This is a genomic window from Aquimarina megaterium XH134 (assembly GCF_000520975.1).
GTDB classification, from domain to species: domain Bacteria; phylum Bacteroidota; class Bacteroidia; order Flavobacteriales; family Flavobacteriaceae; genus Aquimarina; species Aquimarina megaterium.
Genome location: NZ_JACB01000004.1, coordinates 1 through 57,671, shown reverse-complemented (window position 1 = coordinate 57,671; position 57,671 = coordinate 1). Strand labels below are relative to the sequence as shown.

Annotated in this window: 54 protein-coding genes (1 of these 54 running past the window's edge); 32 read left to right on the top strand and 22 right to left on the bottom strand. The window is 32.5% G+C overall.

The window, feature by feature from the left end; genetic code table 11:
• On the bottom strand, positions 1-271 hold the 5' end (the start) of the coding sequence (locus Z053_RS0105310) for an enoyl-ACP reductase FabI (RefSeq protein ID WP_025664002.1). Its footprint begins 548 nt before the window's first position; 271 of the gene's 819 nt are visible here — the first part of the coding sequence; it begins with the start codon at positions 269-271; its stop codon lies off the left edge, out of view.
• Between the two features lie 747 nt (positions 272-1,018).
• On the opposite strand from Z053_RS0105310, the gene Z053_RS0105305 reads away from it, so the two are divergent.
• The 3 genes from Z053_RS0105305 to Z053_RS0105295 are packed head-to-tail and all read left to right on the top strand — an operon-like array spanning position 1,019 to position 6,847.
• A complete protein-coding gene (locus tag Z053_RS0105305; RefSeq protein WP_025664001.1) occupies positions 1,019-3,934 on the top strand; it encodes an Ig-like domain-containing protein in 2,916 nt (971 codons plus the stop codon).
• 11 nt (positions 3,935-3,945) lie between these two features.
• Positions 3,946-4,887 (top strand): PorP/SprF family type IX secretion system membrane protein, encoded by a 942-nt coding sequence (locus Z053_RS0105300; protein WP_025664000.1) that lies wholly within the window; start codon positions 3,946-3,948, stop codon positions 4,885-4,887.
• Positions 4,888-4,897: 10 nt separating this feature from the next.
• Positions 4,898-6,847, top strand: a complete 1,950-nt coding sequence (locus Z053_RS0105295; protein WP_025663999.1) for an OmpA family protein — start codon at positions 4,898-4,900, stop codon at positions 6,845-6,847.
• An 18-nt stretch (positions 6,848-6,865) separates the two neighbouring features.
• On the opposite strand, the gene Z053_RS0105290 is transcribed toward Z053_RS0105295, so the two are convergent.
• From Z053_RS0105290 to Z053_RS0105215, 15 genes are all read right to left on the bottom strand, one after another.
• Entirely contained in the window at positions 6,866-7,360 is a 495-nt protein-coding gene (locus tag Z053_RS0105290) for a CAP domain-containing protein (RefSeq protein WP_025663998.1), read from the bottom strand.
• 224 nt (positions 7,361-7,584) lie between these two features.
• Positions 7,585-9,249 (bottom strand): DNA repair protein RecN, encoded by a 1,665-nt coding sequence (gene recN, locus Z053_RS0105285; protein WP_025663997.1) that lies wholly within the window; start codon positions 9,247-9,249, stop codon positions 7,585-7,587.
• A 72-nt stretch (positions 9,250-9,321) separates the two neighbouring features.
• Positions 9,322-10,206 carry a type IX secretion system protein PorD gene (gene porD, locus Z053_RS0105280; protein ID WP_025663996.1) on the bottom strand — a complete coding sequence of 295 codons (885 nt, stop codon included), beginning with the start codon at positions 10,204-10,206 and terminating at the stop codon, positions 9,322-9,324.
• Positions 10,199-11,410 carry a bifunctional phosphopantothenoylcysteine decarboxylase/phosphopantothenate--cysteine ligase CoaBC gene (gene coaBC, locus Z053_RS0105275; RefSeq protein WP_025663995.1) on the bottom strand — a complete coding sequence of 404 codons (1,212 nt, stop codon included), beginning with the start codon at positions 11,408-11,410 and terminating at the stop codon, positions 10,199-10,201. The genes porD and coaBC overlap by 8 nt, the downstream gene beginning before the upstream one ends.
• A gap of 4 nt (positions 11,411-11,414) precedes the next feature.
• Positions 11,415-11,747, bottom strand: coding sequence for a DNA-directed RNA polymerase subunit omega (locus Z053_RS0105270; RefSeq protein WP_025663994.1), 333 nt, complete (start codon positions 11,745-11,747; stop codon positions 11,415-11,417).
• Between the two features lie 15 nt (positions 11,748-11,762).
• Positions 11,763-12,557: an outer membrane protein assembly factor BamD gene (locus Z053_RS0105265; RefSeq protein WP_025663993.1), complete on the bottom strand. Its 795-nt coding sequence runs from the start codon at positions 12,555-12,557 to the stop codon at positions 11,763-11,765.
• Between the two features lie 230 nt (positions 12,558-12,787).
• Positions 12,788-13,714, bottom strand: coding sequence for an ion channel (locus Z053_RS0105260; protein ID WP_025663992.1), 927 nt, complete (start codon positions 13,712-13,714; stop codon positions 12,788-12,790).
• Between the two features lie 20 nt (positions 13,715-13,734).
• Positions 13,735-14,607 (bottom strand): 4-hydroxy-tetrahydrodipicolinate synthase, encoded by an 873-nt coding sequence (dapA, locus tag Z053_RS0105255; RefSeq protein WP_025663991.1) that lies wholly within the window; start codon positions 14,605-14,607, stop codon positions 13,735-13,737.
• 1 nt (position 14,608) lies between these two features.
• A complete protein-coding gene (locus Z053_RS0105250; RefSeq protein WP_231389225.1) occupies positions 14,609-15,133 on the bottom strand; it encodes a DUF6913 domain-containing protein in 525 nt (174 codons plus the stop codon).
• A gap of 918 nt (positions 15,134-16,051) precedes the next feature.
• Positions 16,052-16,747, bottom strand: a complete 696-nt coding sequence (locus Z053_RS0105240) for a hypothetical protein (RefSeq protein WP_025663988.1) — start codon at positions 16,745-16,747, stop codon at positions 16,052-16,054.
• Positions 16,748-16,879: 132 nt separating this feature from the next.
• Positions 16,880-17,566: a lysoplasmalogenase family protein gene (locus Z053_RS0105235; protein ID WP_025663987.1), complete on the bottom strand. Its 687-nt coding sequence runs from the start codon at positions 17,564-17,566 to the stop codon at positions 16,880-16,882.
• Positions 17,563-19,557 (bottom strand): NAD-dependent DNA ligase LigA, encoded by a 1,995-nt coding sequence (ligA, locus tag Z053_RS0105230; RefSeq protein ID WP_025663986.1) that lies wholly within the window; start codon positions 19,555-19,557, stop codon positions 17,563-17,565. Before ligA ends, Z053_RS0105235 begins: the two co-directional genes overlap by 4 nt.
• Before the next feature lie 139 nt (positions 19,558-19,696).
• Entirely contained in the window at positions 19,697-20,287 is a 591-nt protein-coding gene (locus tag Z053_RS0105225; RefSeq protein WP_025663985.1) for an LOG family protein, read from the bottom strand.
• 12 nt (positions 20,288-20,299) lie between these two features.
• Complete coding sequence (prmC, locus tag Z053_RS0105220; RefSeq protein ID WP_025663984.1) at positions 20,300-21,151, bottom strand: peptide chain release factor N(5)-glutamine methyltransferase; 852 nt, start codon at positions 21,149-21,151, stop codon at positions 20,300-20,302.
• A gap of 19 nt (positions 21,152-21,170) precedes the next feature.
• Positions 21,171-21,659, bottom strand: a complete 489-nt coding sequence (locus Z053_RS0105215) for a GNAT family N-acetyltransferase (protein ID WP_025663983.1) — start codon at positions 21,657-21,659, stop codon at positions 21,171-21,173.
• Positions 21,660-21,775: 116 nt separating this feature from the next.
• Between Z053_RS0105215 and Z053_RS0105210 the strand changes: the two genes are divergently transcribed.
• The 6 genes from Z053_RS0105210 (at position 21,776) to Z053_RS0105185 (ending at position 26,096) form a co-directional block, all read left to right on the top strand.
• A complete protein-coding gene (locus Z053_RS0105210) occupies positions 21,776-22,237 on the top strand; it encodes a hypothetical protein (protein ID WP_025663982.1) in 462 nt (153 codons plus the stop codon).
• Positions 22,238-22,363: 126 nt separating this feature from the next.
• Positions 22,364-22,885, top strand: coding sequence for a hypothetical protein (locus Z053_RS0105205; protein WP_152538265.1), 522 nt, complete (start codon positions 22,364-22,366; stop codon positions 22,883-22,885).
• A 70-nt stretch (positions 22,886-22,955) separates the two neighbouring features.
• Positions 22,956-24,002, top strand: a complete 1,047-nt coding sequence (ribD, locus tag Z053_RS0105200; RefSeq protein ID WP_025663980.1) for a bifunctional diaminohydroxyphosphoribosylaminopyrimidine deaminase/5-amino-6-(5-phosphoribosylamino)uracil reductase RibD — start codon at positions 22,956-22,958, stop codon at positions 24,000-24,002.
• Positions 23,995-24,603: an HAD family hydrolase gene (locus Z053_RS0105195; RefSeq protein ID WP_025663979.1), complete on the top strand. Its 609-nt coding sequence runs from the start codon at positions 23,995-23,997 to the stop codon at positions 24,601-24,603. Before ribD ends, Z053_RS0105195 begins: the two co-directional genes overlap by 8 nt.
• Positions 24,600-25,469, top strand: a complete 870-nt coding sequence (locus Z053_RS0105190; RefSeq protein ID WP_025663978.1) for an EamA family transporter — start codon at positions 24,600-24,602, stop codon at positions 25,467-25,469. The genes Z053_RS0105195 and Z053_RS0105190 overlap by 4 nt, the downstream gene beginning before the upstream one ends.
• Before the next feature lie 12 nt (positions 25,470-25,481).
• A complete protein-coding gene (locus tag Z053_RS0105185; protein ID WP_025663977.1) occupies positions 25,482-26,096 on the top strand; it encodes an IMPACT family protein in 615 nt (204 codons plus the stop codon).
• Here the strand turns inward: Z053_RS0105185 and Z053_RS0105180 are convergent.
• Entirely contained in the window at positions 26,093-26,497 is a 405-nt protein-coding gene (locus tag Z053_RS0105180) for an acyl-CoA thioesterase (protein WP_025663976.1), read from the bottom strand. The genes Z053_RS0105185 and Z053_RS0105180 overlap by 4 nt on opposite strands.
• 203 nt (positions 26,498-26,700) lie before the next feature.
• Between Z053_RS0105180 and dnaA the strand changes: the two genes are divergently transcribed.
• From dnaA to Z053_RS0105165, 3 genes are all read left to right on the top strand, one after another.
• Entirely contained in the window at positions 26,701-28,128 is a 1,428-nt protein-coding gene (gene dnaA, locus Z053_RS0105175) for a chromosomal replication initiator protein DnaA (protein WP_025663975.1), read from the top strand.
• Positions 28,129-28,238: 110 nt separating this feature from the next.
• On the top strand, positions 28,239-28,691 hold the full coding sequence (locus tag Z053_RS0105170) for a low molecular weight protein-tyrosine-phosphatase (protein ID WP_241459809.1): 453 nt from the start codon (positions 28,239-28,241) through the stop codon (positions 28,689-28,691).
• Between the two features lie 256 nt (positions 28,692-28,947).
• On the top strand, positions 28,948-29,676 hold the full coding sequence (locus Z053_RS0105165; RefSeq protein WP_025663973.1) for an SAM-dependent methyltransferase: 729 nt from the start codon (positions 28,948-28,950) through the stop codon (positions 29,674-29,676).
• 16 nt (positions 29,677-29,692) lie between these two features.
• Here Z053_RS0105165 and Z053_RS0105160 read toward each other — a convergent pair whose 3' ends face one another.
• The 4 genes from Z053_RS0105160 to dapF all read right to left on the bottom strand — a co-directional run bounded on the left by Z053_RS0105160 (position 29,693) and on the right by dapF (position 33,027).
• Positions 29,693-30,334 (bottom strand): hypothetical protein, encoded by a 642-nt coding sequence (locus tag Z053_RS0105160; protein WP_025663972.1) that lies wholly within the window; start codon positions 30,332-30,334, stop codon positions 29,693-29,695.
• Positions 30,335-30,687: 353 nt separating this feature from the next.
• Positions 30,688-31,731: an endolytic transglycosylase MltG gene (gene mltG, locus Z053_RS0105155; protein WP_025663971.1), complete on the bottom strand. Its 1,044-nt coding sequence runs from the start codon at positions 31,729-31,731 to the stop codon at positions 30,688-30,690.
• Positions 31,721-32,248 carry a GNAT family N-acetyltransferase gene (locus Z053_RS0105150; protein WP_025663970.1) on the bottom strand — a complete coding sequence of 176 codons (528 nt, stop codon included), beginning with the start codon at positions 32,246-32,248 and terminating at the stop codon, positions 31,721-31,723. The genes mltG and Z053_RS0105150 overlap by 11 nt, the downstream gene beginning before the upstream one ends.
• Positions 32,242-33,027 carry a diaminopimelate epimerase gene (gene dapF, locus Z053_RS0105145; protein ID WP_025663969.1) on the bottom strand — a complete coding sequence of 262 codons (786 nt, stop codon included), beginning with the start codon at positions 33,025-33,027 and terminating at the stop codon, positions 32,242-32,244. Before dapF ends, Z053_RS0105150 begins: the two co-directional genes overlap by 7 nt.
• A 166-nt stretch (positions 33,028-33,193) precedes the next feature.
• Between dapF and Z053_RS0105140 the strand changes: the two genes are divergently transcribed.
• The 16 genes from Z053_RS0105140 (at position 33,194) to Z053_RS0105060 (ending at position 51,125) form a co-directional block, all read left to right on the top strand.
• On the top strand, positions 33,194-34,603 hold the full coding sequence (locus Z053_RS0105140) for a trypsin-like peptidase domain-containing protein (protein WP_025663968.1): 1,410 nt from the start codon (positions 33,194-33,196) through the stop codon (positions 34,601-34,603).
• 139 nt (positions 34,604-34,742) lie between these two features.
• Positions 34,743-36,191, top strand: coding sequence for a glyceraldehyde-3-phosphate dehydrogenase (locus tag Z053_RS0105135; RefSeq protein ID WP_025663967.1), 1,449 nt, complete (start codon positions 34,743-34,745; stop codon positions 36,189-36,191).
• A gap of 352 nt (positions 36,192-36,543) precedes the next feature.
• The gene (locus Z053_RS0105130; RefSeq protein ID WP_025663966.1) at positions 36,544-37,161 is read left to right on the top strand and encodes a hypothetical protein; all 618 of its coding nucleotides are present in this window, start codon (positions 36,544-36,546) and stop codon (positions 37,159-37,161) included.
• A gap of 65 nt (positions 37,162-37,226) precedes the next feature.
• Positions 37,227-37,904, top strand: a complete 678-nt coding sequence (trmD, locus tag Z053_RS0105125; protein ID WP_025663965.1) for a tRNA (guanosine(37)-N1)-methyltransferase TrmD — start codon at positions 37,227-37,229, stop codon at positions 37,902-37,904.
• Between the two features lie 225 nt (positions 37,905-38,129).
• The gene (gene rplS, locus Z053_RS0105120) at positions 38,130-38,480 is read left to right on the top strand and encodes a 50S ribosomal protein L19 (protein ID WP_025663964.1); all 351 of its coding nucleotides are present in this window, start codon (positions 38,130-38,132) and stop codon (positions 38,478-38,480) included.
• A 962-nt stretch (positions 38,481-39,442) separates the two neighbouring features.
• On the top strand, positions 39,443-41,668 hold the full coding sequence (locus Z053_RS0105110) for an NADP-dependent isocitrate dehydrogenase (RefSeq protein WP_025663963.1): 2,226 nt from the start codon (positions 39,443-39,445) through the stop codon (positions 41,666-41,668).
• Between the two features lie 196 nt (positions 41,669-41,864).
• A complete protein-coding gene (locus Z053_RS0105105; RefSeq protein ID WP_025663962.1) occupies positions 41,865-42,404 on the top strand; it encodes an RNA polymerase sigma factor in 540 nt (179 codons plus the stop codon).
• Between the two features lie 4 nt (positions 42,405-42,408).
• Positions 42,409-42,945 (top strand): hypothetical protein, encoded by a 537-nt coding sequence (locus Z053_RS0105100; RefSeq protein ID WP_025663961.1) that lies wholly within the window; start codon positions 42,409-42,411, stop codon positions 42,943-42,945.
• Positions 42,926-44,032 carry a hypothetical protein gene (locus tag Z053_RS0105095; RefSeq protein WP_152538264.1) on the top strand — a complete coding sequence of 369 codons (1,107 nt, stop codon included), beginning with the start codon at positions 42,926-42,928 and terminating at the stop codon, positions 44,030-44,032. Before Z053_RS0105100 ends, Z053_RS0105095 begins: the two co-directional genes overlap by 20 nt.
• Before the next feature lie 122 nt (positions 44,033-44,154).
• Positions 44,155-44,823: a hypothetical protein gene (locus tag Z053_RS0105090; protein ID WP_025663959.1), complete on the top strand. Its 669-nt coding sequence runs from the start codon at positions 44,155-44,157 to the stop codon at positions 44,821-44,823.
• A gap of 25 nt (positions 44,824-44,848) precedes the next feature.
• Positions 44,849-45,031 (top strand): hypothetical protein, encoded by a 183-nt coding sequence (locus Z053_RS0105085; protein WP_152538263.1) that lies wholly within the window; start codon positions 44,849-44,851, stop codon positions 45,029-45,031.
• 166 nt (positions 45,032-45,197) lie between these two features.
• On the top strand, positions 45,198-46,388 hold the full coding sequence (locus Z053_RS0105080) for a serine hydrolase domain-containing protein (protein ID WP_025663957.1): 1,191 nt from the start codon (positions 45,198-45,200) through the stop codon (positions 46,386-46,388).
• A gap of 228 nt (positions 46,389-46,616) precedes the next feature.
• On the top strand, positions 46,617-48,995 hold the full coding sequence (locus tag Z053_RS0105075) for a TonB-dependent receptor (protein ID WP_025663956.1): 2,379 nt from the start codon (positions 46,617-46,619) through the stop codon (positions 48,993-48,995).
• Positions 48,996-49,113: 118 nt separating this feature from the next.
• Positions 49,114-49,929, top strand: a complete 816-nt coding sequence (locus Z053_RS0105070; RefSeq protein ID WP_025663955.1) for a DUF4249 family protein — start codon at positions 49,114-49,116, stop codon at positions 49,927-49,929.
• A 160-nt stretch (positions 49,930-50,089) separates the two neighbouring features.
• Positions 50,090-50,902: an N-acetylmuramic acid 6-phosphate etherase gene (murQ, locus tag Z053_RS0105065; protein ID WP_025663954.1), complete on the top strand. Its 813-nt coding sequence runs from the start codon at positions 50,090-50,092 to the stop codon at positions 50,900-50,902.
• Positions 50,892-51,125: a DUF6095 family protein gene (locus Z053_RS0105060; protein WP_025663953.1), complete on the top strand. Its 234-nt coding sequence runs from the start codon at positions 50,892-50,894 to the stop codon at positions 51,123-51,125. The genes murQ and Z053_RS0105060 overlap by 11 nt, the downstream gene beginning before the upstream one ends.
• 22 nt (positions 51,126-51,147) lie before the next feature.
• On the opposite strand, the gene Z053_RS0105055 is transcribed toward Z053_RS0105060, so the two are convergent.
• Entirely contained in the window at positions 51,148-51,657 is a 510-nt protein-coding gene (locus Z053_RS0105055) for a DinB family protein (protein ID WP_025663952.1), read from the bottom strand.
• Between the two features lie 298 nt (positions 51,658-51,955).
• Between Z053_RS0105055 and Z053_RS0105050 the strand changes: the two genes are divergently transcribed.
• The 4 genes from Z053_RS0105050 to Z053_RS31040 all read left to right on the top strand — a co-directional run bounded on the left by Z053_RS0105050 (position 51,956) and on the right by Z053_RS31040 (position 57,585).
• Positions 51,956-52,774, top strand: a complete 819-nt coding sequence (locus Z053_RS0105050) for a hypothetical protein (RefSeq protein ID WP_025663951.1) — start codon at positions 51,956-51,958, stop codon at positions 52,772-52,774.
• Between the two features lie 168 nt (positions 52,775-52,942).
• Positions 52,943-54,154, top strand: coding sequence for a DNA polymerase Y family protein (locus tag Z053_RS0105045; RefSeq protein WP_025663950.1), 1,212 nt, complete (start codon positions 52,943-52,945; stop codon positions 54,152-54,154).
• 134 nt (positions 54,155-54,288) lie between these two features.
• Positions 54,289-57,249: a DNA polymerase III subunit alpha gene (locus Z053_RS0105040; RefSeq protein ID WP_025663949.1), complete on the top strand. Its 2,961-nt coding sequence runs from the start codon at positions 54,289-54,291 to the stop codon at positions 57,247-57,249.
• A gap of 132 nt (positions 57,250-57,381) precedes the next feature.
• Positions 57,382-57,585: a hypothetical protein gene (locus tag Z053_RS31040; RefSeq protein WP_152538262.1), complete on the top strand. Its 204-nt coding sequence runs from the start codon at positions 57,382-57,384 to the stop codon at positions 57,583-57,585.
• The last annotated feature ends 86 nt before the right edge of the window (positions 57,586-57,671 follow it).

Genomic DNA, 57,671 nt, shown 5'->3' with positions numbered 1-57,671 from the left:
CAAAATCAAGTTTACCGCCCAAAATTTCTACTGCTTTATCTACAAGATTTTCTAAATCTTCTAACGAAGTAGCGTCTGCAGGTATAACTTGAGTATTGGTTTTTTCTGCAAGAGTATTTATAGCACCCATTCGCATTGCGACAGGAGCATTAGTAAGAACAAAACTTCCTCCTTCTTCATAAACACGTTCTGCAGTTTTCCAAGCGATTGAATTTTCGTCAAGTGCCCCAAAAATAATTCCTCTTTTACCTTTTAATAAATTGTATGACATTTAATTATAAATTAAAGTATGGTTATACGAGTGGTAAAGATAATAAAACGACCCAAACCACAACCAATCGAAATAGAATTTAGTTAAGTATGTAAAAAAAATAATTAGCGACACATGGTGATAAAATATTAATCAAACCTCTATATGATAAACTAATAATGTTTCTATCTCTATAAGAAATAGAAACCTATGATTGCGATAACTTATAAATAACGTTGAGAGTTTTAAAAAAACTGACTTTTAAAATCTAATTAAAAATTAATCTATGATCAGTTGATTTTTATCAACATATATCTTATATTTGACATATAATTTTGATTGAGTATTGTTTTCAAAATATCATTGATTTGATATATAAGATTATGATACGAAATACCCCCCCATAATGTATATTATTTCTCCCCTTAGAAAAAATATACTATTTCATCCCCCCTTAGTATTGAAATAATTATAGAGTTATTTCTATAACAGAATTTTTAGTTACATAAAGATGATGTACCTATTTCTGAAAAAGTTTGTTTTCATTAATACAAGTAGGTAACTAATTCTTAGTACTATAAAAATATAGTCGATTTATCTGTTGAAATAATTCTTTATATAAAAAATTAACCATTATTAAGAATATACGTTATGGAAAAAAATTACCAAGTTACCAATTATCATTGTCAGATGTTTTCATTTTTTGATTTTTAAAACACTAAAAAAACAGGGGCTTTTTTCTTAGAATAAATTAATAAAACGGGGCATATGAAAATTATTACGTTAACTCTCTTACATAAGAGAATCACCACTCTTATTTGTCTTTTTGCACTAGTATTCTCTTCGACTTGTGCTTATGCACATTATCCTCATGAATACAAGTACACTTCTTTGACCTTAAAGGATACTACTACAATTAATACCAAATATACCAATCCATTAAATCTTACTATACTTAAAATACAGGATGCCACAACTACAGGAATATGTTGTGATGGCAAAGCCAAAGCAATCGCTTCTGGTGGAAAACCTGGCTACACATATCAATGGAGCGCTTCTGCCAACAATCAAACTACAGCAACGGCAAGTCTTCTTACCAATCGTACCCACAGTGTTACAGTAACCGATGCCGATGGAACTCAAGTAACAAAAAGTATTGTCATTAAATGTCTAAATACTTGCGATATTAAAGCTACAAATACTATAACTCATGTATCTTGTAATGGCGATGCTACAGGATCTGTTAATCTAACAGTCGAAAACGGTACTCCTCCATTTACTTTTGCATGGAGTAATGGTTCTTCTAATGAAGATTTAACTAATGTAGTTGCCGGAACATATTCGGTAACGATCACCGATGCTTCAAATTGCACTACTACAAGCTCAGCCACCATAACCGAACCCAGCAAAGCAGTATCTGCTTCCGTAAAGGAATTAACCCATATTAGCTGTAACGGTTCGGGCCAAATTACTGTAGAAGGAATCGGCGGAGTACCACCTTATACATATTCTATCGATAATGGAGCCAATTATCAAACCAGCGAAACATTTCTAGATCTCGCACCAGGACGTTATACTATAAAGATACGTGATGCTAATTGTTGTACTTCTATAGTTTGCACAACAATTTTATTTAATTGCACAGACGCTGTGACAGACATTAACAACACTTTTATTAATACACCCGTTTCTGGTAATGTATTAACCAACGATGAAGATCTCGAAGGAGATACACAAACAGTAACTACTACTACTGTAACTACCATAGAAGGGGTTAATGTTAATATAGAGCCTAATACAGGTGTTTATACTTATACTCCTCCTACCGGCTTTACAGGAGAGGATTCTTTTGAATATACCATATGTGATGATGGCAATCCAATTGCTTGTGACACGGCTACTGTATATATCGAAGTACTCCCTATTAGCGATCCAAAAAATGAAGCACCCATTGCAAATCCAGATACTGCAATTACCGAAATAAATACTCCTGTAAACGGTAATGTATTAGTTAATGATTTTGATCCCGATGGAGATCCTATTATAGTAACAACCCCTACTGTAACCACCACAGAAGGAATTACCGTAGCTATAGATCCCAATACGGGCATATATAGCTATACACCTCCTCTTGATTTTACTGGTGATGATACTTTTGAGTATACTATATGTGACAATGGTAATCCTGCTCTATGCGATACCACCATTGTAGTAATTACCGTTATAAAAAACCAGAACAACAGCACTTTTGCTAATGATGATGCATATTTTACTGCCTGTAAAAATATTCAAGGAAATGTACTGGATAATGACTTTGATCCAGAAGGAGACACACAAACCATAAACATAGCCCCTGTAGATGATGTAGATAACGGAACCCTTACTCTTAACACCAATGGTTCTTTTACTTATATCCCTAATTCTGGGTATACAGGCACAGATAGTTTTATTTACACAGTATGTGATACTGGCTCTCCGATCGTTGCCTGTGATCGAGCCACTGTATACATTACCATCTCTGCTATAGTGCCACCCAATATCACTAATTGTAATGTAACAGACGAAACTATAGAATGTAATGGAACAAATAATGAAACCATAGCCAACACCTGGAACGCCAATAATATCGCAGAATTAGAATCCTGCGCTTCTGACACTTGTAATACAGATTTTACTGGTCAAATAACTTCAAATTATGATTTTAATAATTTAGTAAGTTCTTGCGGACTAGGCGGAACTATAGAAGTTACATACACTATTACAAGTGATAATGGAGATACAACAACTCTTACCGCTACTCTTACCCTACATGATTCTACACCTCCAGACCTAACAAGCTGTACAATTACTGATTTAACCTTAGAGTGCTCTACAACTAATATTGAAGAAATTGCTAACCAATGGAATAGTGATAATATTGCACTACTGGAAACTTGTGCTACAGATAATTGCAACGTGAGTACAACTGCATTGGTAACTTCGGATTATGACTTTAACAATATAACAGATGGAATCCTGATAGTAGAATACACTATCACAGATGATTGTAACAACGCAACTACAGTGCAAGCTACAATAACATTCGAAAACAATTCTGTAACCGCAAATGATACTACATTATGTGCTCTGGATGAAATAGAATCGCAAATTTTTGATTTGTTTGATCTATTAGAAGGCGAGTATCGTACTGGCGGAACATGGGAAGTTATATCAGGAAATGCATCTATAGTTGATGATCATTTTTTTGATCCACTAAGCATAGAATTATTTGGCGAAGACGCTTCTGAAGAGATCGCATTTAGTTACACAGAAAACAACCTGGCTTGCCCAATATATCTCGAAACAACAATAGAAGTGCATAATAGATGTGCAGTATTCTCTTGTGGAGAAGACACTATCAAAATTTCAAAGGTAATTACACCAAATGGAGATCCGTACAATGAATATTTTGCAGTGAATGGTGTAGAAAATTGTGGTTACGTTGTAGATGTTAAAATTATTAATCGTTGGGGGGCGATTATATACAAATCAAGTGATTATCAAAATGATTGGAATGGCACAGCACATCAATCATCTTTAGGGTCAGCAAACCAAGTACCTAGTGGCACATATTATTGTATTGTAACGATCAACAATAGTGGTTTAAAACCCATTAGTACCCCATTATATATTGGAACAAAATAAAAAAACAACTAATGGGCATCACAAAAAATAAAATAACAGTACTACTAATACTTTACATTAACACCATCGGGTATGCACAACAATTGCCGCAGTTTACGCAATATATGTTTAATACCATCTCTATAAATCCAGCCTATGCAGGTAGCAGAGAAGCATTAAGCATTGTAGGTTTACATAGAAGTCAATGGACAGGAATACAAGGCGGTCCTCAAACTCAGACATTATCTGCTCATTCTCCATTGCGAAACGAAAAAGTAGGACTTGGATTATCTGTAATACGAGACACCCCCGGTTTTGAAAACTACTTATATATTTATGGTGATTTCTCATATTCTATTAATATTACGGATAATTCGAAATTAGCTTTTGGGGTTAAAGCTGGGGCTACTAATTATCATCTAGATCGGGAATTTTTGAATGACCCTGAAGTAACGCAAGATCCTTTCTTTGGAAATTACTCAAACCGTTGGAATCCCAATATTGGCGCCGGACTATATCTGCACTCAGACAGGTGGTATCTTGGGCTATCATCACCAAGAATATTAAATACCGATAATAATCGTACCGCCGAAACATCTACCGTAGAATATGTAGCCCTAGAACGTGTTAGTTATTACCTTACAGGAGGGTATGTGTTTGATCTCAGCACAAACACAAAATTAAAACCGTCAGCTCTTCTTAAAGCTACTAATGGCGCACCAATTTCTGTTGATCTAAATGCTAATTTCCTATTCTATGAAAAATTTTGGCTCGGAGGCTCATATAGATATAATGAGCACACCGCTTCAATTGGAGCCTTAGCAGATTTTCAAGTAACAAAGCAAATTAGGGTTGGCTATGCCTATGAACATTTTATTTCAGACATACGTCCCTATATTGGTGGCACTCATGAAATTTTACTGATGTACGAATTATTTAATGAAAAGCGTGTCAGGTCTCCCAGGTACTTTTAATAGCATACGTATGAAAAATAGAATATTTCTAATTTTAACACTCCTGTTCAGCACCTTTATTTATGCGCAAAAAATAAAGGTAGCAGATAAATATTTTAGAGATTTCGCATACTTAAAAGCTATTGAATTATACAAAGAAGCATTAAAAAGAGAAGATAGTAGTAAACATATTCTATCTAGAATAGGAGATTGCTATTATAACAATTCTAACTCAGAACAAGCATATTTTTGGTATAACAAAGCAGTTAACAAATACAAAAAGATACACCCTCAATACATCTACAAATATATTCAAACCTTACGAAGCTTAGGTAAATATGACGAAGCCAATCAGTGGCTTAAAAAATTTAAAGCACTTCAAAAAAATGGTAAATACACAAAAGATTTTGAAAGCATAAGTCTTGAAAAATTTCAAGAATTATCTACTCCGAAAGATATTCATGTTCGTGTAATAAACCTAAACTCTAATAGCAAATACTCTGATTTTGGCGGGTTTGAACAAAATGGAAACTTATATTTTTCATCCTCTAGAGCAGATGATAATGCCAAAGGCAAAAAGAAAATTTATAAATGGAATGGAGAACCTTATTTAAACATTTATCAATCTACAATTGATCGAATTGATTCGACCATTGTAGTAAACAACATTGCTCCTATTTCTTCAGACGCAGTAAATTTAAAGAACGAACACGAAGGCACATTAACAATCACTAAAGATGGTAAAACACTCTTTTTTACCAGAAACAACATTAACAAAAGAAAAAGAACATCTTATGATAAAGAAGGTAATTCTAATCTAAAATTATATAGAGCCAAGCTTAAAGGCAATCAATGGACAGCCATTGAAGAATTACCATTTAATGACAAAACTTTTTCTACGGGGCATCCAGCGTTAAGCCCTGATGAAAAGACCTTATATTTTGTATCAGACAGAGAAGGAGGATACGGACAATCAGACATATACAAAGTAGCTATTAATGACGATGGTTCTTTTGGAACTGTAAAAAATTTAGGAAACAAAATTAATACCGAAGGCCGGGAAGTTTTTCCTTTTGTAGCAAAAGATTCTACATTATATTTTTCATCAGACAGCCATATAAATCTTGGGTTTTTAGACATTTACAAATCTAACATACTTAAAAAAAGAACCAATGAGGAGGTCGAAATTAAAAACCTGGGAGCCCCATACAATAGTGGCTATGATGATTTTGCTTTCTTTTTAAATACAGATGGTGATTCTGGGTATTTTTCTTCTAACAGAATTGGAGGTAAAGGTAGCGATGACATCTATATATTTGACAAATACGAATGTAAGCAAGTTTTGACCGGAGTAACATACGACAAACTCACCTTAAAACCACTTGCAGAAGCTACTGTTAAAATCATTGATGAAACAGGTAAAATTATCAATACTACCCTATCTGATAATAACGGCAACTATCTTTTTGAAGAGATATCATGTGGAAAAACATATTCTATTCTTGCCTCCAAGGCAAATTACAAGCAAGATTCTAAACAATTTTCTACAACTACAACTAATGGCAGTGAAATCAAACTAGATCTATACCTAACTCCCTTAATCATAAAAAAAGAAATTGTAGTAAATCCTATTTTCTTTGATTTTGACAAATATGATATTCGTGCAGACGCTGCATATGAATTAGAAAATATCGTTAATGTGATGCGAGCAAACCCAAAAATGATTATAAAGATTGAGTCTCATACAGATAACCGTGGTAGTGCCAAGTATAATATGAAACTTTCTTACAAACGGGCTAATGCTACAAGAGATTATATTTTATCAAGAGGGATTGCCGCAGATAGAATCCCGAGTGCGATAGGTTATGGTGAATCCCGATTATTAAACAAGTGTGGGATAGATAACAAACCTCCTTGTACTGAAAAAGATCATGATGAAAACAGACGTTCAGCTTTTTTGATACTCAATGACTATGAATAATCGAAGTCATTAAGAAGATTATCTTTTAATAAAAATATTAGTACAGTACATCACACCATCTTCATCTTGCTCTATAGAAATATCAAAATCTGTAAAATCACCTTCTATGGTACTTCTATGACTATCACTTTTTATCCATGCATTAACAATAGATTCTGCCGAGGAATAACCATATCCTACGTTTTCGGCTACTTTACTTGCTCCTGCATTTGCAACAAGATATGATTTACGCTCATAAAAATAATCGTGAGATATATTATTTTGCTTAATCATGTAATCGGTATGACTATAGGCTTGTGATTTTATAATATCTAGAGATTCAAGAGTATTTAAATTTTTAGAAACCCTATAGCTATTTATAAGATCTAAAATTTCAATTTCTATTGATTTTACTTCTGGAACAATAAATTCCTTGTTAGAAGAATCTAAATTTTCTTCAACATTTTCTGCAGAACAGGAATATAACAACATTGCCATACAAGCAATATAGATTACTTTAATAGGTAATTTCATAATTTGGGGGCGTAGGTTTGGGGCTACTTGCACAAACTACAAAATAAAAGAAAACAAATTAGGGTTAAAAATGTTAAAATCGATAAAAAACACCCTTTAAACGTATTATATTGCAAATAATCGATAAAATACACAGATTTAGCACTTTAACACTTGTTTTCAACTATTAAATCAAAGGAAGTAAAAGTCTACTTATTTATGATAGATTTACAACTTTGCCCTATTTAATTTAAGGCTGAATTTAATAATGATTTTGCATGGGTTAATGCCGAATCAGAAATGTTTTTGCCACCAATCATTTCGGCAATTTCTTTAATTCGTTCTTCCTCGCTTAGCAATTTAAGCTGAGTAATAGTAGTATTTTGTATATCTTCTTTATATACTTTATAATGGTTTTGACCATTAGCAGCGATCTGTGGCAAGTGTGTAATACTGAAAACCTGTAGGTTCTTACTCATATTCATCATTAAATCTGCCATTTTATGAGCAACTTCACCCGATACACCAGTATCTATTTCATCAAAAATAATTGTAGGTAGTTGTGTATATCTAGATAAAATAGATTTAATCGCAATCATGATTCTTGATAGCTCTCCTCCCGAAGCCACTTTTTTAAGTTGCCCAAAAGATCCTCCTTTATTGGCAGAGAACAGAAATGTTAATACTTCTTTTCCGTTAGACAGATATTTTTCCTGTAACTCTAAAGAGGCCTGAAATGTAGCATTTGGCATCCCCAGTGCTTTAAGAATATCCTCTAGCTCCTTTATAAGTATGGGAAGTGCCTTATTTCGTTTCTTATGAATCTTTCCTGCAACTTCATCTAATTGAGATTGGATAGTAACTATTTCTTTTTTAAGCCTCTCTATATCTTCTGACAGCGATTCTGTTTTAGAAACTTTTTCTCGTAATGTATCTGCTATTACGATCAATTCTTTTACATCTGATACCGCATGTTTTACCTGTAGATTATGTAATAATTGCAAACGCTGGCTAATTTGCTCTAGTCGTTCAGGGTCTGCTTCCAGTTTTTCTAATTCATCAAGTAAAGAGCTACTTATATCATCTAACTCTATATATACGCTCTGAATTCTTTGAGAAAGTTCTTGTAAAGGTCCAGAATACGATTCTATTTTAGAGAGATTATTTTTGATTGTATTTAATTGATCAGATACCCCAACTTCTTCTGAAGACATTATAGCAACAGATCCCGATAATCGTTCCTGAATTTCTTCTATATTATTAAGTTGATCGTATTGCTCTTCTAATTCTTGTAGTTCACCTGGTTTAAGCTTTGCTTCTTCTAATTCATTTAAAAGAAAAGCATTGTAATCATATTCTTTTGTAAAATTTTCTTGATCAGTTACAAGAGCACCTACTTCTTTTTCTTTTTGTTTTAAAAGCTCTAAACCTCTTTTGTAAGATTTTATTTCTCGATCTGCATCAGCCAATGCATCTAATACCTCAAACTGAAAATCATTTGTAGTTACCTCTAATGTTTGATGTTGACTATGGATATCTATTAATCTACTTCCAAGAGACGCCAATGATTGTAAAGTGACCGGCGTATCATTTATAAAAGCTCTGGATTTACCCGATGGCAAAATTTCTCGTCTGATTATAGTTTGATCTTCATAATCCAATCCTTCTTCTTCAAAAAAAGAGGTAAGCCCATATTTTTTTACATCAAAAACTCCTTCTATTACACATTTTTGAGTATTATCTTTAACACTACTAAGATCTGCTCTTTTTCCTAATAACAATCCCAAAGCACCAAGTAATAAAGATTTACCCGCTCCAGTTTCTCCTGTAATCGTTATTAAACCAGAATCAAAAGCTACTTGTAGCTGTTCTATTAAGGCGAAGTTTTTTATAGAAAGACCTCTTAGCAAAGGATAGAAAAATTTTTGTTGTTTTTAAAAAAGTAAAGATACTATTTACAATAATTAAAAATAAAGTATTGTTTAAAACTTTATAGTTTTCCAGCTTTCAGAATATGTAGGTGCTACTTTATTAAGTATTTCAACGGTTTCTGCAATGTTAACTGAAGGTCCTCCAGAAAGAACACTTGAAATTTCATCTGCTTTGGCATCAAAAAACACTCTCATTATATAAGAATTAGGTCTGGTATTATGCATTTCCTCAAGCGATTTCATAGATTCAGTAATTGTTTCTTTCCCTTGTTTTACATTATTATACATAACATCTAACCCTTCTCTATGATAGGCATACATCGTTTTTCTATACCCTTCATATGTTCCTGAAAGAAGATCATCATTAAGTCTAAACCTATTAGGGTTTTGTTCTCTGGCCCAACCAAGTGTATTACTTCCTTGAGCATTACTAACAATATTTTTGGCTTCCTGATAATAGCTGGTTCCACTATTTAACTCAAAAGTATCTGCATCTATACCTAAAATGGTATACAAATAAAATGCAACTACAGAGATTAAATTTGACTCAAAGCTATTTGGATTATAATTTAAAGGTTGAAACTCTAAGTAGTTAAAATTAAACTGCTTATCATTTATATTAAAGATTGTAGTACTATAACTAGACCCATATACCGGACGGGATGCTTGCACTTGTACTGTAGCAGAAAAAAGATCATTATCGTAACTATTTATAGTAACAAAAAAACTACAATTGATTCTTTCTTCTGTTCGATAATCTATAGAGGTCCACTTCGAGTTATTAATAAATTCGGTTAATGCACGCTCTAAGGTTTTAAAGACTTGTAAATTAGGATTACCTGTTTGCTCTGCATTAACAGCTACAGTAGCATTAAACTCCTGGGCATTAACTCCTAAGCTAACTATAAATACGATAACAAGTAACAACCTATTCATTGTTCAATGTATTAATTTCATTAAATATATCTTGTGCAACTTCTGACTTTGTCTTTAAGTCAAACGCTTTAATCTCTAATTTATGATTAATCAATGTTACTTTATTCGTTTGTCCTTTAAAACCTGCTCCTTTATCATTAAGAGAGTTAAGAACAATTAAATCTAAGTTCTTATTTTTTAATTTATTCTTCGCATTCTCCTCTTCATTTTCTGTTTCTAAAGCAAACCCAACGAGAAATTGGTTTTTCTTCTCTGCTCCCATCCATTTAAGAATATCGGTTGTTCGCTCTAATTTAATAGAAAATTCTGTATCTGCCTTTTTTATTTTTTGATCTGATATCACCTTAGGTCTATAATCTGCAACTGCTGCAGATGCAATTGCAATATCACAATCATTATACACAGAAACTACAGCTTCATACATATCTTTGGCACTAATCACATTAATCACGCGAATAAGACCATGATTAACTTTAAGAGCAGAGGGTCCTAAAACAAGAGTTACTTGTGCTCCTAAATTAGCAGCGGTTTTAGCAAGTTCAATCCCCATTCTGCCGCTAGAGTGATTACCTATAAATCTTACAGGATCAATTGCTTCATATGTAGGACCTGCAGTGATCAGAACCTGCTTATCTTTTAACGGAAGTTTCCCTAAAATATCTTTTTCTACAAATTCGATAATAGTAGAAGGTTCTGCCATACGTCCCTGGCCGATCAAACCACTTGCCAATTCTCCTGATTCTGCAGGGATCATGATATTACCAAATTCTTGTAATTTTTTAAATGTTTGATGTGTAGAAGGGTGGTTATACATATCCAAATCCATCGCTGGAGCAAAATAAACAGGGCATTTTGCAGATAAATAGGTAGCTAATAGCAAGTTATCGCTATTACCTGTTGCCATTTTGGATAATGTATTAGCAGTAGCTGGTGCTATGATCATAAAATCTGCCCATAATCCCAAATCTACATGATTATTCCAAATTGCATTTTCATCTTCATCATCGAAAAAAGAGGAATGAACTGGATTTTTTGATAGTGTAGATAATGTAAGCGGAGTTACAAAATCCTTTGCAGCAGGGGTCATTATTACTTTTACCTCTGCTCCTGATTTAATAAATAAGCGCACTAAGCTTGCTGCCTTATAAGCAGCAATACCAGCGGTGACACCAATTAAAATCTTTTTACCGCTTATTATAGACATAAATTTATAGAGACCCCGAGTCTGCTTTTGTATTTCTGTGATAAATCTTACCTTCTAACCATTCTTGTACTGCCAAAGCATGTGGTTTTGGTAATCTTTCATAGAATTTAGAAACTTCTATTTGTTCTTTATTTTCAAAAATCTCTTCTAAACTATCATTATAAGTAGCAAACTCATCTAATTTTTCAAGAAGTTCTTTCTTGATATCGGTATTGATTTGAGTTGCTCTTTTTGATATTATCGAAATCGCCTCATAGATATTATCTGTTGGCTGATCGATACGATTTTTATCAATAGTAGTTGTATTTACCGGCGCATTACTTTTTTTCAAATCCATCTTCTACTTTATTTTCTATTTATATTGTTCTAATCTTGTCTTTATATCTTCTCCTAATTCTTCTGCTTTTTCTAGATACTCTCCTTCTGTTTTATAATACTTTTTATAACTATTATAATATCCCTGAGCAGTTTCTAAACGCTCTTTTACCAAAATTTCATAACTACCGATTGCTAAAAGATATTCTGATTCTAATTTGTAATATAATACTTTTTCTCTATAAGGAGATCCAGGGTGATCTATAAGGAAGTTATCAAAAGCTGAAATAGCAACTTTATAATTCTCCCTATGATGATATTGTTTAGCTACTTCATAAGTCTTTCTTTCTTTCTTTTCTCTAAGTTCTGCAACTAACTTATTTGCTTCTTTTAGATTCTCACTTTCTGGATATGCATTAATATACGCCTGAAGTTTTTCGAGTGCTTTATCTGTATCTTCCTGATCCAAGCTATATCTTGGAGACAAATTATAATAACTTTTAGCTCCTTTATAAAATGCTTCTTCTCTTTTTTGACTCTTTGGGTAAGATTTAGTAAATCTTTCAAATTGGTATCCTGCAAGATAATAATCTTCTAACTGATAATAAGTATCGGCGTAATAGAACATTATTCTTTCTGCTTGTGGCTTCCCTCTATATTGAGGTACAATCTGTTCAAAAAGCTTTAAAGCCTTTTTGTACTTCTCTTCTTTGTACAAGTTCTCTGCGGCTTTATATTTAGCAGCCAAATCTTCGCCTCTTAGTACCTTTTGGTATTCACTACAAGATCCTAAAAATAACACACAAACAAGTAAATACAATAATCTCTTCATATCTTAAAAAAACATCTGGCAAAAGTATATATTTCTGCCGTATTACAAAAACTTTAATTCATCTATTCACCTGCTACTCTCTATTGTTTCTACAATTAAGCAGGCAGAATTGGCTAATAAACATTTCTGTCTATAATCATTTTATTGATTTTAGCTCATTTCAATAACTATATAATTACAGGTATGTTGCAGGATTAATAGTATTTAACATCCTAAAATATTTTCACAAATTAGGTAGAACTATGCGGTAAGGTCTTATCTAGATTATCATGATCCAGAATTGTATAGCCTTCTTCATCATAATAAAATGCTGGAATAAAACTTTGATCTTGTTTTAAATTCTTTAATACATAAGAATGAACCTGATGAACTTCTTGAGCAAAAGATTCATCATAATAACTAGCTAATATTAAAATTTCTCCGTTTAATTTTTGCAACTGCTCTTTACTAAATTCTTTTAACGGACTCAATTCATCAATAGGGTGTACAATAGTCCAGGTGGTAGGTAAGTATGTAATCGAATTTCTTTCCAGTTTTAGGCTGTAAAAATTATTGATGTATTTTTTGCCTTTACTTTCCTGAGACAAAGAGAGCGTAGCTTCAATTTTAGGTCGAATCATTACATTAGCACTTCTACTCATTAATCTAAACATAATACAATCTACTCCATTATGTTTTCTAAATACCATACTGCTACTAAACCTAATATTTGCTCTTGGCCTAGAAAACCTACCATATAACAACCCTGTGATAAACGAAAAACTCAATAATCCTATAAGAGCTTCAAAAGAAGAAATGATTCCAAAAACAAGTCCTTTTGGTGCCATCGCTCCATACCCTACAGTTGTAATAGTCTGAGCCGAAAAAAAGAAGGCATTAAGAAAATCTTTTAAAACGCTCCCTGTAGATTCTGTAATATTTGATATCCCTAAAAACGTATAGATCATAGCAAATAGCGCATTGATCAAAGTATATCCCAATACAACCCATAGGAAAAATTTGGTCCAACTAATACTAATCAAGTAGTTATAGCTCTCTGATAAAGAGCTTGGTCTATTGATATGTTTTATATTAAAAGAGCCATCTGGATTGATAAATCGTTTAGCGTATTTATTAGAGGACTTACCTATACCAGGATCTTTTATTTTTTTAGCCATCACTTCATTTTTGAAAACGATTAATCTTCAACAAACTCTTCTATTCTTTTTGCTAAACCTTCTGAAACGGGCATTAGTGGTAAACGAAGATTGTCTTCGCACACCCCTTTTACTTTCAGGATATTTTTTATCCCAGCAGGATTTCCTTCTTCAAAAGCATAATCTATTGCTGGTAATAATGTATATAGTTTCTCAAATGCTTTTTTTGTTTCTCCTGATAATCCTAATCGTATCATTTCTGAAAATGATGCCGGAAACCCTTGACCAACTACACTTATCACTCCGTCTCCGCCTGCTACTACAGCCGGCAATGCTAATGCATCATCACCAGAAATCACAAGAAAATCAGAAGGTTTATTTTTGATAATTTGTAAAACCTGAGTAAAATCTCCCACTGCTTCTTTAATTCCGATTATTTTATCTAATTGAGCAAGACGCAAAGTTGTTTCTGCTGTCATATTAGTTGCTGTCCTAGATGGAACATTATACAATATAACAGGTAAAGTCGTACTATCATTTATGGCTTTATAATGTCTATAAATGCCTTCTTGACTAGGCCTATTATACATAGGGACAACAGAGAGAATAGCATCAAAATCAGATGAGTTGATTTCTTTAATTTCATCAACAACCGCCGATGTATTATTTCCTCCCACCCCAATTACCAAAGGGAGTCTTTTATTATTTACTTCTACTATATGCGCTGTTAAATTCTTCTTTTCTTCTTTAGAGAGCGTAGCTGACTCTGCAGTAGTTCCTAATACAACCAAATATTCTACGTTCCCTTCTATGCAAAAATTAACTAATGATGTAACACCATCATAATCTATCGATCCATCTTTATTAAAAGGAGTAGCTAATGCTATACCTGTTCCTCTTAGAAAATCATTCATACTATATAATCTGTAAAATTTTTAAATATTTCTTAAGCTCTGATATAAAAAGATTGGTGTCATTTGTGGTTGATCCAATAATCAAATCGTTAATTCGATTATCTACTTCTGCAAAACCAACTTTAAACTTAGCTTTAGAAGCTGCTGCTACATAGTTTAGCTCTACAGAATTTTTTTCATAAAAATTGATCAAAACATCAAAATCTTTATCTACAAAATCTTGTAAAGACTTACTTTTTATTGCACCGTTTACTCCAAAACTCTTATCATTATAATAAGCCGCATCTTTATCATCTATAATTTCTTTCTGATCTTCTTTATAGCCTATTACTTTTAGTTCTTCTGATTTCACTCCTAATTCATTAGCAAGTTTCAATAATGAAACGATATTAATCGATTGAGTTGCATCAATAAGAACTGCAAGGGTTTTTAAATTAGAAATGTTTTGAGATCTGGTTTCTCTTTCTTTGAGATATGCTTCAGCACTTTTCTTTATTGCATTTCTTTTAAGACCTTTTAAAATCATTTATTAAAAAAATTAATAAGCCACAAATGTAGCCATTTTACAAATTAAAATCATCTGGTATACTTCGAGAAAAAACAAAAACTCTTCAATTAACACAACTTAGTGATTTTTGTTAAATCTATAAATATTTATCTTCTAAACGCTTCTTTTTAACAAGTTTTGTTTCCACAAAAAAAATAGTAAAAAAGTATAACCCTGCAATTTCTACAATATTGATCATTGTAGTAAATAACCTACTATAATAATACAATTCATTTATCGCAAGAAACGCATCTACAAATAAAGTACAGCACGAAGCTATAAAAAGATAAATTGATTTCTCGTATCGATTAGCAACATAAATAAAAAAACAAACTGTAACAAATAAAAGAAGACTTACTATGATCAATATTACTGATCCTATAGAATTTATGATTTTGGGCAAAACCAATCTAGTAATAGAAAAAATAAGATACCCTATCAAAAATACACTAACTATAACCTGAAGAGATATTAATTTATTTAGTTTTATTTCCTTTATCGATATGAAATTCCTTAACAAAAGCAGACACAAAGTATAGAATAAAGCAATTAGTATTGCAATAATTGAAAAATACTTCGCAAAGTCTAAATACACAAAAACATCGGTTGCTGCAATTACAAGCATACTTAAAGGAAATAGAATACTGTTTTTTTTCACAAACCTTTGATACAAAACTATTAATGATATAGAAACAATTGGTTTAACATATACCAACACCCATTTATCAAAAAAGATAGCTACACATATAACGATCAAAAAAGCAAAATAGGTTAATAGATATGTAATATTTATTGTTTTCAAGGATTTTTTTAGAAGATTACAAGATTCATATATAGTAATTAATTTAGGTAATATGGTATTTCTATTTTCAACAGTTAGCGTTTCGTTATTTAAAATCAAAACCCTTCAAACTCTTCAGACTTAAGAACTAACGATTTAGTTATCATATAGTTTACCAAAAAAAGAAGAGCAATCGGGCTGCATATTAGCATAAGAACATTAAGCTCTTTAGATCGTAGATAAAATCTATCGATTAAAAACATAAAGTCACTAAATGCAAAATTTAACATAGATAAAAAAAACCATAAAGATTTTTCTGATCGTATGTTTATATAATGCATCGCTCCTACAATTAGTAAAACATAAATTAGTAACAAATAAAGAAACCCCAATACTTGCATTTCTTCCATAGGGTCTTTAAGCTCCAGATAAGCCATAAAAAATATAATTGTAAACAAAGAGCTCCCTAATACCAATGTAAAAACATCTCTGCTATTATACACAAATGACTTATGATTATAATACAAGAAATAAAACAACAGGATATAGGCCACTATATGTGCCTCTATCTGAAATTTCACAATATTATCAATAGTATAAAATACACCTAACTCTTTTATTAAGAAAACCAGAAGAACAATAACTTTAAATGTTCTTATTTGTTTAGAATTTACAAAATAAAGTGCGGTTATCAATACAACAAGAATCAAACTAGTATACGTGTTTAAAAAATCATTTTGAAACACATATCCTAATACTTGTATAATAATTAAAAAAGAAATTAAAAGCTTTAGTAGTTTTTCTCCATTCATTAATTTTAATTTGCATCCCAAAAAAATCAATATAATTCTCTATAGGACACTTCGTTACACAATCATAAAATTTTTCCCTTACACAAGATACTAAATTTTGAGACAACTCAAAATGGTCACAAAAAATGCTCTTTACAATTTATTTAATTTTAAAGAAGTCGAACTAGATATCTTAAACTGTACAAGAAAAAAAACAGCCAATAATTGGTAAATAGAATTAATAATTTCAAATTCGATTGAAGACACATAAAACCTGTTTAATGCAAAACAAGAATCACTAATGACAAAATTTAACACCGCAATCAAAAACCATAACGACTTGGTTGACCTAACATTTACATAATGAAAAACGGCTCCAATAAACAAAAAGTATAAGATCAGTAAATACACCAATCCATAGTATTTAATATCCCCCATTCCTACATGTATTGCGTCATAAATCTCATAAACAATTAGAGACCATACCACAAAGAAAATTGACACATAGGCGATATCTGTACCATCATAATCTATAGGCTTATGATTCTTATATAAGAAATAGAATAATAACAAATAACAAATACCATAACTTAGCAATACATATATAAAACTATGCTGAAAATCTGTAAGCAAAAATATATCTCCCAGAAAACAAAGTAATAAAACCAGTAAAAACGGAATACTTATACGTTTTGTATTAAACCAATACAACATAAAAAACAAAGGTACAGTGGTTGGCTTTATATACAACTCTAAATCAGGCCAGTTCATAGCAGTACTCAATACACAAAGTCCCCCCGTAATGAGCAATAACACCTTAATAAGAGTTCTTATTTTCATGCTATTTTACTAAGAAATTCATCTTCACTAATAATAGGAATCTCTAGTGCTTTTGCTTTTTCTAACTTACTGGGTCCCATATTAGCGCCTGCTACAATAAAAGAGGTTTTAGAAGAAATAGAACTAGATATTTTACCTCCATTATCTTCTATCATTTTTTTAAGTTCATTACGTGAAACTTTTTCAAAAACTCCTGAAACCACAAATGTCTGTCCTTGCAGAGTATCTGTTTGATTTGCTAGTTTTTCTGCAGAAATTTCTAACTGAACTCCGTATTGTTTTAACCTGTTGATTAAATTTTTATTTTCTTCTGAAGCAAAAAACTCTACAACACTTTGAGCTATCTTTATTCCTATCTCATCTACATTTACCAGTTCTTCTTCTGAAGCTTCGATAATAGCATCAATAAACTTATAATGTTTTGCGAGTTTCTTTGCTACTGTTTCTCCCACATATCGAATTCCTAATGCAAATAAAACACGCTCAAAAGGGATTTCTTTAGATTTTTCTATTCCGGCAATAAGGTTTTCTGCACTTTTTTCTGCCATCCTTTCTAAAGGAACAACTTGCTCTTTTTTTAATTCATAAAGATCTGCATAGTTTATGATCAGGTTTTCATTAACCAACAATGCCACGGTTTCTCCTCCCAGCCCATCGATATCCATCGCTTTACGAGAAATGTAATGCTGTATGCGTCCAATTATCTGAGGTGGACACCCTTGGTAATTAGGGCAATAATGCTGAGCCTCTCCTTCTTTACGTATAAGATCGGTATGACATTCTGGGCACTGTGTTATATATACTGTTGGTTGCGAATTGTTGTCTCTTTTTTGAAAATCAACTGCTATTATTTTTGGAATAATCTCCCCTCCTTTTTCGACAAAAACCGTATCTCCAACACGTATATCCAATTTCTCAATCTGGTCGGCATTATGCAAAGAAGCTCTTTTTACTGTAGTTCCTGCAAGCAATACTGGTTCGAGATTAGCTACCGGCGTAATTGCCCCTGTTCTACCTACCTGATATGTAATTTCATGAAGGGTTGTAAAAACCTGCTCGGCTTTAAATTTATAAGCCATAGCCCACCGGGGAGCTTTGGCTGTAAAACCCAGTTCTTCTTGCTGCTGAAGATTATTTACCTTAATCACCACACCATCTGTTTCATATGGTAAATTATGGCGATGCTCATCCCAGTATATTACAAAATCCAGTACCTCATCGATCGAATGTACCAATTTAGATTCTACAGGAACTTTAAACCCCCATTCTCTGGCCTTTTCTAAACTTTCAAATTGAGTTACAATTCCTAATCTATTTCCTACAATACTATATAACAAACAATCTAGTGGTCGCTTAGCTGTTTCACTACTATCCTGTAATTTCAAACTACCAGAAGCTGTATTTCGGGGATTAGCATAAGGGTCTTCTCCTGCTGCTATTCGTTCTTCATTCATTTTTTCAAAACCTTCATAAGGTAAAATAATTTCTCCCCGAATATCAAATTTTGGAGGAAAACCATCTTTCAGTTTTAATGGCACAGAGTTAATGGTTTTTACATTTGTCGTAACATTATCTCCTTGAATACCATCTCCTCTGGTTACTGCCTTTACCAATACCCCATCTTCATAAGTAAGACTTATGGATGCTCCATCATACTTAAGTTCGCAGGTATAACTAACCTCTCCATCAACCAACTTTTTGATACGTTTTTCCCAATCTAATAAATCTTCCTTTGAATATGAATTATCCAGAGAATACATTCGATGCTCATGAACTACCGTTTCAAAATTCTTGGTTACTTCGCCCCCAACCCTAAGTGTTGGAGAATTAGGATCGTAATATTCTGGGTGTTTTTCTTCTAACTCCTGTAGTGTTTTGAGCTTCATATCAAACTCATAATCACTTATTACTGCAGCATCCAGTACGTAGTAGTTATAATTATGCTGCCTTAGTTCTTCCCTTAATTGATTGATGTGTTGTTCTGTATTCATTGGTACTTATATGTCTTGTTTTTTAATGGTCAGACAAAATACCTACCATGTATCGGCAGGTTTAATGGTTAAGACAATTATTCTTTATTGTTTTTTAATGTTGTTATAAATCGTTTCGTTTTCATTTAGTTAATGAATATCATGTCCTCTCTGGCTTTAACCATTTTGGTACTTGTGCCGGCTTGAAGGCTCTCATTTTTCCTAATAACCTATCTATATCATCATCAACAAGGAGCAATTCATAATTTTCCATTTTTAAAAAACCTCTTTTCACCATATTTTCTAACAAAGCCAACAGGTCATTATAAAATCCTCCGGTATTTAAAAGTCCAATTGGTTTTTGATGTAAACCTAACTGAGACCATGTTATAATTTCGAACAATTCTTCTAATGTCCCAAATCCCCCTGGTAATGTAATAAAACCATCACTAAGCTCTTGCATTTTCATCTTTCGCTCGTGCATATTAGCAGTAGTAACTAGTTCATATAATCCCTGATGCACTACTTCTTTTCGTTTTAAAAATTCTGGGATCACTCCTATCACCTTCCCTTTTTGCTGCATCACTCCCTGGGCAACCTTTCCCATTATCCCAATTTTTGCAGCACCATACACCAGAGTGATTTTTTGTTCTGCTAGTTTTTCCCCTAGCAACAATGCCTCGGCAATAACCCTGGTATCATTCCCCTCGCTGCTTCCACAAAATACACAAATTGAATTCAGACTGTTCATAGTAATAGATTTTTAATTTAAACGAGCTCTTATCATACGTTCATTATCATATATATCCTTACGCACTTCTACAGATTTAAATCCTTTGCTCTCGATCATACTTTTGGTTTCTATACCCAGGTATTGATTAATTTCAAAATACAAACTACCATTTTCTCTTAATTTTCCCTTAGTCAAATCTGTGATTTTCTCATAAAAGAGTAAAGGTTCATTATCAGAAACAAACAAAGCTTGTTCTGGTTCATTATCAAGCACATTAGATTTCATTTCTTTCTTCTCTAACTCTCGTACATAAGGCGGATTAGAAACTATGATATCAAAATCTTGAAATAGATCTTCGATTTCCAGAACATCTGCGTTAATGAACGTGACCTCTACATGGTTTTTCCTGGCATTTTCTTTGGCCACCTGTATGGCTTTTTCTGATATATCTATTGCATATACTTTGGCTTCAGGTATTTTTTTTGCTAAAGAAATGGCTATACAACCACTTCCAGTACCAATATCCAGTATTGTTATTGATTGTTTCTCTTTTTTTTGATCTTTTAAAATCCAATCTACTAACTCTTCGGTTTCTGGTCTCGGAATCAATACATGTTCATTAACTATAAATGGTATTCCAAAAAAATAGGTCTCCCCAATTATATATTGAATAGGCTCTTGTTTTTCGAGTCGTTTTATAGCATTATCAAAATTCGTTTTTTCATTAACAGTGAGTGTTTTATCGAGACACATAGCAACATCTACTCTTTTAAGTCCTAAAATCTCTTCAGAAAGTATATAAAAAAAAGACAATATTTCTTCAGAATCGTAGATCCCCGATAAAGAATTTGTAAAATTAGCCCTAAGGTCTTTTATCTTCAATTTGAAGTTTATTTTTAGATTATAGATCTTTTATCATCCATGCCTGACAACTATAATGTCCGGTATCTCCAATTGGCTCTTCCAAAGGGATAAAGCCTACTTTTTTGTATAATTTCCTGGCAGATTCCATATAAGGCATTGTTTCCAAATAACATTTGGCATACCCTTGTTCTTTTGCAAAATCAAGACATTTATTTATCATTGCATATCCAACTCCTTTGCCTCTTGCCTGTGGTAAGAAATACATTTTTTGTAACTCGCAAATATCTCTAACAACTTCTCCCTCTAATGGGGCAATACCTGCACCACCAATGATTCTACCTTCTTCTTCGACTACGTAATACTTCATTCTCGAATAGTTATAAGTTTCATGCATACTATCCAAAGACTTATCTTCATAAGCAGTACCCACCTTAGGCACTCCCATTTCTATTAAGACTTCTCGTATTACCGAGGCAATTACTTTATTATCTTTTGGCTGTATTGCTCGTATTTTTATATCATTCATTATTTTTAAAATACTATTTTTGTGGTATCACCAGAAGATTCTTCTAATCTTCGTTTTACTAAAAAATTAACTTCTTAAAAGGTATTGAAATATACGTTAAATCTAACAAGGAATCAATGAATAAGTTTCTATTATTATCAACATTACTCATAGGTATTACCAGTTGTTCTATTTCTAAAAAACCTGAATTTAAATATGTCGATAATATCGAGGTTAAAAATGTCAGTATGCGCAATATAACACTTAAAGCAGATGCTGTTTTTAATAATCCAAATCACATAAAAGGAAAACTTTCTATAGACAGCATACACATTTTTGTTGATAACATGGATGTAGGAGCACTCTCTTCACAAGAGTTCGATGTTCCTTCAAAAAATGAATTCGCTATTCCATTAGAAGGAACTTTTTCACTTTCTAAAGTCTATAAAAAAAATAAAAATAGTATTCTTGGCAGTGTATTAAAAGTAATTCAGAGTGATTCGCTTGATATACAATACAAAGGGGTAATTCGATATTATTTTGGAAATTTTTCTTATCCTTATACAATTGATAAACAACAAAAGGTAAGATTAAAATAAAAACAACAATTCTACACAACATGATTTGGTGGTTTTTCACTGAAAACAGGGATTCTAAACCTATATCAAGTAACTATATTTGTGCTACACGTTCAATATTCTTAAACGCAGTTTCTTTCTTGACAATTGCACTATCATAAACCGAAATCCATCAAGTCCCATATTAATCTTGAAAATAAAATGATTAAGCAGATTAAAAACTTTATTTTAATTGTAATTTTTTTTCCAGTTACAAACTCTTTTAGCCAAACTCAGAATATATCTGAAGTTATTGAAATCACCCCAATAAAAACAGAATCATTTAAATATTATCAACTCGAAGCCAAAACAACTGAAGGCGTAGCAGGCAAAATTTATTTAAATGGTAAAAAATTACATGAATTTGAAAAATCAGCAAGCCAGGTAAGTAACAATAAAGCTCAAAAGCTTATAAAAAATGGCACCAATGAGATTGTACTCAAAATATCTTCAATTGATAAAGATGTAGAAAAAGGCTATTTTTCTAAATGTGTTGTTTTTATAGCTATACATGGTGTTAATGAAAAAATCTTCCCTTCTAAAGAAACTCAAATAATTCATATTAAATGGAATCCTAAGAAAGATCAAAAAAAAGGTGTTATCAAGTATGTGTTTGAACTAAAAAGATAATTAATCAATACTACAAGCCTACAACACCATATAAAACACATAGTTTTACTTACTTTTGTTATTTGCAAAAGTGAAAACACACGAGAAATACATAAAACGCTGCATACAGCTTGCCAAAAACGGACTAGGAACGACCTACTCAAACCCTTTGGTAGGTAGTGTAATTGTGCATAACGACAGTATCATTGGTGAAGGATGGCATTATCAATCGGGCAAACCTCATGCCGAAGTAAATGCTATTGCTTCGGTAAAAGATCACTCTCTTTTAAAAGACGCTACCATCTATGTTAGCCTTGAACCTTGTAGTCATTTTGGAAAAACACCTCCTTGTAGCGACCTCATTATCCAAAAAGGAATCAAAAAGGTAGTTATCGGTACAATAGATACTTTTGCAAAAGTATCGGGCGCAGGAATTCAAAAATTAATGAATGCTGGCTGTGATGTAATTGTTGGGGTTTTAGAAAATGAATGCTTAGCATTAAACAAAAGGTTTTTTACTTTTCATAACAAAAAACGGCCATATATCATCCTAAAATGGGCAGAAACTGCAGATGGTTATATTGCACCGGTTACTACAAACAAAAGAGAACCTGTTTGGATTACAAATACATATTCTAGGCAAATTGTACATAAATGGCGAGCAGAAGAACAAGCCATTTTGGTTGGCAGTCAAACCGTTATTAAGGATAACCCCAAACTTACCATCAGAGATTGGTCTAGCCAACATCATCCCATAAGAGTTGTGATTAACAGATCAGGAAAAATACCTAAAGATTCTGCCGTATTAGATCAATCGGTAAAGACAATTGTGATTACTTCAGAAAAATTCAAACAAGAAAACAGCAATACTCTTATTTATGAGGTTGTCGACACGCAAGAGAATCTTGCCAAAGAAATATGCAACATTCTTTATAAACACAACATCCAATCAGTGATCATAGAAGGAGGTTCTTATACAACACAATCTTTTATTGATAAAAACCTATGGGATGAAGCTAGGGTTTTTGAAGGAAATATTACTTTTGGAACCGGAATAAAAGCACCTACACAAAATGGAAATCTAATTTCTGAACAAAAAATCATGACAGACACCCTAAAGACATATCAAAATGATTAAAACTATAATTTTTGATTTTGGAGACGTCTTTCTTAATTTAGACAAGTCCGCAACAGAAAGAGAATTATACAATCTTAAAAACGAAAAGCTTACTACAGAATTACGAGAGCTTAACATCTTGTATGAAGCAGGTAAAATTACTACGAAAGAACTTATAGAAAATTTTCAGAAGCATATTCCAAAAGCTTCAGAAAAGCAACTTGTCTATGCATGGAATGCTCTTTTACAGGATTTCCCTAAACATCGTCTAGAATTTATTCAGAAACTAGCTTCAGAACAACGTTACCAGTTGATCTTGCTTAGTAATAATAATGAATTACATATTAATTGGATTAAGGAGCATATTAGCTTTTTCCCTGCATTCAAATCATGTTTTGATGCTTTTTACCTCTCTCACGAAATCAACTTACGAAAGCCAGAACCTTATATTTTTGAATTTGTTCTAGAACAACACCAACTAAACCCAAGTGAAACACTTTTTATTGATGATACAAAGGATAATACAGACACTGCTGCTGCACTGGGAATGCACATCTGGAACAACAACCCTGTAACCGAAGATGTTACAGATTTATTTACCATAAAATCTGATTTATTTTGATCTATTTAGTTTTAAGTGTCTTAGCGTCTACTCTGATTTTTATCATCTTTAAGTTATTTTCTAAATACCATGTAGATACGCTACAGGCAATTGTTGTAAACTATATAGTAGCTTCTATTTCAGGAATCATAGCATACTCAGAGCCAATAGATTTACCCTCTATCTCTGGGAAAGAGTGGTTTTATGGAGCAATGATCCTGGGGATAATATTCATATCTGTATTTAACCTAATGGCAATTACTACACAGAGAAATGGACTATCTGTAGCTGCAGTAGCTACCAAAATGAGTTTGGTGATCCCCATTGTATTTGGAATTATAGTATATCAAGAAAGTACTGGTATCACAAAAATTGTAGGCATTCTAATTGCACTTATCGCGGTTTACCTCACTTCGATTAAAACCACCGGAGGAATCCCAATAACAAAAAAGAATTTAATTTTTCCATTACTGGTTTTTATCGGAAGTGGGATTATCGACACCAGTATTAAGTTTTTAGAAACACATTATGTGTCTAAAAATGATATTCCGGTTTTTTCTGCTACCGTTTTTGGATTTGCTGCCATTGTTGGAATTATCACACTAGCATCTAAAGCTATAACCGGAACATTAAAAATTGCATTTAAAAATATTATTGCAGGGATTATATTAGGAGTTCCAAATTATTTTTCGATCTATTTCCTCATTCAAGCATTACGCCATGATAGTATGGACAGCTCTACAGTATTCACTATTAATAATGTAGCTATACTTTTGGTTTCAACTCTTGCAGGAATTCTTTTTTTTAAAGAAAAATTAATCCCTAAAAACTGGATAGGCATCATCCTGGCTATTATTAGCATTATCTTAGTGGCCTTTTCTATATAGCATATATATTCATTGGAAACAAAAGACACATATAAAACAATTAATATCCCTGGAGAGGAAGCTCTTTTTAAAGATAGAAATAGCAAGTTTTTTGGATACACATTCCCTATTACTACAGAAGAGGAGGCCAAACATATTATTGCCGATCTTAAAAAGAAACATCATGCCGCACGACATTGGTGTTATGCATGGAAAATAGGGACAGAACCTGCCACATACCGTATTAATGATGATGGCGAACCTTCTAACTCTGCAGGCCAACCCATCTATGGTCAGATTCTATCTTTTGATGTTACTTATATACTAATTGTTGTAGTGCGTTATTTTGGAGGCGTCAAATTAGGAGTTGGCGGATTAATTAATGCCTATAGAACTGCTGCTCAATTAGCACTTGAAACTTCAGATATAGTCGAAAAAACAATTAATATTGATTTTGTACTTATTTTCGAATATAAAGACATGAATAAAGTGATGAGAATTATTAAAGAGCATAATCTAAAAATCACTAAACAAGATCACGAATTGAATTGTAAAATTCACATTTCGGTAAGAAAAAAGTTTGCAGATAAAATAAAAGATGTTTTTTCCCCGTTGTATGGTATAGAAATTAGAAAAACACAGGGTTAATAGTTTTTTATTTTTTCAAGCAAGTAAGAGGGACATGGAATAGGCTTTCTTGTTTTACTATCAACAAAGACTAAAGTTGTAGATGCTGTTGTTAGTAATTCATTATTTTTATTAAAAATCTCAAAATCGAAAACGATTTTTGCTGTAGGAATTTTCGTCAACGAAGTTTTAACAATTAATTCATCGTCGAAAAAGGCAGATTTCTTAAATTTAAAGTCTAATGTAAACACAGGAAGCATAACGCCATTTTCTTCCATTGATTTATATGAAACCCCTAATCGGGATAACCAATCAATTCGTGCCAATTCTAAATACTGCGCGTAGTTACCATGATATACTACACCCATCTGATCGGTTTCAGAGTATCGCACCTTTAGTAAAGTTTCTGAAGTGATTAGCATATTTTAAAAATAAGGGGTTATTTAGTTAAATTAAAAAGTAGTGTTGTCAAATTATGCAAAAAAAATAATTAATATTCAACCCCTAAATCGTTTTTTTTTTACATTTTTTGTTCACATATTTGTCATGCAAAAACAGTAAGGAGTTTTTCAGCAATTTCTTTTTAGTACCTTAATATAACAAAAAAGTAAACCTGACCACAAGAATGAATGTAACCGCGCAATCAGTTTGGGATAGTTGTTTGTCTTTCATAGAAGACAATATTACACCTCAAGCTTTTAAAACATGGTTTGAACCAATCAAAGCTGTAAAGCTTACGGATAGCGCTCTCAGTATTCAGGTTCCTAGTAAATTTTTTTATGAGTGGCTAGAAGAACATTACGTAAATCTACTTAAAGTATCTTTAACTCGAGAATTAGGAGAAGGCGCTAAGTTAGTTTATGTTATTAAAATGGAAAACACATATGGCAACAAAAAGCCATTTACTGAAAAAATTCCAAGCTCTAACCGAACTCCTGTTAACTCACAAGAAGTTGACGTTCCTATTAAAAGTAAAAATCCCGAGTTAAAAAACCCATTCGTTATTCCTGGAATACGAAATGTAAAAATAGAATCTCAATTAAACCCAAGTTATAATTTTGAAAATTTCTTAGAAGGAGACTCTAACCGATTAGCTCGTTCCGCAGGTATGGCTGTAGCCAACAAACCTGGAGGCACCTCTTTTAACCCTCTACTTATTTTTGGAGGAGTTGGCTTAGGAAAAACACACCTGGCTCATGCAATCGGTGTTAATATAAAAGATAATTACCCAGAAAAAACAGTTTTATATATTTCTGCCGAAAAATTTACACAGCAATATATAGAATCTGTAAAAAAGAATAACAGAAACGATTTTATTCATTTTTATCAGATTATCGATGTTTTGATTGTTGATGACATTCAACTATTATCTGGTAAAGCAGGAACTCAAGATGTATTCTTTCATATTTTCAACCATTTACACCAAAACGGAAAGCAAGTAATTCTAACAAGTGATAAAGCTCCTGTAGATATGCAGGATATAGAACAACGATTACTTTCTCGTTTTAAATGGGGATTATCTGCAGAATTACATCAACCTGATTTCGAAACCAGAATTTCGATTATCAAAAACAAACTATATCGTGATGGCGTAGAAATGCCTGAAGAAATAGTTGAGTTTCTAGCAAATAATATTAAAACCAATATCCGAGAGTTAGAAGGCGCAATTATATCATTAATAGCTCATTCTTCTTTTAACAAAAAAGATATCACAATAGACCTTGCCAAAGCCATAGTAGACAACTATGTTAAAAATACAAAACGCGAGGTATCTATTGATTACATCCAAAAGGTGGTAAGTGATTATTTCCAAATGGATGTAGAAACACTACAATCAAAGACCAGAAAGCGTCATATTGTACAAGCAAGACAACTAGCTATGTTTTTTGCCAAAAAACTAACCAAAGCCTCTTTAGCCAGTATCGGTACACAAATAGGAAAAAGAGACCATGCTACTGTCCTACACGCCTGCAAAACAGTAGATAACCTATCATCTACCGACAAGCAATTTAGAAAATATGTTGAAGATTTAGGAAAGAAGCTTACATTATAACTTTGCATTGTTTATAAACAGATCAATACTAATAATTCAATTACATTATTAGCAAAAACATATACCACATCTAAAACAACAAAACAAACTACATGAAAGTTAAAATTCTAATGGTATGTTTAGGCAATATATGCAGATCCCCCTTAGCAGAAGGTATTTTAAAATCTAAACTCGACTCACGTTTTTATAGCGTAGCATCTTGCGGAACCAGCAGTTATCATATCGGCAGCAAACCCGATCAACGCTCTATCGATATTGCAAAACAATATGATATTGACATCACAGATCAAAGAGCTGCTCAATTTAAAATTAGCGACTTTACAACATACGACTACATATACGCTATGGATGGCTCTAATTATCAAAACATAATTAATCTAGCCAGCAATGATCATGAAAAAAATAAAGTGAAACGTATCTTAAACGAATCACACCCCAATAGTGATCTTGATGTTCCTGACCCATATCATGGAGGTGACCAAGGTTTTGAAGACGTATTTCAAATGCTTGACAAAGCATGCAACAATATCGCTACAAAACTCAAAGATTCTAATCATTCATAAGGTGCAACAATAACCAAACAACGCGGTTAGCATCAATATCATTCCATCGCCATATACTATCATCACAAATAATAGCGTTACAATAGATAGCAATAAAAAAAATAATACTATTTTAGTATACACCCTACCAAGGGCATAAAAACGTTCTTAAACCTTAAAGATTAATTAATTTATTGATAATTCACAAAATGCAGATACACATTACAACAACACTATCAATAAAAAGGTCTTTAAAAAACCAGTTATAAAACAACCTATGGAATTTAAACCCCTAGATCCCAAAGGAAAATTATACCTAATCCCAACACGATTAGGAGATGATGTCCCTTTAGAAGTACTTCCTATATCTATTAAAAAGGTATTAGAGCAAGTAAATCACTATATTGTAGAAAACGAAAAACCCGCAAGACGATTTATAAAAAAGGTAAGCCCCAGCAAGTCTCAACGTTCTATTGTTATACACACTGTTAACAAATACACAGACATCTCGGAGATACCAAGCTATCTCACACCTTGCCTTAATGGGGAATCTATCGGTTTATTATCTGATGCTGGATGTCCCGGAATTGCAGATCCTGGAGCAGAAGTTGTTAAAATAGCTCACGAAAAAGGAATACCAGTAACACCACTTGTAGGACCATCATCGATACTATTAGCTATGATGAGCAGCGGAATGAATGGTCAAAACTTCACTTTTAACGGCTATCTCCCCATCGATAAAAACGAAAGAAAGTCAACCATAAAACACCTGGAAAAAATCTCTTTAGAAAAAAATCAAGCACAGATATTTATTGAGACCCCATATCGAAATGACAAAATGTTTTCTGATCTCAAAACCATACTAAATACCAATACTAGACTATGTATTGCATGTGACATCACACTAACTACCGAATTTATTGCCACCAAAACGGTTGAAGAATGGAAAAAAGAAGAAATAGATCTTCATAAAAGGCCAACCATATACATTATACAAAGAGATTAAGCCTAAGAAAAAGGAACTAGATTGCTTTTGCTTTTTTGTTAGGAACAACAAAAGAAGTATCGTACCCTCCAAATCGTTTCATATAATAACGAATTGTAGTACCAAAAGCATCTGCAAACCCTTCTACTCCACCGCTACGTAAATATTTTTTTACCGCACCTGGCCCAGATAAGTGAGCTGCAGCCAGAATCCCTGATTCTGTTACTTCTACCCCATTTATCCTTCTACCAACATACCACTTTATATCCCTACGCAGTACCCACTTATTTCTAGACAGATTAGCATAAAATGCTTTTTCCTGAAGAGCAGGATTGTTAAGAAATTTATTTCTTTTTACATTTTTGACACCTATCAAATCAAGTGTTCCTTTACCAAATTGATATTTTCCCAAATAACCAAATTGATTAACCACACCATAATCTCCACGAGACTCTTTAAAAGCAACAGCCTCTTTAAACCCTATATAAGATTTACCAAGCTCTGGAGAGATAAATGTATTATCGTCTTCTATTTCACTAAAATTTGGTGCGATGTAATACAGATCCAAACCTTCTGTACTATAAGAACTAAGATCTATACTTTCTTTTGTTTTAAAACTTAGCAAGAGTATTCCCCCAATTGTAAGTAATACAGATAATCCTACTATCTTCTTTATCATATAAAAAATTTCTAAGTAGCCATCATAAATGACGTCCCCCACTACTTAAATTTTTGCCGTGCAAATATACAACTTTTTTGAAAAATAAAAAGAATCAAGTGTTAAAATAATTATAATACTGAAAAACAGTGATTTACAGCAAAAAACAGGCTTAAAAACGGTTAAATCTTCCATAAAAAACCTTAAAAATGACACTTAAACGTCAAACCTAGTGTTTTAGTCGATAAAAAATGAATCCTCCTATTTGTAAGTAATTCACAAAAAAGGATGCACTTTTGTTAATAAATTCGTGTTATTTTTTATTCAAAAAGAAGAAATCACTGTTTTTTTCCTACAAAAAAACAAGTCGACAATCATCGTCTTACCCCCTGCTTATTAATCCAATCAATATATTGTTTTTTATTACGATTATGCTGGCTAATGGTCTTGGCAAATTTATGATATCCAAAATTTTCTACATTAGCTACAAAAAAGTAATATTCATGCTTTTCATAGTTAAGAACCGCATCTATTGACGAAATATCAGGCATCGCTATTGGTCCTGGAGGTAACGAAGCATATTTATAAGTATTATAAGGGCTATCCAGCTCTAAATCTTTATATAATACGCGCTTTATTATTACATCCCAGTCATTGCGATGTTTTTTAATTGCATAAATTACGGTCGGGTCTGCACCTAATTTCCAATTATTATTATACCTATTCATATAAACTCCTGCTACTCTTGGACGCTCATCAACTTTTGCAGTTTCTTTTTGCACAATAGAAGCAATAGTAATCACCTGATTTTGGGTTAACCCAATTTGCTTTGCTTTTGATACTCGGGATTCGTTCCAAAATCGCTTATACTCTTTCAACATTCTTTGTCTAAACTGTTCTGCAGAAGTATTCCAAAAGAACTCATACTTATTAGGAATATACATCGCTAAAGCAGTTTCTAAAGAAAAATCATTTGCTTCTAAAAAAGATTCTTCTTTAAATGCTTTTAATAAAGAAATACTATCCGGTTCGATTTGCGAAGCAATTCTACCCGCAAGGTTCTCCAACCTTTCTTGATTATTAAAGCTTACGTGTATAGGTGAATTTTTACTTCGTAAAACATTTATAATATCGTTATTATTAAGGCCTTTGTGCAAAACATATCGCCCCGCCTTAATGTTATCAATATATCCTTTCCTTCTTGCAATCCTATCAAAACTGTAAATATCATTAACCACAGGACTAATCGTCTCAATAAGTTCTGTATAGGTAGCTCCCGTAGGAATATAGATGGTTGCTGTTTCAGTTTCAAAATTCGTATTGGGAGAAAAAACTGCTTGATATACATAATACGCAAAAATTCCTCCTGCAATTAAACCTAATAATGCAATAACTAATAGTATTTTTTTAATGTACATATACTAATTGATATAAAAATTCGTCTTTATAAATATCTTTTACTCGATTCCACTCTTTCTTTACCCCAACTTTATTAAACCCTCTATTTTCGAATAATTTAATACTAGTCTCATTATCTTCAGAAATATTTGCATACAATTGATGCAAACGCAAGTGAGTAAAACCATAGTTTACAATAAGTTCTAAAGCTTCTGCTCCATAACCCTTGCCTCTATTTTCTTTTTCTGCTATCAAAACACCTACTCCCGCTCTATTATGCATAGGATTGAAATCAAACAAATCTATCAAACCCAGTGTAGCATGATCATTAGAACAAATAACCAATCGCAACTGTTTTACCTCATAAATATCTTTATGTGAATTCTCTAAATACTCTTTAATCAAAAATCGAGAGTATGGAGTCTGGGTAGAGCTCATTTCCCAAATCTGTTCATCATTTTCTACAATATAAACAAAATCAAGATCTTCGGGCTCAAGAGCCCGCAAATAAATATTTTTCCCTTTTAATGTTACCATGTAATCTCCCCTTTAAAAACCTGTTCTGCAGGTCCTATCAAAAAGATATTCTTATATCCATTTCCATTTTTTTGAAAAGTAACTTTTAGTCTTCCTCCTTGGGTATGAATATCAATTTCCTGATCATTTGTTAATTTGGTCGCATGCATAGAAAGAGCCACTGCAGTAACTCCCGTACCACAAGATAGCGTTTCATTTTCTACTCCCCTTTCATAAGTACGTACAGCAAATTCGTTCTCGTTTTTCTTTTCTACAAAATTCACATTACTACCAGTTTCAAAATAAGGAGCTCCTTTTCGTATCGCTCTTCCTTTATTTTCTACATCATAATTCGTTAAATCTTTAACCATTGCAACATGATGAGGAGAACCCGTGTCTAAAAATAAATGTGTATCATACTTCTCTATCTCAGACACATTTTGCATTTGCAAATACACCAGACCATCTTTTATTTCAGCTTTATGCTTACCATCAATTGCAGTAAAGGTAGCCTTATCTTTTATTACACCGAGAAAAGCTGCAAAAGCAACCAGGCATCTCCCTCCATTACCACACATTGAACTTTCGTTTCCATCTGCATTAAAATAAACCATTGTAAAGTCATCCTCTTTATCCTGAGGAAGCTCTAACAGCATTAAACCATCGGCTCCAACACCAAATTTTCTGTCACAAAGTCTGGCAAACAATTTGGTATCATTTTTGGAGAGTATAGAATCTCTATTATCAATGATTACAAAATCATTCCCGGTACCCTGGTATTTATAAAACGTAAGAGTCATTATTCTTTCAATTATAAGGGCAAAGGTACAAAGAATGTTATCAAAAAACCGTTGTTAATTGTGAGTTAAATTTCATAAAAAAAGTATACTATAATTGTAATTTTAAGAGTTAATACAAGTCTATTAGATTAGTATTACATAAATCAAACAAAAAAAAGAGAAGAAAATGAAAAGATTTTTGAGTTTACTGGTTGTAGCTATCCTAGCAGGTATATTTACTTTAGGCGCATATAAAATGTTTTTAGAGCCTGAAGCCATTGTTGTTAATGAAAGTGAAGCCAAACCAAATCTAACCCCTGTAAATTATACCCTAACTAATACTAATGCTTCTGTTTCTGGTATTGATTTTACCACTGCTGCAGAAAAAACAGTGAATGCAGTAGTTCATGTTAAACAATATGGGATTACGCGTACACCAAGAAATTTAATGGAATTTTTTAGAAATGGTGGAGCGCAGGAAAGAAGAATTCAAGGTGCTGGATCAGGAGTTATTATTACAGAAGATGGATATATTGTTACTAATAATCATGTAATTGACGGAGCTACTGATTTAGAAATTACACTAAATAACAATAAATCTTATAAAGCCAAAGTAGTTGGTACTGCTCCACAGTCTGATATAGCACTCATCAAGATCGATGCTGAAGAAAAATTATCCTACATCCCATTTGGTGATTCTAATTCGGCTAAAATCGGAGAATGGGTACTTGCTGTAGGAAATCCGTTTAACCTTACTTCTACTGTTACTGCCGGTATTATTAGTGCAAAATCAAGAGATTTGGATGAATCTGATGGTAAAGCTCAATCTTTTATACAAACAGACGCCGCTATCAATCCCGGAAATAGTGGTGGTGCATTAGTAAATGTAAGAGGAGAATTAATCGGGATAAATACAGCCATAACTTCACAAACCGGAAGTTATGTAGGATATGCCTTTGCTGTACCTTCAAATAATGCTAAGAAAATAATCGACGATATTATAGAATTTGGCGGCGTACAAAGAGGTATATTAGGAATTACAGGAGGAACTATAAATCCAAAAGCTATGGAAGCTTATGGTATCTCTACCACCCAAGGAGTAGTTGTAGCATCTGTTGCCGATGACAGTGGAGCAAAAAAAGCAGGGCTTTTAGAAGGAGATGTCATAAAAGAAATAGATGGGTTACCAATAAGAAAATTTTCAGATTTAACAGGATATGTAAACAGCAAGAGACCTAAAGATGTTATTAATGTACGTGTGTTAAGAAAAAATAAAGAACTTATTTTACCGGTTACCTTATCAAAATACGAAATTCAAAAATATAATATAAACGATGTTGGTGTAGAAGTTATGAATCCTCCTAAAGGATATTTAAACAACTTTAAACTTGATCATGGAGTTGTAATTAGCAAAGCACTAAGTTCGAGAATGAAAAGATATAATTTGGAAGGTCTTATTATTAGCGAAATAGACGGAAAAAAAGTAAAGAATGTTATTGAAGTAAAAGAAATAATCGAAAGTAAATATAAAGATGAAGATATCACCATTAGTCTGGTAGACAGAAATGGTCAGAAAAGAGAATTTGTATTTCAATAAGCATCACAAAACACAATTATAATAGCACCTCCCATTACTTTTATAAAGTAATGGGATTTTTTTTCATAAAAGGTTTCACGAAAACGTTTGAAATATATACTTTTGCACGAAATTTCAAGACTTTAAAACACAACACATTATGAGCTCTAACGAAGTTTATGAAAAAGAATTAGCCTTTCAGGCAGACAGACGTCGCGCTACAGTAGCATTTATAAAGACTGTAAGTGATCTTTGGTACGACAATTCTATCGAGTTGGTACTTTTCCGCAATCAGTTAATTGATAAAAACGTAAGTGAAATTATCAATCTGCACGAATATGCTGGCGAGTTTGTACAAAAACCTATTTCAATTTTTGATTCTGTAGAAATTGCGCAAGCTATCAAATTAATGAATTTACCTCCATCAAAATTAGACATAGGTAAACTTACGTATGAGTATCATTTGGCAAGTGATGAATACAGCTCGATAAATAGCTTTGTACAAAATAAGCTAAAAGATGCAAAAACATTCAAACCAATTTCTCCAAAAAACGTAGTCCTTTATGGATTTGGGCGAATCGGTCGTTTGGTAGCCAGAGAATTAATGACCATTACAGGTAAAGGAAGCCAATTAAGACTTAGAGCTATAGTAACGAGAGGAGCTATCACTCAAGAAGTATTAGAAAAAAGAGCCTCATTACTTCGTAGTGATTCTGTACATGGAGACTTTGCTGGTACCGTAGAAACAGACTTAGCTAATAGTGCTTTAATCATAAATGGTACCACTGTAAAAATTATTAGCGCCAATAATCCAGAAGATATAGATTACACATCTTACGGAATTCAGGATGCTCTAATAATAGATAACACAGGTGCTTTTAGAGATAAAGAAGCACTAAGCAGACACCTGGTAGCAAAAGGAGCTAGTAAAGTATTACTTACCGCTCCCGGAAAAGGAGTTCCTAATATTGTACATGGAGTTAATCATAAAGAACATGATCCAGACAAAGTAGATATTTTTTCTGCTGCTTCTTGTACTACCAATGCAATTACCCCAATACTACAAGCTGTAGACGAAAGTTTTGGCGTTGTTAATGGTCACCTAGAAACAATACATGCATATACTAATGACCAAAACCTGGTAGATAATATGCATAAAAAATACAGAAGAGGTCGTGCTGCTGCTCTAAACATGGTAATCACAGAAACTGGAGCAGGAAAAGCAGTTTCTAAAGCGCTTCCAAGTTTTGAAGGGAAATTAACATCAAATGCCATACGAGTTCCTGTACCAAACGGATCATTAGCAATTCTTAATCTTAATTTAGAAAAAGAAACTTCTAAAGAAAGTATGAATACAGTACTTAAAAAATATGCATTAGAAGGAGATCTGGTAGAGCAAATAAAATATTCATTAGATAACGAATTAGTATCTAGCGATATTATTGGTTCTTCTGCCCCCTCTATCTATGATAGCAATGCTACTATTGTTGATGCAAAAGGAAATAATGCTGTTTTATACGTGTGGTATGATAACGAGTATGGATATAGTCATCAAGTAATTAGACTATCAAAATATATTGCCAAAGTAAGACGTTTTACTTATTATTAGTAGCCGTTTTTACTAAAATTTATAAAGTCGTTATTTACATAAATAACGACTTTTTTTATTGCCATTCTTCAAAAAGAAAAAGTGTCATTTCTAAAACCTGTTTTAAAAAGATGTAAGATTTTAACTATCAACAATCTAGATTCAAAATCATCTCTATGTGAATTCTTGCAAAAAAAACTTTATAATTACTTACAATATCGTACATTTATTACCGTTACAGAAGAAATTAATAACCGAAAAGAAACGACATATAAATATTCCCTATACCACAAAGTCATTAGTTATTTTATTCTCTAACTACTCTACATTATAGGGATATCGTATCTAACCATTAAAAATTAAGAATAACAATATGAAATTACCACAGTATCTACTAGTTTTAATACTACTTCTATCTTTTTTTGAAACTACCTATGCACAAGAAGAAAATGCAACTGTTGCTGATGCTTTAAGGCAGGAAAAGATCGAAGGGCAATTTGATATGGTGATAAAAAAATCCGGGAAATTTCAAGAATACAAAGTAGTAAAGCTAGTTTGGCTAAACAAACTTAAAAGCAACACTATAGATACACTTAAAACATTAGAATCAAAATTAAACACTACCAATCTTAAGATTGATGAGCAAAAATCTACAATAACCGGACTCGAAGAATCACTTGCCAAAACAAATGGAGATCTTACTGCTGTTACTAAAGAAAAAAACAGCATTAACTTTTTTGGAGCAGCACTAACCAAATCCAGTTACAAAACCATTATGTGGGTTATTATTGGTGTGCTCATCGCCTTGCTTAGCTTCTTTATATATAAATTCAAAAACAGTAATGCAATAACGTTACAAGCCAAAAAGTCTTTAGCCGAAACTGAAGCAGAGTTTGAGGATCACAGACGAAGAGCCCTGGAACGAGAGCAAAAAGTAATGCGTAAGCTTCAGGACGAAATCAATAAACAACGTAAAGCTGGCGCTAAGTAGTTTTAATTTCTAGATTTTCATCATATTCTTTTGCATCTTTGCACCCACAAATGAATTAGATAAAGATGCGCATAGATATCATCACCGTAGTACCCGATATACTAAAAAGTCCTTTTGAGGCCTCTATAATGAAGCGATCAATAGAAAAAGGATTGGTCGAAGTACAGTTTCATAATCTTAGAGATTATACCGATACAAATTATAAACAAGTTGATGATTATCAATTTGGTGGTGGTGCTGGTATGGTTATGATGATAGAGCCTATCGACAAATGTATTTCTAAATTAAAATCAGAAAGGGATTATGATGAAGTCATCTATATGACTCCGGATGGCGAAACTTTAAACCAAGGAATTGCAAACCAATTATCGTTAAAAGGAAATCTAATTATTCTTTGTGGTCATTACAAAGGAGTAGATCAACGGGTAAGAGATCATTTCATTACCAAAGAAATATCTGTAGGAGATTATGTACTATCTGGCGGAGAACTAGGTGCACTAATATTATGCGATACAATCATTAGACTTATTCCGGGAGTACTAGGTAACGAAACTTCTGCATTAACCGATTCTTTTCAGGATAACTTATTAGCCCCTCCTATTTACACAAGACCCGCAGAATATAAAGGCTGGAAAGTACCAGAAGTTCTAACCTCTGGTAATTTTCCTAAAATAGAAACATGGCGAGAAGAACAAGCATATCAAAGAACAAAAGACAGAAGACCTGATCTGTTAGACGAATAAAACAAAGCCACGACATCATCATAATTAGCTATTCGCAACAATTTAAAGTCATTTAAGCTTTCTCTAATAGTCAGACATTGAGAATGATAAATCAATAGCAAACTAATAATAATTACAAAACACTTGCAAATCATCAAATAATACTTATTTTTGCACCCTGATTAGATCAACCTCTGGCGAAAATCGTGAATGTTGCTTTAATAAAATCAAGAAACTATATCAAAAATGGAAGATTTAGTAAAATTCGTACAAGACGAATTTGTTGCAAAAAAAGAAATCCCTGACTTCTCTGCAGGTGATACCATCACTGTTTATTACGAAATTAAGGAAGGAAACAAAACACGTACGCAGTTCTTTAGAGGAGTTGTAATCCAAAGAAGAGGTTCTGGATCTACTGAAACATTTACAATCAGAAAGATGTCGGGAACTATTGGTGTAGAACGTATTTTTCCAGTAAACTTACCAGCACTTCAAAAAATCGAAGTGAATAAAAGAGGTAAAGTTCGTAGAGCTCGTATATTCTACTTTAGAGGACTTACCGGTAAAAAAGCACGTATTAAAGAAAAAAGAAATTAATTCTTATTTCTTTAACAAATCAAAAAGACCGTTAATTTACGGTCTTTTTTTATGAACAAAAGTTAATAACACAAGTTCATAAACTGTTGATAATTAATATAATAAGAATTAACAGACCGCAAATCAATTTTCCTTATATTTATAATTAGATATAGTACATGATGACACAAGGATTCTTGACTATATATCTAAACAAACGTTCTCTGAACATACTAAGACCAGTTTAGAATTAAAATAAATATAGAACGAAAGTTATTTTTTTGAATACATCCTTGAAATCACTTTAAGGGCTTTACTTTAGGATCATTTCAAAATGAAATTCAGAAGAAAAAATTAAGTTTTGACACCTTTTTAATTGTAAATGGCATTTGACTATCCGGGTGAAAAACTGAAAAATTACAAAAGTAATTTAGAAACACAAACACACGTATTAGTCGTAAGAGTAGAAATAAATTATACAAATCCTTATTTGACAAATTTAAATCTGCTCAAAATTGAAAATAAGTACTAATGTAATAAATAACGAAAGTTTTTATTTAATAGCGGGTAAAACAGCTAACATTATGATTATTTTCGATGAAGCCATATCAAAATATTCGTATTCTTGATATGGCTTTTTATTTTGAGAATACCTCTAAAAACAGATCAAAATTTCAACATCTTACATTTTTTTCACCATAATATTCAATAAACTACAATTCAATTCTCTCTAATTCAAAACTAACAACACACAGGTTGCATTTAGGTGACTAGATTTGTATCTTCGCGCTCGGAAATCTATGACTACAAATATTGTAAATTCTAATAGTATCAATCCTAAAAAGATCAACCAATATTGTTTGTCTAAGAAAAATTAAACGACTAATTATTTCCTTACATAAATAGTATAATAAAATTAGGGTGTCTACTACTTTTCAGGTATTAAAAAAACCTCTGGATCCCTAAATAAAAAAACCAAAAATATGGGAGTTGATAACTCAAAAATAGTGTACACCAAAACAGATGAAGCACCAGCTTTAGCTACCTATTCTTTTTTACCTATAGTTCAAAAATTTACTAAAGCAGCAAATATTAATATTGAAACAAAAGATATATCTCTTGCTGCGCGAATTTTATCTAGTTTTCCCGAAAAATTAACCGATAAGCAAAAACAACCTGATGCATTAGCAGAATTAGGGTTGCTTGCTCAGACACCAGAAGCAAACATTATTAAACTACCAAACATAAGTGCTTCTGTACCGCAATTAAAAGCTGCTATTGCAGAATTACAACTTCAAGGATTTGATCTTCCAAGCTACCCTGAAGAGCCTGAGAACGATGCAGAAAAAGAAATTAAAAGTCGATACGATAAAATAAAAGGTAGTGCAGTAAATCCTGTTCTAAGAGAAGGAAACTCCGATCGTAGAGCGCCAAAACCAGTAAAACAATATGCTAGAAAAAACCCACACACTATGGGGGCATGGAGTGCTGATTCTAAAACTCATGTAGCCACCATGTCTAGCGGAGACTTTTGTTCAAACGAAAAATCAGTTACTGTTGATAAAGCCGGAGATGTAAAAATTGAATTTGTAGATCAAAATGGAAGCACAACAACTCTAAAAGAAAAAACAACGTTACTCGAAGGAGAAGTTATAGATGCTTCGGTAATGAGTAAAAAGTCACTTATTGCTTTTCTAAAAGAACAGATAACCGATGCCAAAGAAAAAAATGTATTGTTTTCTTTACATATGAAAGCAACAATGATGAAAGTTTCTGATCCTATCATATTTGGTCATGCTGTAGAAGTTTTTTTTAAGGATGTATTCGAAAAACATGCTGCTACTCTTGAAGAAATTGGTGTTGAAGTAAACAATGGTTTTGGAGATCTTATCAATAAATTAAAAAAATTACCAGATACCAAAAAAGCGGAAATAGAAGCTGATATACAAGCATGTTACGAAAAAGGGCCAAAACTAGCAATGGTAAATTCTGATCAGGGAATTACTAATCTACACGTACCAAGTGATGTGATTATCGATGCCTCTATGCCTGCAATGATACGTAATTCTGGTCAGATGTGGGATGCACAAGGAAACACACAAGATACCAAAGCAGTTATCCCAGATAGTAGTTATGCTGGCATATACCAGGAAACTATAGATTTTTGTAAAAAACACGGAGCCTTTGACCCCACCACTATGGGAACCGTTCCTAATGTTGGACTTATGGCCAAAAAAGCCGAAGAGTACGGTTCTCATGATAAAACATTCGAAATTCAAGGTAACGGTACGGTTCGTGTTATCGATACTTCTGGAAATATACTAATAGAACACCCAGTAGAACAAGGTGATATCTGGAGAATGTGTCAAACCAAAGATGCCCCGATAAAAGATTGGGTAAAGCTTGCTGTAAACAGAGCAAAAGCAACAGCTACTCCTGCAATCTTTTGGTTAGATAAAAATAGAGCTCACGATGCCGAATTGATCAAAAAAGTAAACACATATTTACCAGAACATGATACTACTGGATTAGATATTAGAATCATGTCTCCTATTGAAGCAACTCGCTTTTCTTTAGAAAGAATTAAAGATGGTAAAGACACTATTTCGGTAACAGGTAATGTTTTACGTGATTATAATACCGATCTCTTTCCTATTCTAGAATTAGGTACAAGTGCAAAGATGTTATCTATTGTTCCTTTAATGAATGGTGGTGGTTTATTCGAAACCGGTGCAGGAGGTTCTGCTCCAAAACATGTGCAACAATTTAATAAAGAAGGTCACTTAAGATGGGATTCTTTAGGAGAGTTTCTGGCTCTTGCAGTATCTCTAGAACATCTGGGAGAAACCAATAACAATACCAAAGCTTTGGTTATTGCTGAAGCACTTGATCAAGCTACTATCAAATTTCTTGAGAATAAGAAATCTCCTTCTCGTAAAGTAAATGAACTGGATAACCGAGGAAGTCATTTTTATCTGGCACTATACTGGGCACAAGAACTTGCAGAACAAACTCAGGACAAAGAATTACAAAACGAGTTTGCCATAGTTGCCAAACAACTTGCAGATAATGAAAATAAAATTATCAACGAGTTAAATGATGCACAGGGTAATACTGTTGATATGGGAGGGTATTATTGGCCAAATACAGATAAAATTTCTACTGCAATGCGTCCAAGTGAGACACTTAATGCTATTATTGAAAAATAATATAAGTAGACTATACCGATCAAAAAAAGCCTGTGAAATACTAATTTCACAGGCTTTTTTGTAATACCCACCTATTTCTTTATCAAAATATTTATATTAATTTCTTATTACGTGCAACCCTTTGGTTTTTAAATTGTCAATGATAATAACCAAAAGAAAAGTACTTTTAAAGAAATTTACAATCAAGTAAAACTAATTGGAAACCAATATTCTTTATACGCATAAAGATCTTGTAGAAAAAAGCAAGTCTGGTGATAGGAATTCGCAATACCGATTATATGAGCTCTATGTAGATGCTATGTATAATGTAAGTATGCGCATGCTAAGCATAAAAGAAGATGCAGAAGATGTCGTACAGGATAGTTTTGTAGAGGCTTTCAAAAATTTAAAATCTTTTAGATACGAAAGTACTTTTGGTTCCTGGTTAAAGAGAATAGTAATTAATAAAAGTTTAAATCATTTAAAATTAAAAAAAATACCTGTTACACCTCTTGACCAACATGAATATCATATTAGTGAAGAAATAATTGATCCTGTTAAACCTAAAGATATTAACAAAATAAAAAAGGGGATCAAAATACTTCCAGATGGATATAGACAGATCTTAAGCCTTTATTTAATCGAAGGGTATGATCATATAGAAATTGCTGAGATACTAGGTATTACCATTTCGACTTCGAAATCACAGTATCACAGAGCAAAGAAAAAATTAATTGAAATTGTAAATACATTATAGTACAATGGATGATTTTGAAAAATATATAGCAGAAAATAAGCATTTATTTGATGAGCATAAAGCAGATAAATCAAAAATCTGGAATGAAATTGAGTCTAATTTAGACACTTCAAAAACAATTCGCCTGTGGAGGTCTCCTCTAATAAAAATAGCTGCGAGTATTTTGATCCTTATAGGAACTTTCTCAGTAGTAAACTTAGTCGTATCAGGATTTAATAATAACACCCAAAATAATATTGTACATCAAGAATTACGAGATATTGACACCTATTATAAGGATCTGGTATCTTTTCAGGTACAACTTGTCAAAAACAATTCAAAATTACAACCTGAAGACAAAAAGAAATTCTTGTCTTTTATGGATGAATTGGATGAAGAATACAATGCTCTTAAAACCGAAATGGCAAAAAACTTGAACAATGAATACATTTTAGAAGCCATTGTTAATAACTATAAAAAAAGAATCGAATTGATCGAAAACCTGTTGAAACAGATCAATGATTCTAAAAAATCGAATGAAAATGAAGGCTATATCTTATAAATATCTTTTACTGATGCCCATACTGCTATTTTTTGCAAATGGCATATGGGCGCAGGAAAAAGTATCAAAGAAAATTGAAAAAACGTTTCCGTTAACCAATGCAGGAGAATTACATTTAGAAAATAAATACGGAAATATAACTATTCAAGGATGGGAGAAAAAAATAATAAAAATCGATATTGACATACAGGTTGTTAAAAAGAAAAAAGAAGATGCACAAGAATTGTTAAAACGTATTAATCCTACAATTAATAATACCGAAGATTTTGTAAGTATTTCTTCTGTAATTGAAGAAAAGAATACAAGTATGATTTCTAGATTCTTAAACAAAGAACTCTTCAACAAAACAAGTTTCTTTGATTTTGACAAAGGTAATATTCAGATAGATTACACTGTCTATTTGCCTTTTAATGCCGAAGTTAATATTATAAATAAATTTGGAGATATCATTATAAGTGAATGGAACGGAAAGCTAAAAGCCAATGTACAGCATGGCGATATGTGGGTAAATAAAGATCTTAATAACGCAAGTATAGAAATGAAATTTGGAAAGCTAAAAACCAAATCTATTACTTATGGAAACATCCGATTTAAAAATGGAGAAATCGACATAGAGTCATCTAATGATCTTAAAATAAATAGTAGCGGTACAATTGTAAAAATTGAAAATGTAGAATCACTAGAAATACACTCAAGTAAGGATCAGGTTACCATTCAAAAACTAGGAAGTATTCAGGGTAAACTTATGTTTAGCACTATGAATATAGATGTCGTACACGAAAACATTAATCTGGTTACAGAAGTAGCAGATGTTTGGGTATCCAAAATTCAAAAAACCAATGCTAATGTAACCATCGATCAGGAATCTTCAGAACTAAGTATCAATGTCTCAGGAATGTCCATAGATTTTAATGCTTCTCTCGAACAAGGACTGCTAAGAATTCCTAAGTCGTTTACAAATATAAAAACCGATGTGATTGATAAACGAAGAAAAATCAGAGAAATTAGCGCCACTTATGGTAATAGTGGTTTAAAAGGACAGTTCCATATCACAGGTAGAAAGGGAGTGGTTGTATTAAAAGAATGAGTACACGCCTCTTTTTTAATTGCTCTAGCAATCATTGATTATGATAAATTTAACAGTATAGAAACGAATTACATGCAACTATTATAAATTTAACTTGTCAATGATATAACAAATCAAGTATAATGAGACACGTAAAAACTATATTACTTTTTGCATTAACCAGCTATATTTGTCCGAGTATAGCCCAAGAATCACAGAATTATATAGAATTCAATGACCGAAAAAATATTGTACATGGTGTTTACCTGGGGATACATGCAGGTTATGGAGAAATTGAAGGCAAAGAAACCTATATTGGTGGGCTTAAGATCGCCTATGTTGCTAATCGTAAATTTGAAGTTGGTTTTGTAACAAAAGGACTCTTTTCTAATCAAAATATCTCAGGAATTTTCTCTCCAGATATTGCCGATCTGGCAGCAGTATATTCTGGGCTTCATGTAGAACCTATATTATTTAGTAAAGCCAAAGTTAATCTTTCTTTTCCCGTGTTAATAGGTGGTGGTGCAATGGGATATGTTAATACTAATTGGGATGAAGAAGAAGCTGAACGATACCAAGAAGATCAATGGGATGCAATATTTGTTGTAGAACCAGGGGTGAATGTTTTGTATAATATTTCGAGATACGTTCAGTTAGAAATGGGAGTTAAGTACAGGTTCTCTAGTAAAGCAGAACTATCACCAGATACAATTACCAGAATCAATGGTTTCTCGGCTGGATTCGGTGTAAAAATGGGAGTATTCAATCTTGGAAGAAATCGCTATAAAAAAAACATACCAAATCATGAATGAATTAAAAACAAACCGTAAAAAAAGCATGAACGTTGTATATGTCTTTTCAGAAAACGACAAGGTTTATGTTAAAAACAGTACATGTTCTGAACCGTCTAATCAAACTTCAATAATCTATGAAGAATGGTTTCCCATTAATTTTCAATGGAAATCATTAATGGATTTAAGGAAAAATATGAGACTTCAAAATGCAGACGAAAACTATTAATTAAAGAATACTTTCTTATATAGTTTCCCTGTAACACCTACCCCTACAAAAATACAAATAACTAATAATCAGATTTTTAAATAAATCCGACATGATATCTATTGCCTAATAATTTAATTCTAATGCTTTAAACATTTTAATTATCATTTTAAAACCTAAAAAACAAATGAAAAAAGTAATCTCTTTACTGCTTCTTTTTGTAATTTTCTCTTGCGGAATAGATGATGATATTCTTCATACTCATATAGAATTGCAAAAATTATATGACGAATCAGAATTAGCAGGGCTTTCTGTAGCAATAGTTGATAATAGAAAAGTACTCTATAAGAATTCTTTTGGATATTCAGATATCAATAAAAATAGAAGGTACACAAATCATACAATTCAAAATATTGGATCTATATCCAAAACTTTTATTGCACTGGCGGTAATGAAAGCTGTAGAACAAGGTAAATTGGATTTGGACACCAACATTAATACATATTTACCATTTGATGTAATACATCCATTTCATCCCGAAAAACCAATTACCGTTCGACACCTGGCAACTCATACTTCTGGGATTACAGATAGAGAAGTATATTATAAAAGCTATGTATTTGAAAATCCTGCTCAGGTAGATGTATCTATTTATCCCGAAGATTATCAACCTATTGTAGAATTAATTAAAACGAATGTAAAAATTGATGAATCCGTCTTTTTTGAAAATGTATTGTCTGCATCGGGCCCATGGTATTCTCAGGGTAGTTTTACAGAAAATGCTCCCGGAGAAAAATACGATTATAGCAATATTGCTGCAGCTCTAGCAGCTTTTGTTGTAGAAAATGCTACTGGTATCTCTTATGAAAACTATACTCATAAATACATTTTTGACCCACTACATATGGATGCCACAGGATGGAGCTTTAGCGACGTAAATATGCAGAATCACGCTACACTGTATTATGCAAAAGATTTTGAAGTTCCCAGATATTCCCTGGTTACTAAAGCAGATGGTGGACTAATAACCAGTACTTCAGATTTTAGTAAATACTTGATAGAAATGATGAGAGGCTATAAAGGGAAAGGAAAATTATTATCAGCAGAGTCCTATGAAGAAATGTTTCGCCTTCAATCAAAATATAATGAAATCAAAGAAGCAATGGGTGGTATTTTTTGGGGTATTAATAACAATAATACAATAGAACACACTGGTGGTGACCCAGGTATAATTACAGCATGCATGTTTGATCCCATAAAAAACAGAGGGTATTACTTAATGACAAACACAAGTGAAGAATTTAATATTAATATCGAAAGATCAATAGAAAAAATCTGGAATACATTAATTAACGAAAATCCTAATCGTAACTATTAAATCAATAATTAGCCTCTAATTATATAGTAAGATTTCATCACGAAGTTTTACTATATAATTAAGGTTAACACAACAAGACCAATTAAACTTCAAAACAAGTATAATTCAAAACACAAGAAAAAATTAGTACTAAAAGCGATAATTAACAATAAATTAATTGTAGAACTCGTAACATATTTCTTCCTTTACGGTTTACATTATTAGTACTAATTGATAAAATACTTTCTTTTGAAAAAACACATATTATCTGGTCTCATATTAGTATTCTTATCATCATTCTCAATTCAAAGTCAGGAAAAATTTACATTAAGCGGAGTTATTTCAGAAAAATCCAGTAACGAAACCCTTATCGGAGTCAATGTTATATTTCCAGAAATAGCAAAAGGTATAGTTACCAATGAATATGGTTTTTACTCCATCACCTTACCTCAGGGAAAATATAAACTACAAGTTAGTTATTTAGGATTCACAGATCGCATACTCGAAATTGATCTTAATGAAGATAAAAAACTTAATGTTCAACTTACAGAATCTTCAGAGGTTCTCGATGAAGTAATCATTACAGACAAGACAGAAAAACTAAGCATTAAAAACCCCCAAATGAGTATTAATAAACTCACTGCAGGAACTATTAAACAAATCCCTGTTGTTCTGGGAGAAGCCGATGTGATCAAATCAATTATCCTTTTACCAGGAGTAACTAGTGGTGGCGAAGGAGCGGCAGGATTTAATGTACGAGGAGGGTCAACCGATCAAAATCTTATTTTATTAGATGAAGCTACTATTTTTAATTCTTCTCATCTTTTTGGTTTTTTCTCTGTTTTTAATCCAGATGCAATAAAAGATATCAAGCTTTACAAAGGGGGTATCCCTGCTAAATATGGCGGTCGCGTATCATCTGTATTAGACATTTATCAAAAAGAAGGAAATAGCAAAAAATACAGAGTTAATGGTGGTCTTGGGGCAGTAGCAAGTAGATTACTGGCAGAAGGCCCTATTGTAAAAGATCGAGGTGCATTTTTGATAGGAGGTAGAGCTTCTTATGCTCATCTTTTTTTGCCTCTTTTTGATAATGACAATGTTGCATATTTCTATGACCTCAATACAAAACTAAATTATAAAATTAATGACAATAATAACTTATACCTGTCTGGTTACTTTGGTCGAGATGTATTTGCTATAGATGGAGTTTTTAAAAATACGTACGGTAACACGGTGCTCAACCTAAGGTGGAATCATCTGTTTTCAGATAAACTATTTTCTAATCTATCCCTTATATATTCTGATTATTTCTATGGATTAGAACTCGATTTTGTAGGCTTCGAATGGGATTCTGGAATCAGAAATTTTAATCTGAAATATGACCTTAAACATTATATTAGTGATAATTTTCAGCTTAATTATGGTATTAACAATATCTATTTTAGATTTAATCCTGGTGAAATAAAACCCAATAGTGCAGATTCTGGAATTAATAGAGAAAAACTTATCGATAAATATGCAAATGAATTTGGTGCCTATATCGATGCAGAACACAAAATCTCTAATAACCTAACCCTTCAATATGGGCTTAGGCTAAGCAATTTTGTTAGACTAGGGCAAAATGAGCTTAATATCTATGAAAATGACAACCCTCTTTTATTTAATGAAGAATTGCAGATTTATGAAGATGCAAAACCAATAAGTACAGAAAATTTTAGCAGAAGTGATCAAATAAAAACATTTACCAATTTAGAACCCAGAGTAGCTCTGGCATATGCTTTTAACGATAATACTTCAATAAAAGCTAGTTATAACAGAATGGCGCAATACCTTCATTTATTATCAAATACCAGCTCCCCTACTCCTTTAGATGTATGGACTCCTAGTGGTAAATACATAAAACCACAATTACTGAATCAATATGCTCTAGGGTATTTTAAAAGTATTAATGATGATAAATACTCTCTAGAAACAGAAGTTTTTTATAAGGATATAAAAAATCGTATCGATTATATCGATGGTGCAGATCTAATTGCTAATAATGCTATCGAGCGAGATATTTTAAATGGAGAAGCCCGTGCTTATGGTTTAGAATTTTTATTAAGAAAAAATAAAGGGAAGTTTAAAGGTTGGCTTGCCTACACCTTATCAAAATCAGAACAAAGAACCCCTGGTAGAACACCACAAGAACCAGGGATCAACAATAGCAAATGGTATAGTACTCCATATGATAAAACTCATGATATATCCTTTAACGGAAGTTATGAATTAAACAAAAAATGGAAATTTGGCGCTAATTTCATATTCCAAACAGGACAACCAACCAATTACCCTACAGGGCAGTTCGAATTTCAAGGATTAGTAGTCCCTGTGTTTGATGGACCACGAAATAGTGAACGATTACCAGCATATCATAGAATAGATATATCAGCTACTTTAACACCAAGGAAAAACAAAACCAGAAAATGGCATGGAGAGTGGGTATTTAGTATCTATAATGTATATAATCGTAAAAATGCAGCATCAATTACTTTTAGAAGAAATCAGGATTCCTATGTAAATGAAGCCGTGAGAACTTCTATATTTGGGATTATACCAGCTGTGACCTATAATTTTAAATTCTAATACATGAATATAATTAAAGGTTTATATAGTAATCAAGAACTATACACTACACTAATAAAAACAAGGATGATGTAAATTTTAGTTTTGATCACTGAAAAGAAAATTAGAAACAGAAACAATGAAAAAATTAATCTATATACTGGTAATTCTAATAACATCGATTAGCTGTGAAGATGCAATTGATATAGAGGTCCCCAATGGAAAACAAAGATTAGTAATCGATGCTTCTTTTGAATATTATCTAGACGAAAATCCAGTTGATATCGAAGGTGGAGTAAGGCTTACATTATCGGCTCCATTCTTCGACAAAGAAACTCCTACTGTAAGTGATGCCACCGTTTTTATCACAGATCTTTCTAATAATTCGATTATCAATTTTACCGAATCAACAGAGCCAGGGTTTTATACCCCAGACTCAACTACATTTACTCCAGAATTCGATACGACATATCAACTTACCGTTATCTACAACAATGAAACTTTTATTGCCACTGCGCAACTTATTCCTACTGTTCCTATTGATAATGTAGTGCAAGGTGATAATACTTTATTTGACGACGAGACCGAAATTATTATTTTCTTTACAGATGACGGAACTCGTGATGATTTCTACCTTTTTGATTTTGATTTCAGTTTATTTCTGGCAAGCGAAGATCGTTTTTATCAAGGCGAAGCATTCAATTTCTCTTATTTCTACGAGGATATGGTAAATGGCCGTAATGTAACCATCAAGATATTAGGAATTGACGAACGCTATTACAACTATTCAAACCTACTTATCGAACAAAGTGAACAAGAAGGAGGAAATCCATTTCAAACACCTCCTGCTCTACTAAGAGGCAATATCATTAACACAACCAATATTGATAATTTTGCCTTGGGATATTTTAATATTTCTGAAGCTAATCGATTTGATTTTACTATAAAAGAATAACCTATTCTTATTGGGCTCATCCTGTTTTTGAGTTTGTCGAAAATAGTTTCTCCCTTAAAAAAGGATAGTATTTTATAAAAAATCATAGAAAGCCTAAATAACTTCATTAAAAAAAGAAAGTTACTCCCGTCTTCAAATCAAAAATGAGTATTTTTGAAGCATGTCATTTACAAAAACTACAGAGCAATCCTCAAAATATGATCATTTAGAGAAAATGAGTATTAACGAGTTGCTTTCCAACATAAACAAAGAAGATAAAACAGTTCCTGATGCTGTAGAAAAATCTATTCCGCAGATTGAAGCTTTGATTGCTCAAATTGTACCAAAACTTAAAAATGGTGGTCGGATTTTCTATCTCGGAGCCGGGACAAGTGGCAGATTAGGAATTGTAGACGCCAGCGAATGCCCACCTACCTTTGGTGTTTCTCCCGATTTGGTTATTGGATTAATCGCCGGAGGCGATACTGCAATTCGTAAATCTGTAGAATATGCCGAAGATAGTACAGAACAAAGTTGGAAAGAGTTACAAGAATATCAGATTTCAGAAAAAGATGTCGTTATTGGTATCGCAGCTTCAGGTACTACTCCATATGTCATAAGTGCATTACAAAAATGTAATGAACATAATATTATTACAGGATGTATTACCTGTAATGAAGGTAGTCCTTTAGCAATCACTGCTCAATTTCCTATTGTTATTACCGTAGGTCCCGAGTTTGTAACCGGAAGCTCTCGTATGAAAGCCGGTACTGCCCAAAAACTGGTGTTGAATATGATTTCTACAGCCACTATGATTCAATTAGGGCGAGTAAAAGGGAACAAAATGGTTGATATGCAACTTAGTAATAATAAATTAGTAGATCGTGGAATACGTATGATCATGGAAGAATTATCAATCGATCATGCAAAAGCTTCTGCGATATTAGAACAGTACGGAAATGTACGTGATGCAATAAGCCACTATGGAACCTGAAAGAACAAATAAAGAACTATTAGGTAAAGGAGTGCAGCGAATGGCTATAGCGCTTATTTTTATGTTTATTAGCCCGGTTATTATTCATTCTGCTTTTAAAAATCAGGATCATCCGTTATATATCCCTATATTAATATTAGGAATAATTGGTGCAGGATTTGCGATATTTATGGCATTTAGAGGTTTAAGAACTATTATGGAATCAATATTTGGCAAAAAATAAAATAGTTTACAATCATTTTTAACTAAATCCCCTCTCTTTTACTAATCGGTGTTGTCGGGTTATAACCAAATCCCGGAATTTTTATTTCTACTCCTAGCCGGTTAAGAATATATCCGATAGTTGCATAATGATGTACCGCATGACTATTGGCATGAGCAAGAATACTCTCTAGTGTGTAGTTTACAGTTACTTTTCCCTGTCCCAAATTATCAGTAACATGAATTAGGTAATCCGTATTTGTATCAATATAAGATAGTAATGTTTCCTGAAGTTGGTATATATGATGTATCGCAGACTCCTTATCTGTAGATAATATTTCATCTCGTTTACGAGCTGTTAGATCAATATTGTTAGAGTCTAACCCATGAATTATACAGTCAAAAAAATCAAGAGTATGGCGTATATGTGAACCTATACTAGAGTAATATGGCCCAACAGAACTATTTTGATATGTAGTAGAATCTATAGCGTTAAGTAAATCTATAGCGCTACTAAGATTATAATTTATTGAAGAGATAACTAATTGTTTCATGAGCCGTTTAGACGTAAGATACATAATTAACTTACATATTTTATAGATAAGCCTATAAAATTAATTTTTAAAAAAGTTATATCGCAAATAATATTACATACAAATCATCGTTTAGGTATTGATTTACAGTAACAATCACCCTATTTTCTCACGCACAGTAGGATATTTATCACCACAAATAAGGTTTACCCGTAAAAACTAAGACAAAATGCGTATTTCGTCGATTAATGACTGTTTTTTTTGGATATTATATATAAAATATTGTATTATTGCTATGTGATTTAAAAGCCCCCAAAGAATGAAAAAAATTGCACTTATCCTATTTTTGTTATGTTTTATCCCCAGAACTAACGCTCAAAATATATACGACGATGCCTTAACTGCTGCCAGTTATGCATACTCGCACAGTAAAAAAGCGCATGGGGCAAATAACGTCTTTCATACCCAAGAATATGCCGATAAAGCTATAGAAGCTTTCCAGAAAGTAGAAGATTTGGCTGATAAATGTGGCTGCAAAGAAGCAAACGAAACCGCATATAAAGCTAGAGTCGATATGGAAAGTTCGTTAGAACAAGATACCTACGAACGTAGTAGATATTTTGCTAAACGCGCTAAAGAATTGGGATCTCAACTTCTAGAACAATTAACTTCTTGTCAGGCTAATGGTGATAATTATTCAGATGCAGATGTAGCCTCTACAGAGGGAGAAAACGAATTGGCAGAAGCCACTCAAGAAGTCGCTAGTAAGCAAAAAGAATTAGAAGAAAAACGTCGTCAGTTAGAAATCGAACAACAAAAACTCGAACAACAAATAGCTGAGCAAAATAAGATGAAAGCCGAATTTGAAGCTAAACGTGCTGCCGAATTAAAAGCACAGTCATTAATGAAATCAAAAGCCGAAATGGCATTACAAAAATTAGAAAGCGCACTACAAGAATTAAGTGTAGTTCTAAATGAAGAGTCTAAATTCGTATCACAAGCTGATTATGTGCGAAGTGAAAATGATCTAAAAAACGAATCACTCGACGATACAAAAACATTCTATGTAAATAGAGCAAAAGAACTTACCCAAACCGCTATGCAACAATTTGCCGGTTATAATATGGTAGAAAATTAATTAATGCTGAATTTTATTTTGTAGCCCCAAAATAAAATTTTTACGAACGACATCTCTCCTCTTGCGAGATGTCGTTTTTTTTTTGCCCTGTTGTGAATAAAAAAATTGTTATAAAACAATAATTATGGAATAATTCCTTATTTTTGGAATTATTCCATAATTATTGTTTTGAGAACTATATTACATCTTGATCTAGACACATTCTATGTATCTGTAGAACGCATGATCAACAGCACTCTAAAAGAAAAACCACTTCTTGTTGGTGGAATTAGTGATCGTGGTGTTGTAGCTGCATGCAGTTATGAAACCAGATCCTATGGCATACACTCTGGCATGTCTATGAAAATTGCTAAAGAGCTGTGCCCCGAGGCCGTTGTTATAAAAGGTAATGCTGGAACATATAGCAAATACTCTGATACAGTTACAGAAATCATCAAAGAAAATGTACCTGTATTCGAAAAATCAAGTATTGATGAATTCTATGCAGATCTTTCTGGGATGGACAAATTCTTTGGCACTTATAAATATTCTTTAGAATTACGCCAAAAAATTATTTCCGAAACGGGGCTTCCTATATCTTTTGGACTTTCTGGTAATAAAGTAGTATCTAAAGTAGCGACCAATGAAGCAAAACCAAATAACCAGTTAAAGATAGATTTTGGCACAGAAAAACCGTTTCTGGCTCCGTTATCGGTTAAAAAAATTCCAATGGTAGGTGATAAAACATATCAAACTTTACGAAACCTAGGAGTTCGCTATATAAAAACGATCCAGGATATGCCTGTAGATGTAATGAAAGGAGTACTTGGAGCAAACGGTCTCACCATCTGGAAAAGAGCAAACGGGATAGATAACACCCCCGTTATTGCATTTTCTGAACGCAAATCAATCTCTACAGAAAGAACATTCGATAGAGATACTATAGACATCTACAAACTTAGAAACCTCCTTATAGCAATGACAGAAAACCTCTCCTATCAATTGCGTAGAGGAAATAAGTTAACTGCCTGCATTGCTGTAAAAATCAGATACTCTGATTTTAATACATATACTAAACAACTTAAAATACCATATACCAGTGCAGATCATATTCTTATCCCCAAAATTCTGGAGCTATTCGAAAAACTATATCAAAAACGATTATTAATTCGATTAATAGGAATACGATTTACCCATTTGGTTGGTGGCAACTACCAGATTAATTTATTTGATGATAGTGAGAAGCAGCTTAACTTATATCAGGCACTAGATAACATTAGAATTCGATATGGAGACCGAAGTGTAATAAGAGCCGCCGCTATAGGGTCAACAACTATAGGCAGAATGCAAAACCCATTTAATGGACAGCCTCCTATTGTATTAGCCCATAGAAAACAATAGTTTTTACCCATCGATATCATAATAATGGCATCCGGGCGGGTTATTCACTATATCTTTTTCTGTTAATTCGAATGAATTAACAGAAAAAGGATGTCGTTGCTACCCCTGATGCAAAAGTCAAAACATGAAACTAAATGTATCTTAATTGTCACTCATACTATAGTTTACGTTTCGGAACTTTTTCTGAAATCGATCTCTTAGAGTTGGCCAAAAAAAATAATATAAACTGCCTTGCTCTAACAGATATTAACAATACCTCTGCCTGCCTAAATTTTGTTAGAAAAGCAAAAGAGTATGAGATCAAATCTATTGTAGGAATAGACTTTAGAAACAATCATCAACCTTTATATATAGGATTGGCAAAAAATAATGAAGGGTATAAAGAACTAAATGATTTCTTATCATACTATTCGTATAAAAAAACCGATTTTCCCAAAATAGCTCCTCCTGTAAAAAACGCCTATATCATATATCCTTTTGAATACATATTATCTATAAATAAAACCAATTTTACAGATAATGAATTTATAGGTATAGCTATAAAAGACATTCCAAAATTTCGTCTTTCTAATTTGCAAAAACTGAAAGATAAATGTATAGCACTACAACCAGTTACCTTCAGAAATAAAAAAGATTTTAATGCCCATCGATTATTAAGGGCTATTGATAATAATATACTACTAAGTCGTTTACCCAATAACCAACAGGCTTGTTTTTCAGAACAAATGATCCCGGATCAGGAAATAAACAATAAATTTTCAGAATTTGATTTCATTATCAAAAACACCCTTGCAATCCAGGAAGAATGCTGCATTAATTTTGACTTTTCAAAAAACAACCCTTCGCTAAACCCAAAAACATACACCAACAGTATACAAGAAGATAATAAATTACTTAAAAAGCTCTGCCAGGAAGGTCTTGTCTATCGATATCCAAATCCTCCAAAAAAAGTATTAGATCGTCTAAAAAAAGAACTATCACTAATTACAAAAATGGAATTTGTTTCCTATTTTTTGATTAACTGGAGGATTATCTCTTATGCACAGAGCAAAGGGTATTATTATGTAGGTCGTGGTAGTGGAGCAAATAGTATTGTAGCATACTTACTTCGTATCACAGATGTTGATCCCATAGAACTAGATCTCTATTTCGAACGGTTTATCAATACACACCGTACCAGTCCTCCTGATTTTGATATTGATTTCTCATGGAAAGATAGACAAGATATCACTCGATTTATTTTCCAGGAATTTAACAATGTAGCATTACTAGGAACCTACATTACTTTTCATTATAAAGGAGCAATAAGAGAGTTAGGTAAAGTATTTGGTCTTCCAAAATTTGAAATCGACAAGTTAAGTGAAGGAGATTACGATTATAACTCTCTTGATCAAATTCATAAGCTGGTAGTCATTTATAGTAATCTTATACGAGGCATCCCTAATTATCTTAGCGTACATGCTAGCGGAATATTGATTAGTGAACACCCTTTACATTATTATTCTGCCACAGATCTTCCGCCCAAAGGGTTTCCCACTGTACAATATGATATGATTATCGCAGAAGATCTGGGTTTATACAAATTTGACATTTTAGGGCAACGTGGGTTAGCAAAAATTAAAGACGCAATTACAATTATAGCATACAACCAACCTGCATTAGCAAATTTTGATATTCATGATATAAAGAGGTTTAAGAAAGATGAAAAAATAAATGCTCTAATACGAGATGCAAAATGCCTGGCTTGTTTTTATGTAGAATCTCCTGCGATGCGTATGCTTTTAAGTAAACTAAAAACAGATAATTACTTAGGGTTAGTAGCAGCAAGCTCAATTATACGTCCCGGAGTAGCTAAAAGCGGAATGATGCGGGAGTATATTTTACGGGAACATGACGTAGAAAGAAGAAAAAACTCACACCCGATTATGCTTGATTTAATGAGTGAAACCTATGGTATTATGGTATATCAGGAAGATGTAATTAAAGTAGCACATTTTTTTGCAAAACTAACCTTAGATGAAGCAGATGTATTACGTCGAGGTATGAGTGGTAAATTTAGATCGCGAAAAGAATTTAAAGATGTTAAAAATAAATTTATAAAGAACTGCAAAAATGAAGGTTATGCTGAATCCTTAATTTTTGAAATCTGGGATCAGATAGCAAGTTTTGCCGGATATGCTTTTCCAAAAGGACATTCTGCTTCTTATGCCGTAGAGAGTTACCAAAGTTTGTTCCTTAAAGCTTATTTTCCATTAGAATATCTAGTAGCAACATTAAATAATGGAGGCGGTTTCTACCGCCCCGAAATATATCTTCATGAAGCCAAAATATTAGGAGCTACCATACTAACTCCTTGTATCAATACTAGTAACTACGAACACACCTTAAAAGGCAAAAGTATATTTTTAGGATTAATGATACTAAGAAATTTAGAATATAAGGTTTCAGAAAACATTTTGAAGAATCGCTCTCAAAGTGGTCCATATACTTCTTTAGATAATTTTATTGATAGAGTACAAATAAGTATAGAGCAGATTAGCATCCTTATTAAGATTGATGCATTTAGGTTTACTAATAAAAACAAACATGAACTATTATGGCAGGCTCATTTTAAAATAAACAGCATTCCATCAAATAATCACACTCAATTTCTTTTATTTAACCAAAAACGAGTATCACATACACTTCCAGAATTAAAAGTATCAAAACTAGAAACTATGTTCGAGCAAATTGAAGCTTTCGGGTTTCCACTTTGTGGTTACTTCAAAATATTAGCTACCACACCCAAAAACAGCAATAATGCGAATCAGCTATATGATTATCTAAATAAAAATATAGATATATACGGATATCTTATAGCCATGAAAAACACTAAAACTCATACAGGAAAACGTATGGCTTTTGGTACGTTTCTAGATCAGTTTGGCAATATCTTTGACACTGTACTATTTCCCAAGGTGCAAGAGAAATATCGATTAAGAGAAAAAGGTATTTATCGAATATATGGTAAGGTCGTTAAAGAGTTTGGTTTTTTGAGTATCGAAGTTATTAAAATCGTAAAACAAGACTATATTCAAGATCCCAGATATGCATAAACGAAACCAACTAAAAACAACACCATAACAATATTACTTTTTAGAATACTTTTCATTTTTTAAGTGATACATAATTTAAATTTTATAACTTCATATCATCATAAAAATTATTAACCTCTTAAATTAATCATTATGTATACAAAAATTCTAATTACGAAAGGTGTCAAAAAACTAAGCAAAACTGATCAATCTACAATTAAGGGAGCGCATTTTGGTGGTTGTAGACCAGGCGGTGGGTATACAGGGCAAAGTTGCAATACTTCAGACCAATGCAGACCTTTTGAACCAGGCTTCCCTGTCTTTTGTTCTCATGGCTGTTGTTATGGCGCTTTTTAACCAAAAACACGTATGATAATTAAAAATCCTCTTTATTTAAATAAAGAGGATTTTTATATTTAATATTTTAAATCATAAAAAAAACC

Coding starts and splice junctions, on each gene's coding strand:
- Z053_RS0105290 (WP_025663998.1), bottom strand. CDS start 7,360: ATGAAATTACCTATTAAAGTAATCTATATTGCTTGTATGGCAATGTTG.
- Z053_RS0105140 (WP_025663968.1), top strand. CDS start 33,194: ATGAAAAGATTTTTGAGTTTACTGGTTGTAGCTATCCTAGCAGGTATA.
- Z053_RS0105050 (WP_025663951.1), top strand. CDS start 51,956: ATGAAAAAAATTGCACTTATCCTATTTTTGTTATGTTTTATCCCCAGA.
- Z053_RS0105110 (WP_025663963.1), top strand. CDS start 39,443: ATGGGAGTTGATAACTCAAAAATAGTGTACACCAAAACAGATGAAGCA.
- Z053_RS0105235 (WP_025663987.1), bottom strand. CDS start 17,566: ATGAAAATAAGAACTCTTATTAAGGTGTTATTGCTCATTACGGGGGGA.
- porD (WP_025663996.1), bottom strand. CDS start 10,206: ATGAATAGGTTGTTACTTGTTATCGTATTTATAGTTAGCTTAGGAGTT.
- dapA (WP_025663991.1), bottom strand. CDS start 14,607: ATGAATGATTTTCTAAGAGGAACAGGTATAGCATTAGCTACTCCTTTT.
- Z053_RS0105095 (WP_152538264.1), top strand. CDS start 42,926: ATGAAGGCTATATCTTATAAATATCTTTTACTGATGCCCATACTGCTA.
- murQ (WP_025663954.1), top strand. CDS start 50,090: ATGTCATTTACAAAAACTACAGAGCAATCCTCAAAATATGATCATTTA.
- rplS (WP_025663964.1), top strand. CDS start 38,130: ATGGAAGATTTAGTAAAATTCGTACAAGACGAATTTGTTGCAAAAAAA.
- ligA (WP_025663986.1), bottom strand. CDS start 19,557: ATGAATACAGAACAACACATCAATCAATTAAGGGAAGAACTAAGGCAG.
- Z053_RS0105055 (WP_025663952.1), bottom strand. CDS start 51,657: ATGAAACAATTAGTTATCTCTTCAATAAATTATAATCTTAGTAGCGCT.
- Z053_RS31040 (WP_152538262.1), top strand. CDS start 57,382: ATGTATACAAAAATTCTAATTACGAAAGGTGTCAAAAAACTAAGCAAA.
- Z053_RS0105210 (WP_025663982.1), top strand. CDS start 21,776: ATGAATAAGTTTCTATTATTATCAACATTACTCATAGGTATTACCAGT.
- Z053_RS0105100 (WP_025663961.1), top strand. CDS start 42,409: ATGGATGATTTTGAAAAATATATAGCAGAAAATAAGCATTTATTTGAT.
- dapF (WP_025663969.1), bottom strand. CDS start 33,027: ATGACTCTTACGTTTTATAAATACCAGGGTACCGGGAATGATTTTGTA.
- Z053_RS0105060 (WP_025663953.1), top strand. CDS start 50,892: ATGGAACCTGAAAGAACAAATAAAGAACTATTAGGTAAAGGAGTGCAG.
- Z053_RS0105165 (WP_025663973.1), top strand. CDS start 28,948: ATGGAATTTAAACCCCTAGATCCCAAAGGAAAATTATACCTAATCCCA.
- Z053_RS0105270 (WP_025663994.1), bottom strand. CDS start 11,747: ATGGATTTGAAAAAAAGTAATGCGCCGGTAAATACAACTACTATTGAT.
- Z053_RS0105305 (WP_025664001.1), top strand. CDS start 1,019: ATGAAAATTATTACGTTAACTCTCTTACATAAGAGAATCACCACTCTT.
- trmD (WP_025663965.1), top strand. CDS start 37,227: ATGCGCATAGATATCATCACCGTAGTACCCGATATACTAAAAAGTCCT.
- Z053_RS0105300 (WP_025664000.1), top strand. CDS start 3,946: ATGGGCATCACAAAAAATAAAATAACAGTACTACTAATACTTTACATT.
- Z053_RS0105130 (WP_025663966.1), top strand. CDS start 36,544: ATGAAATTACCACAGTATCTACTAGTTTTAATACTACTTCTATCTTTT.
- Z053_RS0105265 (WP_025663993.1), bottom strand. CDS start 12,557: ATGAAGAGATTATTGTATTTACTTGTTTGTGTGTTATTTTTAGGATCT.
- Z053_RS0105040 (WP_025663949.1), top strand. CDS start 54,289: ATGTATCTTAATTGTCACTCATACTATAGTTTACGTTTCGGAACTTTT.
- Z053_RS0105090 (WP_025663959.1), top strand. CDS start 44,155: ATGAGACACGTAAAAACTATATTACTTTTTGCATTAACCAGCTATATT.
- Z053_RS0105180 (WP_025663976.1), bottom strand. CDS start 26,497: ATGCTAATCACTTCAGAAACTTTACTAAAGGTGCGATACTCTGAAACC.
- Z053_RS0105170 (WP_241459809.1), top strand. CDS start 28,239: ATGGTATGTTTAGGCAATATATGCAGATCCCCCTTAGCAGAAGGTATT.
- Z053_RS0105085 (WP_152538263.1), top strand. CDS start 44,849: ATGAACGTTGTATATGTCTTTTCAGAAAACGACAAGGTTTATGTTAAA.
- Z053_RS0105150 (WP_025663970.1), bottom strand. CDS start 32,248: ATGGTAACATTAAAAGGGAAAAATATTTATTTGCGGGCTCTTGAGCCC.
- Z053_RS0105215 (WP_025663983.1), bottom strand. CDS start 21,659: ATGAATGATATAAAAATACGAGCAATACAGCCAAAAGATAATAAAGTA.
- mltG (WP_025663971.1), bottom strand. CDS start 31,731: ATGTACATTAAAAAAATACTATTAGTTATTGCATTATTAGGTTTAATT.
- Z053_RS0105195 (WP_025663979.1), top strand. CDS start 23,995: ATGATTAAAACTATAATTTTTGATTTTGGAGACGTCTTTCTTAATTTA.
- Z053_RS0105160 (WP_025663972.1), bottom strand. CDS start 30,334: ATGATAAAGAAGATAGTAGGATTATCTGTATTACTTACAATTGGGGGA.
- Z053_RS0105135 (WP_025663967.1), top strand. CDS start 34,743: ATGAGCTCTAACGAAGTTTATGAAAAAGAATTAGCCTTTCAGGCAGAC.
- Z053_RS0105225 (WP_025663985.1), bottom strand. CDS start 20,287: ATGAACAGTCTGAATTCAATTTGTGTATTTTGTGGAAGCAGCGAGGGG.
- Z053_RS0105260 (WP_025663992.1), bottom strand. CDS start 13,714: ATGGCTAAAAAAATAAAAGATCCTGGTATAGGTAAGTCCTCTAATAAA.
- coaBC (WP_025663995.1), bottom strand. CDS start 11,410: ATGTCTATAATAAGCGGTAAAAAGATTTTAATTGGTGTCACCGCTGGT.
- dnaA (WP_025663975.1), top strand. CDS start 26,701: ATGAATGTAACCGCGCAATCAGTTTGGGATAGTTGTTTGTCTTTCATA.
- Z053_RS0105250 (WP_231389225.1), bottom strand. CDS start 15,133: ATGATTTTAAAAGGTCTTAAAAGAAATGCAATAAAGAAAAGTGCTGAA.
- Z053_RS0105295 (WP_025663999.1), top strand. CDS start 4,898: ATGAAAAATAGAATATTTCTAATTTTAACACTCCTGTTCAGCACCTTT.
- Z053_RS0105240 (WP_025663988.1), bottom strand. CDS start 16,747: ATGAATGGAGAAAAACTACTAAAGCTTTTAATTTCTTTTTTAATTATT.
- Z053_RS0105070 (WP_025663955.1), top strand. CDS start 49,114: ATGAAAAAATTAATCTATATACTGGTAATTCTAATAACATCGATTAGC.
- Z053_RS0105080 (WP_025663957.1), top strand. CDS start 45,198: ATGAAAAAAGTAATCTCTTTACTGCTTCTTTTTGTAATTTTCTCTTGC.